52 protein-coding genes and 1 riboswitch (2 of these 53 only partly in view) are annotated in these 56079 nt (G+C 64.2%); of the genes, 34 read left to right on the top strand and 18 right to left on the bottom strand.

What is annotated here, in order from left to right:
• A protein-coding gene (locus LB566_RS01705; protein ID WP_224622700.1) for a DSD1 family PLP-dependent enzyme crosses the window boundary here: on the top strand, positions 1-617 show its 3' portion. The gene continues 523 nt to the left of window position 1, outside the view; 617 of the gene's 1140 nt are visible here — the last part of the coding sequence; its start codon lies off the left edge, out of view; it ends in the stop codon at positions 615-617.
• A gap of 64 nt (positions 618-681) precedes the next feature.
• Here the strand turns inward: LB566_RS01705 and LB566_RS01700 are convergent, their stop codons facing one another.
• The 5 genes from LB566_RS01700 to LB566_RS01680 all read right to left on the bottom strand — a co-directional run bounded on the left by LB566_RS01700 (position 682) and on the right by LB566_RS01680 (position 5637).
• Positions 682-1725, bottom strand: coding sequence for an ABC transporter permease (locus tag LB566_RS01700; RefSeq protein WP_140557115.1), 1044 nt, complete (start codon positions 1723-1725; stop codon positions 682-684).
• Positions 1722-2519: an ATP-binding cassette domain-containing protein gene (locus LB566_RS01695; RefSeq protein ID WP_318012822.1), complete on the bottom strand. Its 798-nt coding sequence runs from the start codon at positions 2517-2519 to the stop codon at positions 1722-1724. Before LB566_RS01695 ends, LB566_RS01700 begins: the two co-directional genes overlap by 4 nt.
• Positions 2520-2604: 85 nt before the next feature.
• Positions 2605-3612, bottom strand: coding sequence for a substrate-binding domain-containing protein (locus LB566_RS01690; protein ID WP_140549198.1), 1008 nt, complete (start codon positions 3610-3612; stop codon positions 2605-2607).
• An 85-nt stretch (positions 3613-3697) separates the two neighbouring features.
• Positions 3698-4603, bottom strand: coding sequence for a sugar phosphate isomerase/epimerase family protein (locus LB566_RS01685; protein WP_181172352.1), 906 nt, complete (start codon positions 4601-4603; stop codon positions 3698-3700).
• Between the two features lie 2 nt (positions 4604-4605).
• Positions 4606-5637: a Gfo/Idh/MocA family protein gene (locus tag LB566_RS01680; protein ID WP_224622695.1), complete on the bottom strand. Its 1032-nt coding sequence runs from the start codon at positions 5635-5637 to the stop codon at positions 4606-4608.
• 180 nt (positions 5638-5817) lie between these two features.
• Here LB566_RS01680 and LB566_RS01675 point away from each other — a divergent pair, with 180 nt between their 5' ends.
• The 7 genes from LB566_RS01675 to LB566_RS01645 all read left to right on the top strand — a co-directional run bounded on the left by LB566_RS01675 (position 5818) and on the right by LB566_RS01645 (position 13807).
• Complete coding sequence (locus tag LB566_RS01675; protein WP_140549195.1) at positions 5818-6843, top strand: LacI family DNA-binding transcriptional regulator; 1026 nt, start codon at positions 5818-5820, stop codon at positions 6841-6843.
• Positions 6844-6905: 62 nt separating this feature from the next.
• Positions 6906-7116: riboswitch (cobalamin riboswitch) on the top strand.
• A gap of 254 nt (positions 7117-7370) precedes the next feature.
• On the top strand, positions 7371-8159 hold the full coding sequence (locus tag LB566_RS01670) for an ABC transporter ATP-binding protein (protein WP_224622693.1): 789 nt from the start codon (positions 7371-7373) through the stop codon (positions 8157-8159).
• 46 nt (positions 8160-8205) lie between these two features.
• Complete coding sequence (locus LB566_RS01665; RefSeq protein ID WP_224622691.1) at positions 8206-9153, top strand: ABC transporter substrate-binding protein; 948 nt, start codon at positions 8206-8208, stop codon at positions 9151-9153.
• Positions 9154-9161: 8 nt separating this feature from the next.
• The gene (locus LB566_RS01660) at positions 9162-10181 is read left to right on the top strand and encodes a FecCD family ABC transporter permease (protein WP_224623617.1); all 1020 of its coding nucleotides are present in this window, start codon (positions 9162-9164) and stop codon (positions 10179-10181) included.
• A gap of 129 nt (positions 10182-10310) precedes the next feature.
• Positions 10311-10790 (top strand): MarR family winged helix-turn-helix transcriptional regulator, encoded by a 480-nt coding sequence (locus LB566_RS01655; protein WP_224622689.1) that lies wholly within the window; start codon positions 10311-10313, stop codon positions 10788-10790.
• Positions 10787-11965 (top strand): HlyD family secretion protein, encoded by a 1179-nt coding sequence (locus LB566_RS01650; protein WP_140549191.1) that lies wholly within the window; start codon positions 10787-10789, stop codon positions 11963-11965. The genes LB566_RS01655 and LB566_RS01650 overlap by 4 nt, the downstream gene beginning before the upstream one ends.
• A 309-nt stretch (positions 11966-12274) precedes the next feature.
• Complete coding sequence (locus LB566_RS01645) at positions 12275-13807, top strand: DHA2 family efflux MFS transporter permease subunit (protein WP_224622688.1); 1533 nt, start codon at positions 12275-12277, stop codon at positions 13805-13807.
• Positions 13808-13842: 35 nt separating this feature from the next.
• On the opposite strand, the gene LB566_RS01640 is transcribed toward LB566_RS01645, so the two are convergent.
• Positions 13843-14349, bottom strand: coding sequence for a CAP domain-containing protein (locus tag LB566_RS01640; RefSeq protein ID WP_140549189.1), 507 nt, complete (start codon positions 14347-14349; stop codon positions 13843-13845).
• On the opposite strand from LB566_RS01640, the gene LB566_RS01635 reads away from it, so the two are divergent.
• Positions 14336-14620 carry a hypothetical protein gene (locus tag LB566_RS01635; RefSeq protein WP_224622686.1) on the top strand — a complete coding sequence of 95 codons (285 nt, stop codon included), beginning with the start codon at positions 14336-14338 and terminating at the stop codon, positions 14618-14620. The genes LB566_RS01640 and LB566_RS01635 overlap by 14 nt on opposite strands.
• A gap of 57 nt (positions 14621-14677) precedes the next feature.
• Positions 14678-15502, top strand: coding sequence for a DUF2189 domain-containing protein (locus LB566_RS01630; protein WP_224622684.1), 825 nt, complete (start codon positions 14678-14680; stop codon positions 15500-15502).
• Positions 15503-15528: 26 nt separating this feature from the next.
• Here LB566_RS01630 and LB566_RS01625 read toward each other — a convergent pair whose 3' ends face one another.
• From LB566_RS01625 to LB566_RS01615, 3 genes are all read right to left on the bottom strand, one after another.
• Entirely contained in the window at positions 15529-16161 is a 633-nt protein-coding gene (locus tag LB566_RS01625; protein WP_140494241.1) for a LysE family translocator, read from the bottom strand.
• Between the two features lie 114 nt (positions 16162-16275).
• A complete protein-coding gene (locus LB566_RS01620) occupies positions 16276-18252 on the bottom strand; it encodes a TadE/TadG family type IV pilus assembly protein (RefSeq protein WP_224622683.1) in 1977 nt (658 codons plus the stop codon).
• 195 nt (positions 18253-18447) lie between these two features.
• Entirely contained in the window at positions 18448-20361 is a 1914-nt protein-coding gene (locus tag LB566_RS01615; protein WP_140549186.1) for a pilus assembly protein, read from the bottom strand.
• A gap of 247 nt (positions 20362-20608) precedes the next feature.
• On the opposite strand from LB566_RS01615, the gene LB566_RS01610 reads away from it, so the two are divergent.
• Entirely contained in the window at positions 20609-21469 is an 861-nt protein-coding gene (locus tag LB566_RS01610) for a TIGR01459 family HAD-type hydrolase (protein ID WP_140549391.1), read from the top strand.
• A 6-nt stretch (positions 21470-21475) separates the two neighbouring features.
• Positions 21476-22456 carry a bifunctional riboflavin kinase/FAD synthetase gene (locus LB566_RS01605; protein ID WP_224623616.1) on the top strand — a complete coding sequence of 327 codons (981 nt, stop codon included), beginning with the start codon at positions 21476-21478 and terminating at the stop codon, positions 22454-22456.
• A 115-nt stretch (positions 22457-22571) separates the two neighbouring features.
• On the opposite strand, the gene LB566_RS01600 is transcribed toward LB566_RS01605, so the two are convergent.
• The gene (locus LB566_RS01600) at positions 22572-23126 is read right to left on the bottom strand and encodes an HdeD family acid-resistance protein (RefSeq protein ID WP_140494237.1); all 555 of its coding nucleotides are present in this window, start codon (positions 23124-23126) and stop codon (positions 22572-22574) included.
• 187 nt (positions 23127-23313) lie between these two features.
• Between LB566_RS01600 and LB566_RS01595 the strand changes: the two genes are divergently transcribed.
• The 3 genes from LB566_RS01595 (at position 23314) to LB566_RS01585 (ending at position 28252) form a co-directional block, all read left to right on the top strand.
• Positions 23314-24126, top strand: coding sequence for a MipA/OmpV family protein (locus LB566_RS01595; protein WP_411910450.1), 813 nt, complete (start codon positions 23314-23316; stop codon positions 24124-24126).
• A 234-nt stretch (positions 24127-24360) separates the two neighbouring features.
• Positions 24361-27324, top strand: a complete 2964-nt coding sequence (ileS, locus tag LB566_RS01590; RefSeq protein ID WP_224622681.1) for an isoleucine--tRNA ligase — start codon at positions 24361-24363, stop codon at positions 27322-27324.
• Positions 27325-27571: 247 nt separating this feature from the next.
• Positions 27572-28252: a hypothetical protein gene (locus LB566_RS01585; protein WP_140637714.1), complete on the top strand. Its 681-nt coding sequence runs from the start codon at positions 27572-27574 to the stop codon at positions 28250-28252.
• Positions 28253-28293: 41 nt separating this feature from the next.
• Here the strand turns inward: LB566_RS01585 and LB566_RS01580 are convergent, their stop codons facing one another.
• The gene (locus tag LB566_RS01580; RefSeq protein WP_224623614.1) at positions 28294-28743 is read right to left on the bottom strand and encodes a nucleoside deaminase; all 450 of its coding nucleotides are present in this window, start codon (positions 28741-28743) and stop codon (positions 28294-28296) included.
• A 182-nt stretch (positions 28744-28925) separates the two neighbouring features.
• Between LB566_RS01580 and LB566_RS01575 the strand changes: the two genes are divergently transcribed.
• The 5 genes from LB566_RS01575 (at position 28926) to LB566_RS01555 (ending at position 35281) form a co-directional block, all read left to right on the top strand.
• On the top strand, positions 28926-30962 hold the full coding sequence (locus LB566_RS01575) for a pseudouridine synthase (protein WP_224622678.1): 2037 nt from the start codon (positions 28926-28928) through the stop codon (positions 30960-30962).
• Entirely contained in the window at positions 30959-31513 is a 555-nt protein-coding gene (rsmD, locus tag LB566_RS01570) for a 16S rRNA (guanine(966)-N(2))-methyltransferase RsmD (RefSeq protein ID WP_224622676.1), read from the top strand. Before LB566_RS01575 ends, rsmD begins: the two co-directional genes overlap by 4 nt.
• Positions 31514-31653: 140 nt before the next feature.
• Complete coding sequence (locus LB566_RS01565) at positions 31654-33036, top strand: M16 family metallopeptidase (RefSeq protein ID WP_224622674.1); 1383 nt, start codon at positions 31654-31656, stop codon at positions 33034-33036.
• Positions 33037-33038: 2 nt separating this feature from the next.
• Positions 33039-34415, top strand: a complete 1377-nt coding sequence (locus tag LB566_RS01560) for a M16 family metallopeptidase (protein ID WP_224622672.1) — start codon at positions 33039-33041, stop codon at positions 34413-34415.
• Positions 34412-35281, top strand: a complete 870-nt coding sequence (locus tag LB566_RS01555; RefSeq protein WP_224622670.1) for a patatin-like phospholipase family protein — start codon at positions 34412-34414, stop codon at positions 35279-35281. The genes LB566_RS01560 and LB566_RS01555 overlap by 4 nt, the downstream gene beginning before the upstream one ends.
• A gap of 97 nt (positions 35282-35378) precedes the next feature.
• Here the strand turns inward: LB566_RS01555 and LB566_RS01550 are convergent, their stop codons facing one another.
• Both LB566_RS01550 and efp read right to left on the bottom strand, forming a co-directional pair.
• Positions 35379-35921, bottom strand: coding sequence for a dihydrofolate reductase family protein (locus LB566_RS01550; protein ID WP_224622668.1), 543 nt, complete (start codon positions 35919-35921; stop codon positions 35379-35381).
• Positions 35922-36105: 184 nt separating this feature from the next.
• Entirely contained in the window at positions 36106-36675 is a 570-nt protein-coding gene (efp, locus tag LB566_RS01545) for an elongation factor P (RefSeq protein ID WP_140494213.1), read from the bottom strand.
• Between the two features lie 123 nt (positions 36676-36798).
• On the opposite strand from efp, the gene epmA reads away from it, so the two are divergent.
• Positions 36799-37845 (top strand): EF-P lysine aminoacylase EpmA, encoded by a 1047-nt coding sequence (gene epmA / locus LB566_RS01540; protein WP_224622666.1) that lies wholly within the window; start codon positions 36799-36801, stop codon positions 37843-37845.
• A 26-nt stretch (positions 37846-37871) separates the two neighbouring features.
• Here epmA and LB566_RS01535 read toward each other — a convergent pair whose 3' ends face one another.
• Positions 37872-38288, bottom strand: a complete 417-nt coding sequence (locus tag LB566_RS01535; protein ID WP_140549176.1) for a VOC family protein — start codon at positions 38286-38288, stop codon at positions 37872-37874.
• 157 nt (positions 38289-38445) lie between these two features.
• On the opposite strand from LB566_RS01535, the gene LB566_RS01530 reads away from it, so the two are divergent.
• The 6 genes from LB566_RS01530 to lpxK all read left to right on the top strand — a co-directional run bounded on the left by LB566_RS01530 (position 38446) and on the right by lpxK (position 44038).
• Positions 38446-39789 (top strand): TldD/PmbA family protein, encoded by a 1344-nt coding sequence (locus LB566_RS01530; RefSeq protein ID WP_224622664.1) that lies wholly within the window; start codon positions 38446-38448, stop codon positions 39787-39789.
• The gene (locus LB566_RS01525) at positions 39776-40579 is read left to right on the top strand and encodes a 3'(2'),5'-bisphosphate nucleotidase CysQ (RefSeq protein WP_224622663.1); all 804 of its coding nucleotides are present in this window, start codon (positions 39776-39778) and stop codon (positions 40577-40579) included. Before LB566_RS01530 ends, LB566_RS01525 begins: the two co-directional genes overlap by 14 nt.
• A gap of 76 nt (positions 40580-40655) precedes the next feature.
• The gene (locus LB566_RS01520; RefSeq protein ID WP_140549173.1) at positions 40656-40901 is read left to right on the top strand and encodes a DUF4170 domain-containing protein; all 246 of its coding nucleotides are present in this window, start codon (positions 40656-40658) and stop codon (positions 40899-40901) included.
• 5 nt (positions 40902-40906) lie between these two features.
• On the top strand, positions 40907-41698 hold the full coding sequence (locus LB566_RS01515) for a lysophospholipid acyltransferase family protein (protein WP_140549172.1): 792 nt from the start codon (positions 40907-40909) through the stop codon (positions 41696-41698).
• Entirely contained in the window at positions 41695-43011 is a 1317-nt protein-coding gene (waaA, locus tag LB566_RS01510; protein ID WP_224622662.1) for a lipid IV(A) 3-deoxy-D-manno-octulosonic acid transferase, read from the top strand. The genes LB566_RS01515 and waaA overlap by 4 nt, the downstream gene beginning before the upstream one ends.
• A gap of 1 nt (position 43012) precedes the next feature.
• Complete coding sequence (gene lpxK / locus LB566_RS01505) at positions 43013-44038, top strand: tetraacyldisaccharide 4'-kinase (protein ID WP_224622661.1); 1026 nt, start codon at positions 43013-43015, stop codon at positions 44036-44038.
• Here lpxK and LB566_RS01500 read toward each other — a convergent pair.
• On the bottom strand, positions 44035-44268 hold the full coding sequence (locus tag LB566_RS01500) for a DUF2093 domain-containing protein (protein ID WP_140494196.1): 234 nt from the start codon (positions 44266-44268) through the stop codon (positions 44035-44037). The two genes, lpxK and LB566_RS01500, sit on opposite strands and share 4 nt — an antisense overlap.
• Positions 44269-44440: 172 nt before the next feature.
• Between LB566_RS01500 and LB566_RS01495 the strand changes: the two genes are divergently transcribed.
• Positions 44441-44983, top strand: a complete 543-nt coding sequence (locus LB566_RS01495; protein ID WP_224622660.1) for a hypothetical protein — start codon at positions 44441-44443, stop codon at positions 44981-44983.
• A gap of 3 nt (positions 44984-44986) precedes the next feature.
• On the opposite strand, the gene LB566_RS01490 is transcribed toward LB566_RS01495, so the two are convergent.
• Complete coding sequence (locus LB566_RS01490; protein ID WP_224622659.1) at positions 44987-45913, bottom strand: LysR substrate-binding domain-containing protein; 927 nt, start codon at positions 45911-45913, stop codon at positions 44987-44989.
• Positions 45914-46006: 93 nt separating this feature from the next.
• Between LB566_RS01490 and LB566_RS01485 the strand changes: the two genes are divergently transcribed.
• From LB566_RS01485 to LB566_RS01475, 3 genes are all read left to right on the top strand, one after another.
• The gene (locus LB566_RS01485; protein ID WP_140549167.1) at positions 46007-46900 is read left to right on the top strand and encodes a DMT family transporter; all 894 of its coding nucleotides are present in this window, start codon (positions 46007-46009) and stop codon (positions 46898-46900) included.
• A gap of 163 nt (positions 46901-47063) precedes the next feature.
• A complete protein-coding gene (locus tag LB566_RS01480) occupies positions 47064-47939 on the top strand; it encodes an alpha/beta fold hydrolase (protein WP_224622658.1) in 876 nt (291 codons plus the stop codon).
• A gap of 63 nt (positions 47940-48002) precedes the next feature.
• Positions 48003-48329: an antibiotic biosynthesis monooxygenase family protein gene (locus LB566_RS01475; RefSeq protein WP_140549165.1), complete on the top strand. Its 327-nt coding sequence runs from the start codon at positions 48003-48005 to the stop codon at positions 48327-48329.
• Positions 48330-48350: 21 nt separating this feature from the next.
• On the opposite strand, the gene mutL is transcribed toward LB566_RS01475, so the two are convergent.
• Positions 48351-50240, bottom strand: a complete 1890-nt coding sequence (mutL, locus tag LB566_RS01470; RefSeq protein ID WP_224622657.1) for a DNA mismatch repair endonuclease MutL — start codon at positions 50238-50240, stop codon at positions 48351-48353.
• A 67-nt stretch (positions 50241-50307) separates the two neighbouring features.
• Positions 50308-51210, bottom strand: coding sequence for a LysR substrate-binding domain-containing protein (locus tag LB566_RS01465; RefSeq protein WP_140549163.1), 903 nt, complete (start codon positions 51208-51210; stop codon positions 50308-50310).
• A gap of 92 nt (positions 51211-51302) precedes the next feature.
• Between LB566_RS01465 and LB566_RS01460 the strand changes: the two genes are divergently transcribed.
• From LB566_RS01460 to LB566_RS01450, 3 genes are all read left to right on the top strand, one after another.
• Positions 51303-52850, top strand: coding sequence for a trimethylamine methyltransferase family protein (locus LB566_RS01460; protein WP_224622656.1), 1548 nt, complete (start codon positions 51303-51305; stop codon positions 52848-52850).
• A gap of 39 nt (positions 52851-52889) precedes the next feature.
• Entirely contained in the window at positions 52890-54539 is a 1650-nt protein-coding gene (locus LB566_RS01455) for an ABC transporter substrate-binding protein (protein ID WP_224622654.1), read from the top strand.
• A gap of 116 nt (positions 54540-54655) precedes the next feature.
• Positions 54656-56079 carry the 5' portion of an FAD-dependent oxidoreductase gene (locus LB566_RS01450; protein WP_224622652.1) on the top strand. The gene runs 559 nt beyond the window's last position, so 1424 of the gene's 1983 nt are visible here — the first part of the coding sequence; it begins with the start codon at positions 54656-54658; its stop codon lies off the right edge, out of view.

The raw sequence follows: 56079 nt of genomic DNA, 5'->3' as shown, positions 1-56079 counted from the left end.
AAGGCGTCATGGCCTACGAGGCGCACGCGCCGCATATTCCCGGTCTGTTCGGCGGTCCCGAAAAGGCGCTGGCGGAGGCGTCGCAGCGGGCTGCGGCGTTCATCGCGGCTCTCGGCGAGGAGCAGCGCCGAACACTGAACATCGGCGGCTCGAAGACCGCATTGCTTCATCGTGGCGGCATGGCCAGCGAAGTGTCGGTCGGGTCGGCCTTCGTGCTGCCCGGCGATTTCGACACGCCCGGGCTCGACGGCTTCCAGCCCGCGGCCTTCATCGCCACGCCTATCCTCAAGGTGGTCGAGCCGATGCTGCCAGGCCCGCCGGCGGTCACCCGTCTGCTGCAGGCGCTCGGCCGGTTTCCGCGCAAGGGCTGCTATCTCTATGGCGGCAAATGGATGGCGGAACCGATGTTTCCCGAAGGCATGAAGGCCAATGGCCTGCTTGGCCATTCCTCGAACCAGCAATTCATGGGCCTACCCGGCGATGCCACCACCAGGTCCGGCGACTACGTCTTCCTGCGCCCAACGCAGAGCGAGGCGGTGCTGCAGCAGTTCGGATCGATCGCGGTGTTTTCGGGCGGCAGGCTCGTGGACCGCTGGCCCGCGCTGCCGATGGGGTAGGACATTGCGGCCATTGCTGTCACCACTTGGATGAGCTCGGACGGTCGTGCCGAACGGCAATGCTTCAGCGGTAGCGCGCCTGGTTCCAGCGGTGGCCGAGCAGCGACAGGATGATGATCAGCCCGTTGAAGAACTGCACATAGAAGCCGCTGAGGCCGGCGGCGACGACGCCGGTCTGGATGAACGCCACGGTCAGCGCGCCGATCGCGCCGCCAAGCACGGTACCGATGCCGCCCCAGGTCGGCGTGCCGCCGACGAACACCGAAGCCAGCACCGGCAACAGATAGCCGTCGCCGGCTGTTGGCCACCAGGTGAAGTTGATCATCGTCGAGAAGGTGCCGCCGATCGCTGCCCCGATGCCGACGAAGACGAACACCTTGACCTTCACCCGCTTGACGTCGATGCCCATCTGCTGGGCGCTGTCGGGATTGTCGCCGACCACCTTCACCTGCGCGCCGAAGCGGTGGCGGTTGTAGAGCAGCGCGGCGAAGACGACGAAGGCGAGCGCCCACAGGATCTGCACCGGAATCCCGTAAACCTGGCTGGAGAAGATCGTATAGGTCCAGCTTTGGCCGAGTGTCGGCAGCGCGGTCGACTTGCCTTCGTTGATGATCTGGATCAGCCCGCGCAGCAGGAAGTTCATGCCGAGCGTGGCGATCAGCGACGACAGGCTGCCATAGACGACCAGCACGCCGACCAGGAAGCCGAGCAGCATGCCGGTGGCGAGTGCCGCGACGATGCCGAGGAACGGATCGTAGCCGGCCTGAACGACCAGCGCGAAAACCCAGGAGGCAAAACCCATCGTGGCCGGAAACGACAGGTCGATCTCGCCGGCGGTGACGACAAAGACCAGCGGCACGACCACGAACAGCGCCACCGGCAGCGTGGTCAGCACGGAGCTGTAAAGAAACCAGGTGGTGAACACCGTCGGATTGGCGATGGTGAAGGCGACCATCATCACCACGAACACGCCGAGCGTGCCCAGCGCCGCGCGATTGTCGAGAACGAAGCCGCGCAGCAAATGATCGGACGGGTGCTTCCACGCCGCTTCACCCATTTCGGTATGGGGCGAGGGGGCCTGGCGATTGGGTTCGGCGATGTTGCTCATGGCCTTGTGTCCTCCGCGCGCTGGGCTTCGCTCAAGCCGGGCAGTCCGCCGGGATGCGCGAGGTCTTCCATGAAATTGACGAGCGTGTCGGCCGACTTGATGTCGCGTTTGTCGACCTGAAGCGCCACAGTGCCACGATCGATCACGACGAAACGGTCGGCGATGTCGAAGACATGGTGGATGTTGTGGCCGATGAACAGGATCGAGCGCCCGCTCGCCCGCACCTGGCGCACGAAGTGGAAGACCTTGGCGGTTTCGGTCAGCGACAGAGCCGTCGTCGGCTCGTCGAGGATGATCAGGTCGGCCTGCTTGTAGATGGCGCGCGCGATCGCCACGCCCTGGCGTTCGCCGCCGGAGAGCTGGCCGACGACGGACTGCGGCGTGAACACTTTCGAGGTGAAGCCGATCTCGCGCATCAGCCGGCTCGCCTCCTTGATTTCGGTGCCGACCTTCAGCCAGCCGAGGAAACCGGTGAGTTCGCGCCCCATGAAGATATTGCGCACGATGGTCTGCTGCACGGCCAGCGCACGGTCCTGGAATACCGTCTCGATGCCGGCGTCGCGCGAACGCGCCGCGTTCCAGCCGGTGACCGGCTTGCCGCGAACGAGGATCTCGCCGCTGGTGGGCTTGACCGCGCCGGCAAGAATCTTGATCAGCGTCGACTTGCCGGCGCCATTGTCGCCGATCAGTCCGACCACCTCGCCGCGGTCGACGCTGAGATTGACCCCACCAAGCGCATAGACCTGGCCGTAGGATTTCGTGATATCGCGCAGTTCGATGATGCGTTCGGCCATCGGGTCCTCGCTTGCGTGTCGCATGCCGGCTCTCGCCGGCGGTCCCGCCGGCCGGGCCTGAGCCCCCGGCCGGCGGCTTGGGAGGTCAGCGCAGTGCCTGCTTGGCCAGTTCCGCGACGATCTTGTAATTCTCAGGCGTGACGAAGCCGGCGCCCGTATCGACATTCATCGGTGCCAGCCCCAGCACCACTTGCTGGCAGAGGCTGAGGATCGGCAGATAGCCCTGCATGAACGGCTGCTGGTCGGCGGTCAGTTGCACCCAGCCGCCCTTGAAGGCCTCGACGATCTGCGGGCTGGTGTCGAAGCCGAAATTGAAGATGTCGCCCGGCTTCCGGCCCGCCGCCGTCATATAGGTCTGGACGTTGCCAAGCATCTGCCCGCCGGGATAGCCGACGGCCTTCACGCCGGGATTATTGAGCAAGGCGGCGGTGATCACCGGGATCGCCAGATTCGGATCGGCTGCCCACTCGGTCGCGGAATTGATTTGAACGACATCGATGCCGGCCTCTTTCAAGGCGGAGACGGTTCCACGCTCGCGCGCGCCGCGGCTCTCATTCTCGAACGGGCCGATCATGATCGCCTTGTCACCGGCCTTGAGCTTGGCGAGCTTGAAGGCTTCCGCGCCGAGCGCGCGGCCCTGCTGTTCCTGCTGGGCGCCGACATAGCCGCCGCCGAAGGCCGCCACCACCGTCGGCACCGGCACGTTCTGGTACATCATCTTGATGCCGTCCTTATGCGCCTGTTCGGCCAGCGGCATGATGGCGGCGTCGCCGGGGTGGCCCATCATGGCAATGCCGTTGGGCTTGACGGCGACCGCCTCGCGCAGTTGCTGGACCATCTTTTCGATATCCCAGCCTGAGAAGATGTAGTCGACCTTCGGTCCGAGATCGGCCGCAGCCTGCTTGGCGCCATTGTAGACGATGGTGCCGAAGGCGTCGCCCTCGGCGCCGCCGACGAAGAAGCGGATGTGGACGTCCTTGCACCATTGCGCGTCGAGCGCCTGTGCCGGCAAGGTGGAGATGGCGGCGGCGAGCGCCGTGGCGGCCGCCACGACGCTCGTGCGCAGAAGTGTCGTTCTCTTGGCGATGCTCATGCACGTTCCTCCCTTTTGTCCTCGCGAGCGAGGGTTTCGACATCTGCTTCGGCAACCCTGGCCGGCTCCTCCCGCCGGCCAATCCTCACGTCGGGTTCGGCAGGTAGCTCACGCCTCCCCTGCATTGCTGGAGGTATTCCAGCGCGCGGACCTGGCCTGTCATTTCGAGATCGTCGCGGTAGACCGGGTCGTGCCAGCCTTCGATGTCGATGGCGCCGCGATAGCCGGCCAGGCGCAATTCGCTGATCACGCGCGTCCAGTCGCTGTCGCCGAAGCCGGGCGTGCGCATCTGCACGAAGGGCAGGCGGCCGAAAACGCCGTGCTCGCGGATGACATCCCAGCGCACCGTCGCGTCCTTGCCGTGGACATGGAAGATGCGCGGCGCCCATTTGCGGATCTGCGGGATCGGGTCGATCAGATAGACCAACTGATGGCAGGGCTCCCATTCCAGGCCCAGATTCTCATCCGGCAATTCGTTGAACATCAGTTCCCAGGCGTCCGGATTATGGGCGATGTTCCAGTCGCCGGCGGCCCAGTTGCCATCCATGGCGCAATTCTCGAAGGCGATGCGCACGCCCTTGTCGGCCGCGCGCCTGGCCAATTCTCCCCAGACTTCGCGGTAGCGCGGCAGGCTGTCTGTCAGCGGCTTGCCGCGGATGCGGCCGGTAAAACCGCTGACCAGATTGGTGCCGAACAGATGCGCGCTGTCGATCACCGTTTCCCAAGCCTTGAGCACGCCGCGGTCGGTGTCGCCGCTCTCGAGTGGATTGCCGAACACGCCGATCGAGCTGACGCTGACATCGGCATCGCCGATGGCGTCGCGGATTTCGCCGGCGAGCCGCCCCAGATCCTTGCCGCCCAGCGTCTGCCAGAAGAAGGGCTGGACGCTCTCGAAACCGAGCGGCAGGATCTGCCTGATATAGGCGGCCGGATCTTCGAGATTGGCCCGCACCATGGTGCCGATCCTGATGTCGAGAAGCGGGTTCGGCATGGTCATCCTTCCTGCCTGGGGATTTCGATCCGGCGCCCGGTCTCCGCACTTTCGATCGCCGCGAAAACCATGGCCAGGCTCTTGATGTTGTCGGCGCCGCGCGTCTCCGGCTCGGTGCCGGTTTCCACGGCGCGGACGAAATCTTCTATGACGCCGAGATGCCCGCCGATGCGGTCGGCAGGGTCGAGCGGCGGCACCGCTACCGGCACGACCTTGTCGAGCAGGCCTTCGCGTTCCGGCAGCACGGCTTCGGCCTTCAAATCGTCATGACCATCCCAGGTCAGGCTGCCGCGTTCGCCGATGATGCGCCAACTGCCTTCCCAACTGGTGCGGAAGCCGTCGGCGCACCAGCTGCCGCGATAGGTGAACATCTTGCCCTGGCCGAGTTCGAAGGTGGCGCTTGCCGACGATCCCTGCCGGTACCAGGAATTGGCCGGCTCCCATTCCCGGCAATACACTTCGGTCGGCTCGCCATCGACCATGTAGCGGGCCGCGTCGAATGTATGGATTGCCATGTCGAGCAGCAGCACGTGGCGCATGTCTTCGCGGAAACCGCCGAAATGCGGCGCAACGAAAAAATCGGCATGGATGCTGGTCGCAGCGCCGATGGCGCCGGAGCCGAGAAAGCGGTGGATGCGCCGGACGTTGGCGACGTAGCGGCGGTTCTGCACGACGGCATGGATGCGCCGGGCGCGCCGGGCCGCGCCGATGATGGCGCGCGCATTGTCCGAGCTGTCGGCCAGCGGCTTTTCCGTCAAAAGATGACAACGATGGGCGAAGGCGGAGTTGGCGACGTCGCGGCGGGCGGCGGGCACGACCACGTCGAACACCGCATCGGGTCGGGTCTGGTCGAGAATGGCGTCGAGATCGGTCCCGATCGCGACCCCGGCGAGGTCATATTCGCGGGCCCGCTGGCGCGCCCTGTCGGCGTCGAGGTCGACGAGGCCGACGATCCTGACGGCAGGGGATTGGCGGGCGGCCTCGAGCCAGGTTTTGCTCATGGCTCCGCACCCGACCAGGACGACGTGCATCATCCAGCGCTCCTCCGGCCAACCCCTCCTGGCTGGCACCACGGTAGTCCGTAAATGACTTCCGTAAACGTTTACGATGACACACCCGATGGCGTATATTGTCAATCGGATTTGTACCGTCGGTTCTGAAACGCCTTGGCCGCACGACCGGCTGGTGCTAGCCAGAAGCAGGAGGGGGAGGTCTTGGCATCCAGCATTCACGATCTTGCACGGCATCTGAATATTTCGATCGGCACGGTCTCGCGCGCGCTTAACGGGCGCGCCGACGTCAATGCCGAGACGCGCCAGCGCGTGCTCGACGCGGCGCGGCAACTCAACTATTCGCCGAACCAGTCGGGCAGGAACCTTCGCCGTGGCACCACGCATGCCGTGGCCTTCATGCTCCAGCCGCATCCGGGCGACCAGGAATATGGCGAGCCGTTTTTCATCCCGTTTTTGAGTGGGCTGCAAGCGGCACTGGCCGAACATGGGCTCGACCTGATCATCGTCATGGGCGCGCCGGGCGACTATCAGCAGGAGCGCCTGCGCCGTGTCGTCGAGACACGTCGTGCCGATGCCGTCGTGCTGGCCTGGACGCGGCGCGAGGACGATCGCATCGACTATCTGAGCAAGGCAGGCTTTCCCTTCGCGACGCTCGGCCGAAGCCGGTCCGGCGACGACAACTATCCTTCTCTGGACCTGGATTTCGAGAAGGCGGGCGCCGATGCAGTCGACCGACTGGTCGCGCGCGGCCACCGCCGCATCGCCGCCATCCGGCCGTCGCTTGACCTGAATTTCGGTTATCTGTTTCTGGAGGGCTATGGCAAGGCGCTGCGGCGGCACGGCATCGAAGTCGATCCCGCCCTGATTGTGGATGGTTTCATCAACGAAGCCGGTGGCTACGCGGTGACACCGCAAGTCATGCGGTCGAAGGATCCGCCGACCGCGATCATCTTCAACAACGACTCGATGGCGCTCGGCGGCTGCAAAGCGCTCGCCGAAATGGGGATCAAGCCCGGCCATGATGTCGCGGTGATCGTCATCGTCGACACGCCGCTCTGCCGTTATTTCTCGCCGGCGCTGACCGGCTTTCGTCCGAGCCTGGATCCGATGGGGCGGCGGCTTGGCGAAATCCTGCTCGCCTCGCTCCCGGCTTTCGCCGGCGCGAAAGGGCCAGAGATCATTCGCGAGGTCTGGCCGCTGGAACTGGTGGCACGCGATAGTGATTGACCATGCGAGTGTATTGTTATAACAGAACATGCATCGACCTTGCCTTGACGCTGCCTGCATCCTAGGCTGCGACTCGTGATGGTCCCCGCGCCGCAAGGCGAGGGGTGAAAAGGGAACATGGTGAGGCCCACCTTTCGGGTCGAAGCCATGGCTGCCCCCGCAACTGTAAGCGGCGAGCAAAATCCGAAAAAGCCACTGGCCGGCAAGGCTGGGAAGGCAGGATGGCGCAACGACCCGCGAGCCAGGAGACCTGCCATCTGCATGAGTGACCGGACGGGGTGTGCCGGGAGGAGACGCGGGTTCGGTCTTGTCGACCGGTTCAAGCCAGCTTCCTTCCGTCGCCATTTTTGAAAGTGACGGAAGTTGGACGGCGCCATCGATCGCATTCACTGCATTCCCATGCATCGCATCGTCGTGTGCACGCTTTGCCGCGATATCGCCACCGAGGTGAATTCAGGCCAGCGTCCGGCAGGACTGGCAGGCAAGACGCTGGCCCGTATTCCCGCAGGCCCTGCAAGGAATTGCCCATGACCGCGCCGCTTCTCGAGGCCCGCGACCTGGCCGCGGCGGCGGATGGCCTGCATCTGGTGCATCCGGTCAGCCTTTCGGTGGCGGCGGGCGACCGCCTCGCTATCATCGGGCCCAACGGCGCCGGCAAGACGACATTGCTGCGCATGCTGTCGGGCATGCTGCGGCCGAGTTCGGGCGAAGTGAAGCTCACCGCGCGCCGGCTCGACAGGATTTCGACCGCCGAGCGGGCGCTGCACATCGCCGTCGTCGGCCAGACCGATCAACCCGATCCACGACTGGCGGTCATCGACTATGTCGAGCTCGGCCGGGTTCCGCATGCCGGCCGCAGGCACAGGAGCGAGGAACGCGACATTGTCGTCGAGGCGCTGCGCCGGACCGGGCTGTTGCCGCTGCTTGGCCGCACCATCGGCTCGCTGTCGGGCGGCGAGCGCCAGCGCGCCCAGCTTGCCCGCGCCATCGCGCAGGAGCCGAAGATCCTATTCCTCGACGAGCCGACCAACCATCTCGACCCGCGGGCGCGCAGCGAGTTGCTCGAACTGGTGGCAGGCCTCGGCATGACCGTGATCGCGGTGCTGCACGATCTGGCGCTGGTGACGCCTTTCGCCACCAGGGTCGCGGTGATGAGCCATGGCCGCTTGCATGTGCTGGCGCCGCCACGCGAAGCACTCACCCAGCAGCTGATCCGCGAGATCTTCGGTGTCGACGTCTTTAGGTTGCGCCACCCGACGGAGGACCGCGAACTGACGGTGTTCGAGGTTCCGAACCGTGCCGCGCCATCTTCGTGATCGAAGCCATTTCCGGCAGATCCTGTTCAACAAAGGAGCAATATCCGTGAAACGCCTTGCCGTGTCTCTTGCCTTCTCCCTGCTGGCCTCTACGGCCTTCGCCTTTCCGGTGACGGTCGACAGCTGCGGCAAGCCGCTGACGTTCGACGCGCCGCCCAAGCGTGCCGTCATTCACGATCTCAACATGGCCGAGATGGCCTTCGCCCTGAAGCTGCAGCCGTCGATCGTCGGCCTGACCGGCATCACCGGATGGTACAAGGTCGGCCCCGAATTCAAGGCCGAGCAAGGCTCGATCCCGGAACTGGCGCCCAAATATCCGACGCTGGAAAACCTGGTCGCTGTCGAGCCCGACTTCTTCTTCGCCGGCTGGTACTACGGCATGAAGCCGGGCGGCGAGGTGACGCCCGATACGCTGGCGCAGCACGGCATCAAGACCCTGGTGCTGACGGAAAGCTGCGTCCATCTCGACAAGAACCGGCCTGCCGCTTCGATGGAGCTGCTCTATGGCGATGTCGAGAAGCTGGGCAAGATCTTCGGCAAGGAGGCCGAGGCGGATAAGCTCGTCTCCGGCTGGAAGGCGCAGCTCGCCGAAATCACGGCCAAGGTCGGCGACCGCAGGGGAACGCGCGTGTTCCTCTATGATTCCGGCGAGGACAAGCCGTTCACATCAGGCAAGTTCGCCATTCCCAACGCCATGATTTCCGCGGCCGGCGGCGACAACATCATGGCCGACATGAACACCAGCTGGGGCAACACGGATTGGGAGACGGTGGCCTCGCGCAATCCGCAATTCCTCATCCTGCTCGACTATCAGGATGGCGGCGGCTACCGGAAGCTGCTCGATTTCCTGAAAGCGCATCCGGCAATGAAGGAGACGGACGCGGTCAAGAACGAACGCTTCGTGGCGCTTCGCTATGCCGAACTGACACCCGGGCCGGCCAACATCGAAGCGATCGGCAAGATCGCCAGGGCGATGCATCCGGAAGCTTTTTGACCGGGACCATGACCTTGCGGCACAAGGCATTCCTATTGGCCATTACGGCGGCCGCGTTGGCAATCGCCGTGCTCGCGCTGCTGTCGATCGCCTATGGCTCGACGATGATCCCGCTGGGCGACGTCGTGGCAGCGCTTGGCCATGCGATCGGATTGAAGGGACATGACGTGTCCGGCCCGGTCGGCAGGATCGTCGTCGACCTCAGGCTGCCGCGCACCATCCTGGCCATCTGTGTCGGCGGCGGCCTGGGCGTGGTCGGCGCGCTGTTGCAGACGGTGACGCGCAACGATCTTGCCGATCCGTTCCTGTTCGGCCTCTCGTCGGGAGCCGCCGCCGGCGCGGTCTCCGTCATCACCGTCTTCGGCGACAGTTTCGGGATCTGGACGCTACCGGTCGCCGCATTCACCGGCGGTATTCTGGCGGCTTGCGTTGTGCTTTTGCTGGTTGCGCGGGTGAGGGGACAAGGCCCCGAACGGCTGATCCTCGCCGGACTTGCGGTCTCCTTCATGTTCACCGCATTGACCAATTACCTGGTCTTCGCCGGTGACCAGCGCGCCGCCCATTCGGTGCTGTTCTGGACGATGGGCGGTCTCGGCCTGGCACGGTGGGACAATATCTGGCTGGGGGCGCTTGGGGCCGGCACGATTGCGGCGTACGGGCTGTGGAATCATCGCCGGCTGGACGCTTTCCTGGCCGGCGAAAATGCCGCTGAAAGTCTTGGCGTGCCGGTGGCGCGAATGCGACGGACGACGTTTCTGGTCGCCGCGTTTTCGACCGCGATCCTGGTTTCGGTGGCCGGCGTCATCGGCTTCGTCGGCCTCATGATCCCGCATCTGTCGCGGCCGCTGGCCGGCGCGCTGCATCTGCGCCTGATCGTAAGTTGCGCGTTGTTCGGGGCGGTACTGTTGCTCGCTAGCGACCTTCTGGCGCGCACATTGCTGCCGCCGCAGGAACTGCCGATCGGCATCATCACCAGCTCGCTCGGGGCTTTCTTCGTCGTCACCACGCTGATCCGCAACCGCTTGTGATGGGTGTCGCGGCAACCGAAACTCATCGGACGCGGCCATGATTGTGCTGCACGGCTGCCATGCACGTTTGCCGGCTTCTGGAACAATGCCGGGCTTGAATAGTAAGCACGCTTATTATATATCCCACTCATGGTTTCCGAAGGCATAGACAGATTGGGATTTTTGATCCACGACGTGCAGCGGCTGATGCGAAAGCGCTTCGAAGCGCGCGCCAGCGGCCTTGGCCTGTCCTCGGCGCAATGGCGCCTGATGGTTCGCGTCGCCAAGGAAGCGGGCGTCTCGCAGGCGCGGCTTGCCGAACTGCTCGAAATCGAGCCGATCAGCGTCTCACGGCTGGTCGACCGGATGGAGGAGGGCGGCTGGATAGAGCGCCGCTCCGACGCCGCCGACCGCCGCGTGCGCATGATCTTCCCAACCCCCAAGGCAAGCGCCGCCTATGCGGAGGTCAAGAGCCTCGCCGGCGAAGTCTATGAGGAGTCGCTGACCGGCGTTTCGCCGGACGATCGCCGCGTCCTGATCAGGGCATTGGATGCGATGGCACAGAATCTCGCGGATGGCGATTCACCGTCCTGCGACAAGGTCAAGAATACGGAAGGCGCAGCAGCATGAACGCGGTAGCCAAGGTTGACGAAAACGCCGCCAAAGTGGAAATGGAAGCGCCGCAGCAGCCGGCTGCGGCCCCTGTTACAATGGCTCCTCCGGTGGAGCCGGCGCCGGCGCCAAAGAAGAAGCGCCGTCTCGGCCGCTTCTTGTTGATGTTCGCCCTGCCGGCGGCTCTGGTCATCGGTGGCGGCTATGTCTGGGTCACTGGGGGGCGCTACCAGGAGACGGAGAACGCCAACCTGCAGCAGGCCAAGGTATCGATCGCCTCGGATACGGCGGGCCGCATCGTTCAGGTCGCGATCTCGGACAATCAGAGGGTGAAGCAAGGCGATCTTCTCTTCGCCATCGACCCCGAGCCTTACCGGATCGCGCTTGCGCAGGCCGACGCGGCGGTGGCCGCCGCGCGGCTCAACGTCGAGCAGCTGCGCGCCGCCTACAGCCAGGCCATGGCACAGGAGAAATCCGCCAGCAGCGAAGTTGCCTATGCCCAGTCGCAATACGACCGTGCCGCCGATCTCGCCCAGAAAGGCATCAACGCCAAGTCTTCGCTCGATGAGGCCAGGAACGATCTCGACAAGGCAAAGCAGCAGCTTGCCGTTGCCGAACAGGGCATCGTCAGCGCCAAGGCCGCGCTTGGCGGCAATCCCGATATCGAAACCGACAAACATCCGACCGTGATGTCGGCGCTCGCCGCGCGCGACAAGGCTGCCTACGACCTGGCGCAGACCACCGTGAAGGCGCCCGCCGATGGCGTCGTCTACCAGGCCGCGTCCTTCAAGGTCGGCCAGTATGTCGGCTCCGGCACGCCGCTGTTTTCGCTGGTCGAGACCGGCGATACCTGGATCGACGCCAATTTCAAGGAAACGCAGCTGACCAATATGAAGCCGGGCCAGAAGGCCGAAATCGTGGTCGACACCTATCCGGGCAGGACCTTCGAAGCGACGGTCAAGGCCATCGGCGCCGGCACTGGCGCGGATTTCTCGCTGCTGCCCGCGCAGAACGCCACCGGCAACTGGGTCAAGGTCACCCAGCGCATTCCGGTCCGTCTGGAGCTGAGCGATCCCGACGCCAAGATGATGCTGCGCACAGGCATGAGCGCGGCCGTCACCGTCGACACGGGCGTGGCGCGCGGCCTGCCTGGCATTTTCGGCCACGCCACGGCTGGCGAGCCCGCGAAGTAAATCAGCGGAAGCCCGGGTGGATCATGCGGGTGGACGCACAGAGCAGGGGATTGGTCTGATGGGAGGAGTGGAAGGGTCAGCCTTCGGGTCAAACCGCATCGCGGTTTGATCGAAAGCTGAGATCTTCGACACGGACCCGTCGGTCCTCATGTTTCCGGGCGGCAGGCATCCGCTCAATCGAGACTTTCGGTCGATGTAACCCCCACATCGATAATCGCGTCCCACCGCGATGAGGGTCTCTCAACGGAAGGCTTTGCCGCCCGGAAACCCTGTGTACACGTTTTTGTTACCGGCTGGAAGTTCCGCATCATGAGCACGCCAGAACCTTTCAAAGAAGTGCCGCATCGCGGCCTGATCACGGTTGCGCTCATGCTGGCGACGATCATGCAGGCGCTCGACACCACGATCGCCAACGTCGCGCTGCCGACCATGACGGGCGATCTCGGCGCCTCGCCCGACAACATCAACTGGGTGCTGACCTCCTACATCGTGGCGGCGGCGATCATGACGCCGGTCACCGGCTGGCTCGCGGACCGTTTCGGCCGCAAGGAACTGTTCCTGACGGCGGTGGTCGGCTTCACCATCTTCTCGATGCTGTGCGGTCTGGCCTGGAGTCTTGAAACCATTGTGTTGTTCCGGCTCATGCAAGGCGTGTTCGGCGCCGCGATCGTGCCGCTGTCGCAGACCTTCCTGCTCGACATCAACCCGAAGGAACGCCACGGCCAGGCAATGGCCATCTGGGGCGCCGGCATCATGCTGGGGCCGATTCTGGGTCCCACGCTCGGTGGGTGGCTGACCGAGAATTTCAGCTGGCGCTGGGTGTTCTTCATCAACCTGCCGGTCGGCATCGTCGCCTTCCTCGGCATGGCCGCTTATCTGCCGGCCATTGCGCGGCGGGTGCGAAGCTTCGATTTCTTCGGCTTCGCCATGATATCGCTCGGCGTCGGCGCGCTGCAGCTGCTGCTCGATCGTGGCGCCGAGGTCGACTGGTTCTCGTCAGTCGAGATCTGGATCGAGCTTGGCCTTTCGATAACCGGCTTCTGGGTGTTCATCATCCACACGATGACCGCGGAGCATCCCTTCATCGACCCCAAGATCTTCCTCGACCGCAATTTTGTGACAGGGCTGGCGTTCATCTTCGTCATGGGCGTGCTCATCCTAGCAAGCATGTCGCTGCTGCCGCCGATGCTGTCGACCATCTTCGGCTATCCGACCATCACCATCGGCATCGTGATCGGGCCGCGCGGCGTCGGCACGATGATCTCGATGCTCGTCGTCGGCCGGCTCATGAGCAAGGTCGACGCCAGAATCCTCGTCGTCATCGGCTTCCTCCTGACCGCGCAGTCGCTTTACACGATGGCCGGCTTCTCGCCCCAGATGGACAACTGGCTGATCATCACTTCCGGCATCATCCAGGGTCTGGGAATGGGAATGGTATTCGTGCCGCTGTCGACGGTGGCTTTCGCCACGCTTGACGTGCGCTTCCGCACCGATGCCACGGCTTTGTTCAGCCTTGTGCGCAACCTCGGCTCTTCCATCGGCGTATCGGTCGTGACGGTGCTCATGGTGCGCAATACACAGATAAATCACGCCGAGCTTTCCGCCTTTGTCAATCCGTTCAACCCCAATCTGTGGGCGGTTTCGCCGGCGGCGGCCGGCGGCGACCAGATGGCATTGTCCCAGGTCGACAGGATGGTGAACATCCAGGCGATGATGATCTCCTACGTCAACGACTTCAAAATCCTGATGATCATGACGCTGGCCGCCATTCCGTTCGTGATCCTGCTGCGCAAGCCGAAGGCGGCGCCGGCCGGCGCCGCGCCGGCGGCACATATGGATTGATATTCGACGGCTGTCCGCTGCCGGCGACGGCTTTGCTACCTTCCGAGCACCAGGGCCCAGTAGCGCAGGCTGGGGTCGCGGCCGTCGCGGACATAGGCAAGCCCGAAACGGCTGAAGTCCGGGTCGAGTATGTTGCGCCGGTGGCCGGTCGAATGCATCCAGATATCGAACAGTTTCTGCTGGTCGAAGCGGCCTTCGGCGATGTTCTCGGCCGCAGCGCCGCGCACGCCATTGTCCTTCATGCGCGAGGCGAAATCCTTGCCCCAACCGGTGGTGTGACTCATGCGCGTCCGCGACGCCATGTAGCCGGCCTGCTGCAACGCCGCCTGTTCGAGCTGGGTGTCCGCGGTCAGCGGAGTCCGCCCGGCCGCGGCGCGCAAGTCGGCTAGGGTGGCCGTGGCGGAGGAAGAGACACCTGCGCCCTCACCGGTGGGCACGGAAACGGTGCTGCAGGCGGCAAGTCCGGCAATGGCCGCGAGACCGATCAGCAAGGAGCGCCTTGTCCGGCGCGGTTCTGGAGGGAGGTCGATGACAATGCTCATTCCTGCCTGCATAGTCGCGATCATGGCTTTTGACGGGCAAGCCGAAGAAACTGACGAGGAAATTGATGCTTGGCCTTCGCTGATCGCACCGCGTCGTCTTCAAACGTTGCGTTTGGCCATCCAGCTTCGAATGGCCCATCCTCCGAGAAATCCGATGCCGAAGATCGCGCGGCTTCTGCCGGGCAGGGATGACAATCCCGTGATGGCCTGTCCGGAACCATCGATTTGGCGACAGCCCCTGGCAAATCGGGTATGCTGTTACATCTACTAGTGGCAGCTACGGGCGGCCATCACGGTGGTGACCGCCCCCGACAAAGGGAGGAAGCTTATGGCCAGCTTTCATGTCATGGCGGACGCGCGTGGAATGCATGTGCAGCCCATGGTGCGCCACATCACCACATCGGACCTCTGGGATGCGCTGCGGCTCGGTGCCGAGGATTTCTGGGCAAAACCGTCTCACTACGTTTTCCTGTGCCTGATCTATCCCATCGTCGGCCTGATCCTGACGCAGTGGACGTCTGGCTCCAACGCCATTCAGCTCGTCTATCCCTTGATGTCGGGATTCGCCCTTGTCGGCCCTTTCGCCGCGCTCGGCCTCTACGAGATCAGCCGCCGGCGCGAACTCGGCATGAACACCAACTGGCGGCATGCCCTCGATGTCCGCCACTCGCCGGCGGTGCCTTCGATCGCGGTCATCGGCATCATGCTTTTCGTGCTGTTCCTGTTGTGGCTGTTCACCGCGCAGTCGATCTACACCAGCCTGTTCGGCGACCAGCCGCCGGCTTCGATCGGCGCCTTTGTCCGCGACGTGCTGACGACCAGCAAGGGCTGGACCTTGATCCTTCTCGGCAACGCCGCTGGCTTCGTTTTCGCCGTGATCGTGTTGGCCACCACTGTCGTCGCCTTCCCGCTGCTGCTCGACCGTGATGTCGGCGCCGTTTCGGCCATCGAAACCTCGGTGCGGGCGGTGACGGCAAACCCGCTGCAGATGGCTCTTTGGGGCCTGACGGTCGCGGTGCTGCTGGTGATCGGTTCGATCCCGCTGTTTGTCGGGCTCGCGGTCGTTATGCCTATCCTTGGCCATGCCACCTGGCACCTCTACCGCAAGGTGGTGGAACCGGAGCGGACCCAGCAGACAAGGCGGCCTATGTAGACCAACGCCGACGCCGCAGCCCGCCCTCAGCGCTGCGCGTCGGTCGCCATCTTCAGCGCCAGCGCCGTCAGCACGCCTCCCATCATCCAGCGCTGGATGACCAGCCACAAAGGCCGCCCGGCGAGAAAGGCCGCGATGGAGCCCGCCGTCACGGCGATGATGGCATTCACGGTCAGGCTGATCGAAATCTGCGTCGCGCCGAGCACGAGAAGCTGAGACAGGACATGGCCTTTGCCAATGCTGATGAACTGCGGCAGCAGCGACAAGTAGAGCACCGCCACCTTCGGATTGAGCAGATTGGTCATCAGGCCCATGGCGAACAGCTTGCGCGGCCCGTCTTTCGGCAGGTCGCGCACCTGGAATGGCGAGCGTCCGCCCGGTTTCACGGCCTGCCAGGCCAGCCACAGGAGATAGAGCACGCCGGCAAAGCGCAGCGCGTCATAGGCGAAGGGTACGGCCAGCAGCAGCGCCGTGATGCCGAATGCCGCCGACAGCACATAGAAGAGAAAACCGACGGCGACCCCGCCAAGCGAGATCAGTCCGGCCTTCGGCCCTTGCGAGAGCGAGCGCGAGATCAGGTAGATCATGTTTGGACCCGGCGTCAGCACCATGCCCAGGCAGACCAGCGCGAAGGCGAGGTGGTTGGCGGTATCGGGCATTGTTCGTCCCCAGGCGTGCCGCGATGGATGCGATCCAGCGTGCGGCCACTATGTGCCCGTTGCGGCAGGCGCCCACAAGGGCTTGTCGGCGCCAGGCGTTGCGCCAGAGTTGGGCTAACCGACGACGCGCAGGTTCGACAATTCGTTGCCGATTTCCTTGAAATCGTTCGACAGGCTGGCGCCCGTCGCGTTCCAGAACAGCTTGGCGGGTTTGCTCGGATCCGCCGGGTCTTTGCGGAAGCGCGATTCCGACGAGCATGATTTCAGCGCATCGATGGCGTTCTTGTCGCTGGTCTTGGTCGTGGACAGGTCGAGAGCCACCGTCATCACCATGATGTTGGCCGCCTTGGCGTTGTAGCAAAGCGTCGTCATCTGCTCGTTGAGCGCGCTGGTGTAATTGCCGTTCGAATAGTCGAACTGGCCGATGGCGCTGGATGTGCCCATGAACAGGCGCCCGACCGAGGTGCCGGCATAGCCGGGCTTGAGATAGCCATAGGACGCGTAGGTCGACTTCGAATCGGCGGGGTCGGAATAGCTGAGCGAGGAAGGCGTGTAATAGGTGTTGGCGCCGTCGGTCAGCACGATCACCACCTTGTCGTTGCCTTTTTCTGTTTCCGGACGCCCCTGCGTGAACGGCTCGCCGCTCGAGACCACCCGCCAGCCCCAGCCCATGCCCTCGGGAACATTGGTGCCGCCATCCGGCTGCATCAGGTCGATCGCGGCCTTGATCGTGGCGAGCCCATCGGCGACGCTGACGTCGGTCAGCGGCGTGATCGGGTTGGTGGTGCAGCTGTAGTTCGGGCCGTTGCCCGCGGGCAATACCGGTGCATCGATCGGCCGCGGCTGGAAATATTTGGCCATGTTGCGCAGCCGGGCTTGGCCGCTGCTGCTCGACGGATCGTCGTTCCACCAGCTGTTGATGGCGCCATAGGTCTTTGGCGCGGCTTCGTTGGGATCCTGGGTGATCTTCCAGTGATTGCCGGGTTCATCCGGGGCGAACATCGGCACGAACATCGTCGCCGGATCGCCCACGCCTATCCCGGTGTTGGCCGAGCCGCCGGACGGCGGGGCGTCGTTGACATTATAGGGATAGGGCCGGGCTTCGACACAGCCTTGCCAACTGGCGAACGGACCGTAGGAATCGACATAGTCGTATGCGTCGTAACTGCGCTTGCAGGTATTGTTCCAGTTGTATTCAGCACAAACAACGTGCTTGCTGTTTTTAACACGCTCATGGCTGGTGACGACCTTCATGTCGCGGTAGAGCGAAAACCGGGTCAGCATCTGGCCTTCCTCGTCGCCCCAGCCGGTGCCGCGTTTGTACCAGATGCCGTTGGTCTGCTGGGCGTATTTGTTGGCGGCGTTCAGCGTCGACCAGTCGAAATTCTCGTTGGACACCGGTGACAGGCCCTCGGTGTCCATCCAGGACGCGTTGCCGTTGCCAGGACCGACATTGACCGAGGCGGCAAAGGGTACGAGGCCGAACTGCACCGGCTTGTCGACCTGCTTGATCATCGCGGCCTGCTGGGCAAGCGTGTCGACCAACTGCTTCGCCGCGGTCTTGAGGAGATCGATGCGCTTCTGCCCCGAGCCGGTTCCGGGCGTGACCATCGATCCGGAATTGTCGAGCACCAGCGCTACTTCGAGCGTGTTCTTCAGCCGCACCTCAGAGCATGCGGTGAAGCCGATATTGGTGGCGCCGGTGCCGCCGAGCAGTATCTTCGCCGTCGGCAGGAAGTAAGGATTATAGGTCAAGGTGCCGCAAAGCTTCATTGTTCCGCCGCCAGCGGCGTTGCTGGGCAAAGTGAGGTTGAGCGTCGTGTTGGCGGGATCGACATCGTTCAGATTGGCGTTGAAGAAGTCGAGCGCATAGGCTCTCAGCTGGGCGTCGGTGGCGCCTTCCGTCAGGCGGCGCGCCGTGGCGAAGTTGGCGGCGTCGAGCGCGTTCAACACCGTCTGCTTTTCGCGGTTCATTTCCGTGAAGTCGACCGCGAGCGCAAGCCCGCCCATCAGCGGGACCATCGCGAAGGCCGTCATGAGAGCATAGTTGCCGCGCCTGTCGCGGCGGAACTGACGCCAGATTTCACGCATGTCTTGCAGCGGCCCCCGCCGGCGGATTCTCGATCGACGCCAGCTTTCCACAAAACGCTGAAGGACGGGTTTGGGAAACCGCTCGATTGCTTGGTTCGCGCTTCACCAAGCACTAACCAATCTGGAGCGGCACCCGGGGGGCCGTCCAGAACGACGCCCCGCTGGATGCAGAGCGTCGACGTGGAATTCGTCGGATCAGCTGACGATGCGCAGGTTGGACAGCTCGTTGCCGATCGCCTTGAAATCGTCGGACAGCGTTGCGCCCGTCGAATTCCAGAACAGCTTCATCGGCTTGCTCGGATCGGTCTTGTCCTTGCTGAAGCGGGAATCAGAAGAACAGGCCTTCAGCGCATCCATCTGCGTTTTCTCCGCCGTCTTGGTGGCGTCCAGATCAAGCGCGATGGTCATGACCATGACCCCGGCGGCCTTGGCGTTGTTGCAGAGCGCGGCGAAATGCTCGTTCATCGCCTTGGTGTAGTTGGCGTTGCTGTAGTCGTCCTTGGTGACATCCGTTCCGAGGAACATGCGGCCATAGCTGTAGCCGTTGCTGTAGGGGACGACGTAACCGAGAGCCGAATAGATCGCCTTGCTGCCAGCCAGGTCGTTGCCGCCATAATTCCAATTGGTTCCAGAGTAGGTCTGCGCCGTCACCGAGGTCGGCGTGTAGTAGGTGTTGGCGCCGTCGGTCAGCACGATCAGTACTTTGTCGTTGCCTCTTTCCGTTTCGGGCCGGCCCTCGGTGAATGGTGCCGTGCTGGAAAGGGTCCGCCAGCCCCAGGCCATGCCTTCCGGCACGTTGGTGGCGCCGTCGTCGGCCATGGCATCGATGGCGTTCTTGATCAAAGTTGCGCCGGCTGTCGTGGAAACATCGGTCAGTGGCGTGATTGCCGTCGTGCTGCAGCTTGTATTCGGCCCGGCGTCCATGCCGTAGGCCGGCGTCACCTTGTTCACCCAGTCGAAATATTTTGGCATATAGCGCTGGCGTGCGGCATCGGACGCGCCTGAACTCACTGGGGCGTCGACATCCCAATTGTTATTGGCTGGCCTTGAAGAGCTATCGACGCGGTCGGTTTCGTCGGGCGCGAACATCGGCACGAAAAGCGTTGCAGGCAGTGTCGTCGATGCAGCTGTGTCCTGGATATTGTATGGATATGGGCGCGACTCGACGCAGCCACCCCAACTCGCGACCGGCGCATAGGTGAAGGTCGCGTTCGATGCACAGGTACCGTCCCAATTCTTGAGACTGCACGCTGAAATGCGTTTCATCTGTTTGTAGATCGAGAACCGGGTCAGCGGCTGGTCTTTCTGGCTCGCGTCCCAGCCGGTGCCTTTCGCGTACCAGATACCGGCAATCTTCTCTGCGTATTTGGTGGACGAAAAGGACGAACTCATGGTCGTCCAGTCGAAATTCTCATGATGGATAGGCGAGATGCCGGTCGTGTCCATCCACGCCGCCGAGGCGTTGCCAGCACCGACATTCACGGAGGCGGCGAAGGGAACGAGGCTGAACTGGACCGGCTTGGTGACCTGCCTCATCTGCTGGGCCTGGCCGGCCAACTGGTCGACCAGCTGCTTGGCGGCGCTCTTGAGAAGGTCGAACCTCACCTTGTTCGAGCCTTTGCCGAGCTCCTTCATCGAACCGGAATTATCGAGCACCAGCGACACTTCCAGCGTGTTCTTGAGGCGCACTTCGGAGCAGGTGCTGAAGCCGATATCGGTGCTGCCGGCGCTGCCGCCCAGCAGCAATTTAGCCGTCGGCTCGAAATAGGGCTTGTAGACCAAGGTAGCGCAGAGCTTCAGCGTCCCGCCGCCCGTGTTGTTGTTGGGCAGCGTCACGGCCAGCGTGGTGTTGGCCGGATCAATATGCGCGAGATTGGCTTCGAAGAAATTCTTGGCATAGGCCACCGCGTCGGCGTCGCTGGCGCCGGCAACGATCTGCTGGGCCGTGGCGAAGCCTGCCGCGTCCAAGGCATTCAAGGCGTTTTGCCTTTGGCCCACCATTTCCGTATAGTCGACGGCGATAGCCACGGCGCCCATCAGCGGCACCATGGCGAGCACGGTCATCAGCGCATAATTGCCACGCCGGTCGCGTCCGAATCTTCGGATCATTGTCACAGCTGCCCCCGCGAAATCGATTGTCAGTGGGGACGGTGTCATAAATCGTTAAATTTCAGGTTTCTGGAATATATCCAAGGTCAGGCCTCACCTTCAAAGCTCGTTAACCAACCGGTGAACGGTGGCGGATGTCCGTTAAGGGCGAAAGCTGGTGACAGGCTGGACCGGTTCGGATAATTCCAACCGGCTGCGGCGAACCGTCGGCTGCGGCACCGCAACGATCATGACTGAAGGATACGGCATGGCGGCCTCGCCTGACATTATCGGTTCGCTCGAAGACGTGTCGAAGAACTATTCGGCCATTCTCTGCGATGTCTGGGGCGTGGTGCACAATGGCGAGACGCATTTTCCGGCGGCGGCTTCGGCGCTGACGGCAGCCCGTTCGGCCGGCATCCCCGTCGTCCTGATCACCAATTCGCCGCGCCGCAGCGCCGACGTCGTGGCCCAGATGAACGCCATCGGCGTTCCCCCATCGGCCTACGACCGCGTGGTCACCTCGGGCGACGTGACCCGCGACCTGATCGTGGAAGGCCCGCGAAAGATCTTCCATGTCGGCGCCGAGCGAGACTTCACCCTCTATGACGGGCTCGACGTCGATCTCGTCGAGGAGTTCGAGGCATCCGGCGTTGTCTGCACCGGCCTGTTCGATGACGAAGTGGAGAAGCCCGAGGACTATGCGGAGCTGCTGCGGAGGCTGCGCGCCAGGAATCTGCCTTTCATCTGCGCCAACCCGGATATCATGGTCGAGCGCGGCGAACGCATCATCTGGTGCGCCGGCGCCCTGGCGCGCGACTACGCACAGCTCGGCGGCCGCACGCTGATCGCCGGAAAACCTTATGCGCCGGTCTATGATGTGGCGATGAAGGAGGTGGCGGAGATCCTTGGCCGGCCGGTAGAGCGCCGCCAGGTGCTGGCTATCGGCGACGGCATGCTGACCGATATCAAGGGCGCGGCCGACAATGGTTTCGACGTTCTCTATGTCTCGGGCGGCATTCATGCCCGCGACTATGGCGATGCATCGCAGCCGGATCCCGCAAGGCTCGCCGCGTTTCTTGACAGGCACGGCTATCATCCAGTGGCCGTCATTCCCAGGCTGCGGTAGATGGCGATGGACGCTTTCCAGCACCTTTCGGCAACCGCGCCGCTGCCTGCCGATTTGCGCGGCGGCGTTGTCGCGATCGGCAATTTCGACGGTGTCCATCGCGGTCATCAGGCGGTGCTCGAACGGGCATTGGCGGAGGCGCGTCGGCGTGGCGTGCCGGCGCTGGTGCTGACTTTCGAACCGCACCCGCGAAAGATATTCAGGCCCGACATACCGCTGTTCGTGCTGACGCCGCCGCCGATGAAGGCGCGGCTCCTGTCGCTGCTGGGCTTTGCCGCGCTCGTCGAACAGCCTTTCACGCGCGACTTCGCCTCGTTGTCGGCGGAAGCCTTCGTAACCGACGTGCTTGAGAGAACGCTTGGCATCACCCATGCCGTGACCGGCTTCGATTTCCATTTCGGCAAGGACCGCCAGGGCGGGCCGGCCTATCTGATGGCGGCTGGCGAGCGCCACGGCTTCGGCGTCACGCTGGTCGATGCATTTCGGGACGAGAGCGCCGAGGTGGTTTCATCGAGCCGCATCCGCGCCTTGCTTTGCGATGGTGAGGTGGCCGAGGCCGCCGGACTGCTCGGCTATCGCTTCACGGTGGAGAGCGAAGTCGTGGACGGCCAGAAACTGGGGCGAACGCTCGGCTTTCCGACCGCGAACATGAGGCTTCCCGCCGAGGCCGCCCTCAGGGAAGGCATCTATGCCGTTCGCTTTCGCCGCGCCGACGGAAGGCTGCATGACGGGGTCGCCAGCTTTGGCCGCCGTCCGACAGTCGACGATGATGGCGCGCCGCTTCTGGAAACCTTCGTCTTCGATTTTTCCGGTGACCTCTATGGCGAGATCTGCCAGGTGTCGTTCTTCGGCTACCTGCGTAGCGAGATCAAGTTCGACGGGCTTGACGCACTGGTCACGCAGATGAAGCGCGACGAGGCCGAGGCGATGGCACTGCTGGCCGGCGTCAAGCCGCTTTCGCAACTCGACGCGGCCATGGCTTTTTGAAGCATGATCCCGAAAAGTGGAGCCCGGTTTTCGGGCAAGATCATGCTTTAACAAAATGAGCATGGTCCCGAAAAGTAGCGCCGGTTTTCGGGTTAGATCATGCTCGAATCAGACATTACTTTTTCAGCGCCAGACCGACGGCGATGAAGGTCCAGCCCTGGAAGATCAGGTCGATTGCCAGGAACAGGCCGAGCACCCATACGCTGTTGACCGGCCAGCCCATGGCTATGATCAACCCTGCGATCGCGCTGATGGCGCCGGCCGCTACGATCCAGCCCCAGCCGCGCTCAGGTCGGTGGCTGTAGCCGACCCAGGCGCGCAGCACGCCGGAAGCGACGAGCGCGACGGCCAGCAGGAAGGTCAGCACCGCCGAGGCCAGCAGCGGGTTGTCGAAGGCGAAAAAGCCCGCGACCGCGTAGAGCAATCCGCTGAGCAGCCAATAGAAGAAGCGGCCCCACGTCTTCACCCCGAAGGCATGCATGATCTCGATGATGCCGGCCACCAGCATCAGCCATCCCACGACATAGACGGAAGCCACGGTGGCGATGAAGAGGTTGCCGAAGGCAATGCCGCCGAGGATCAGCAGCAACACGCCCAAGCCAACAAACCACCCCCACTTTGCTCGCGTCTGCCCGATCGCGTTCTTCAGTGCATCGCCGTGCAAGGTCATGTCGCCATCTCCATCGAGGACCGCCAGCAGGGAATGAAGTTACCCTTGGTGCCGACCCGCGTCCAGCCGACGGCGGCCGGATGGTGCAAGCAATGCGAGCCGGACGTCTCGACCTTAAATCAAATTTTACCAAAGCCTCTTCAAAGCTGTGACCGAAAGACAGTCGTATCGTGTTAGTGGGGTAGTCATGAGTCCGGTCGGGAAAATTTCTGCAGCCTTGGCTACCGTCATGCTGGCTACCTCGGGTGCGGCCGATGCCGGCGAGGGCGCCTTCGGCTGGCTGTCCGGCGATTGGTATCTGACGGTGGGCGCCACCGGCATGGTGGCGCCCAATTTCGAGGGCGGCAAGAAGTACCTGCTCAGCGCCTCGCCGATCATCTCCCTGGGCAAGGCTGGCCCGGCGGCCCGCTTCACCTCGCGCAACGACAACATTTCGCTGGCGCTGGTCGACGATGGCGGCGTCCGCGCCGGCCTGACCGGCAAGTTCCTGTTCTCGCGCGACGACGGCGATGCGGATGAGCTGAAAGGCCTCGATCCGGTCCGCTGGGGCGGCGAGGTGGGCGGCTTCTTCGAATTCTATCCAACGGACTGGATACGTGCGCGTGCCGAGCTGCGGCACGGTATCCGCGCCCATAACGGCTTCGTCGCCGACATCGCCGCCGACGCCTTCTACGACGTGACGCCAACCGTCAGGATTTCTGGCGGGCCGCGCGTCTCGTTCGCCTCCGCCAAATATTTCGACGCCTATTACGGCGTCAACGCACAGGAAGCCGTGGCCTCGGGGTTGAACCAGTATAATCCCGGCGGCGGCCTGAAATCGGTCGGCCTTGGCGGCGCGGTGACGTGGAAGGTGACCGACCCGATGACCGCCAGCCTGTTCGGCGAATATTCGCGCCTCGAGGGCCCGGCCGCCGATTCCAGTCTGGTCAAGGAGCGTGGCGACCGCAACCAGTTCATGATCGGCGTATCGACGACCTATCGCTTCGATTTCAAGATGTAGGTGAATCGAACGAGACGCTTTATTCCTGCGCTCATCTCCGCTAAAAGCCCACCAATGACGAGCTTTTCGCGTTCCGTCGCGATTACGATACGAATTACCAGCCCGGTGTTCCGGACGGCCTGAGAGCTGTCGGAGCCGCCGGGAATCTTGCGCGCGACCCCTCGCGCTTTTTCCAGATCATGATAGTTCAGGCCCGAGCTCCTTTGCCGCCGGGCAATCCACAATGGCAGACCAATGACCGATACAGCTGAGACGATCGACTATTCCAAGACGCTTTACCTGCCGCAGACGGATTTCCCGATGCGTGCCGGTTTGCCCGAGAAGGAACCGGTGCTGGTCAAGCGCTGGCAGGAGATGGATCTCTACCGCAAGCTGCGCGAGGTCTCCGCCGGCCGCCCGAAATACGTGCTGCATGACGGTCCGCCCTATGCCAACGGCAACATCCATATCGGCCATGCTCTGAACAAGATCCTCAAGGACGTCATCAACCGCTCCTTCCAGATGCGCGGCCGCGACGCCAATTACGTGCCCGGCTGGGACTGCCACGGCCTGCCGATCGAATGGAAGATCGAGGAGCAGTACCGCGCCAAGGGCAAGAACAAGGATGAGGTGCCGGTCAACGAGTTCCGCAAGGAATGCCGGGATTTCGCCGCTCACTGGATCGGCGTTCAGGGGGCGGAATTCCAGCGCCTTGGCGTCATCGGCGACTTCAAGAACCCGTATACGACCATGGCCTTCCACGCCGAGGCGCGCATCGCCGGCGAACTTTTGAAATTCGCCATGTCGGGCCAGCTCTATCGCGGCTCCAAGCCGGTGATGTGGAGCGTCGTCGAGCGCACCGCGCTGGCCGAGGCCGAAATCGAATACCAGGACTACGAGTCGGATACGATCTGGGCGAAGTTCCCGGTCGCCAGTCTGGTGCGCCCCGTCGCTGACGGGGAAACCGCACTGACCGAGGGCGCTCTCGATCTGCTGCAGGCCCATGTCGTCATCTGGACGACGACGCCCTGGACGATCCCCGGCAACCGTGCCGTCAACTATTCGCCGCGTATCAACTACGGTCTCTACGAGGTCACGGCAGCTGAGAACGCCTTCGGCCCGCAGCCGGGCGAAAAGTTGATCTTTGCCGATACACTGGCCGAAGAGGCTTCGGCCAAGGCCAAAGTCACCTTGAATCGTCTTCGCAGCGTGTCGGCGCAAGAGCTTGGAAGTCTTACGCTTTCGCATCCCTTCAAGGGTCTTGGCGGCGGTTACGGGTTTCCGGTGCCCATGCTTGCCGGCGACCATGTCACCGATGATGCGGGCACCGGGTTCGTTCACACGGCGCCGGGCCATGGCCGCGAGGATTTCGACGCCTGGATGGATGCGGCACAGGACCTGCGTGCGCGCGGCGTCGATACCGCGATCCCGTTCACCGTCGATGATGCCGGCTTTTTCACCAAGGACGCCCCGGGCTTCGGACCGGATCGCGAGGGTGGCGCGGCGCGCGTTCTCGACGACAACGGCAAGAAGGGCAATGCCAATCAGGCGGTCATCGACGAGTTGATCAAGCGCAACGCCCTGTTTGCCCGCGGTCGCCTCAAGCACAGCTATCCGCATTCCTGGCGGTCGAAGAAACCGGTCATCTTCCGCAACACGCCGCAATGGTTCGTCTACATGGACAAGGACCTCGGCGACGGCACGACGCTGCGCAGCCGTGCGCTGAAGGCGATCGACGACACCCGTTTCGTGCCAGGGGCGGGGCAGAACCGCATCCGGGCCATGATCGAGGAGCGGCCCGACTGGGTGCTGTCGCGCCAGCGCGCCTGGGGCGTGCCGATCGCGGTCTTCGCCGACGCCGACGGCAATGTGCTCCAGGACGAGGCGGTCAACCAGCGCATCATGGACGCTTTCGAGAAAGAGGGCGCCGATGCCTGGTTCGCCGCCGGTGCCAAGGAACGTTTCCTCGGCAATCACGATGCCTCCAGATGGAAGCAGGTGACGGATATCCTCGACGTCTGGTTCGATTCAGGCTCGACCCACGTTTTCACGTTGGAGGATCGTCCGGACCTCAAATGGCCGGCCGATGTCTATCTCGAAGGCTCCGACCAGCATCGCGGCTGGTTCCACTCCTCGCTGCTCGAAAGCTGCGGTACCAGGGGCAGGGCGCCCTACGATACCGTCGTCACCCATGGTTTCACCATGGACGAGGACGGCCGCAAGATGTCGAAGTCACTCGGCAACACCGTCGTGCCGCAGGACGTGATCAAGCAGTCCGGCGCGGACATCCTGCGCCTGTGGGTGGTGACGACCGATTATTGGGAAGACCAGCGGCTCGGCAAGAACGTGCTGCAGACCAACATCGACGCCTACCGCAAGCTGCGCAACACCATCCGCTGGATGCTGGGCACGCTCGCCCATGACGATGGCGAGGAGGTGCCGCTGGAAGGGATGCCGGAGCTGGAACGGCTGATGCTGCATCGCCTCGCCGAACTCGATGAGGTGGTGCGCCAGGGCTACGATGCGTTCGAGTTCAAGCGCATCACCCGTGCGCTCCTCGATTTCATGGTGGTCGAGCTGTCGGCCTTCTATTTCGACATCCGCAAGGACGCCCTTTACTGCGATGCGCCGTCGAGCGCGAAGCGCAAGGCCTCGGTTCAGGTGGTACGCCACCTTTTCGACTGCCTGGTGAGATGGCTGGCGCCGATGCTGCCCTTCACCATGGAAGAGGCCTGGCTCGACCGTCATCCCGATGCCGTCTCGGTGCATCTCGACCAGTTCCCGGCGATCCCGGAAAACTGGAAGAACGAGGCGCTGGCGGAGAAATGGCGCAAGGTGCGGCAGGTGCGCCGTGTCGTCACCGGTGCGCTGGAAATCGCGCGTGCCCAGAAAGTGATCGGCTCGTCATTGGAAGCGGTGCCGGTCGTTACCATCGACGATGCGGCGCTCGAAGCCGCGATATCGGATGTCGACATGGCCGAGATGGCGATCACCAGCGATCTCGTCGTCGCCCATGGCGAGGCGCAACAAGGCGCCTTCACGCTCGACGACGTCAAAGGCGTCGCCGTGGTGATCGAAAAGGCCGAGGACCGCGGCCTGGTCAAATGCGCGCGGTCGTGGCGTTATACCGCCGATGTCGGGCAGGATCCTGCCTTTCCCGATGTCTCGGCGCGCGACGCCGCCGTGTTGCATGAGCTGAAGGCGCTGGGAAGGCTCTAGATGCATGTCGCCCAAAAGTGTGCCGCGGTTTTGGGACAACGACATGCATCAATGAAATAGTGCACAAATGCCACGCCGGATGGGCGAAACCCGTCCGTGCGTTGCCCTTAACGAGTGGTTGAGGTAAACACGCGAAACTCCGGAAGACAAATTGTCGCCGGATTTCCGTCGCAAGTGCTTGGACGATGGGGGCCGGACCTTGGGACCGGCGGCGATCGAGAGGCTGTCTAGAGTGGGACTTTTTGGCATGACCGAGAGATTTAACGCGCGCCTCGCGCTGTTGGCGCCGCTTGTCGCATCGGGACTCGCTCTGTCCGGCTGTGTCGGTTCTCCGACCTACGGCACCGACAAGACCGCCGGCGAACAACTGGCCGGCGATCTCACCGGCGCTTTTTCGTTCGCCCCCAAGCGCAAGGAACACATCGATTACAAGCCGCGTCCCACCCTGGTGAAGCCGGCGCCTGGTCAGAAGGAAGCGCTGCCGGCGCCACAGGAGAGCATCGAGACGGCAAGCGCCGAATGGCCCGAATCGCCCGAGCAGCGCCGTGCCCGCCTGCGCGCCGACGCCACCGCACACCAGGATGATCCGTCCTACCAGTCGCAGATCGTCGATGATGTGCAGACGGATCCCGCCTCGGTGAAGAAGGCGATGGAGGAATCCGGCTCAAGTCACCCGCCGCGCTGGACGCCTGCCGATTCCGACAAGGGCCGCGCCGCCGACATCCAGCGCCGCCTCGCCGAAAGCAAGCAGGGCGATCCGAATACCCGCAAATATCTGAGCGAACCGCCCCTTGCCTATCGCGTCGCATCCGACACGGCGCCGCAAAACGAACTCGGCGAAGACGAGTATAAAAAGGAACGCCGCCTCAAGAGGGAGGCGGAAGGCAAGAAGGGCAGCGGCTGGTTCGACTGGCTGCCATCTCTGTAAAAAGCGGGCCGCGTTTGCTTGCCGACGGGTATTGCCTCGGTTCAGTCCCGGCGCTCCCGAAAGAAATCCCTCAGCAGCAGGGCTGCTTCGGCCTCTGCCATGCCCGCATAGATGTCGGGCGTGTGATGGCAGGTCGGCGAAGCGAAGAAGCGCACGCCATTGACCACCGCGCCGCCCTTTTCGTCCGCGGCGCCAAAGTAGAGCCGGCGCAGTCTGGCGAAGGAGATGGCGCCGGCGCACATGGCGCAAGGCTCCAGCGTCACATAGAGATCGTGTCCGGTGAGCCGCTCGCTCGACAGCCTGCGACAGGCTTCGCGGATGGCCAGCATCTCGGCATGGGCCGTTGGATCGGCAAGCTCGCGGGTGCGGTTGCCGGCACTGGCCACGACCGTGCCGGCGCTGGCGATGACGGCGCCGACCGGCACTTCGCCACGCGAGGCCGCCGCTTGCGCCTCCTCCAGCGCCAGCGCCATGAAATCAGGCCGCTTCACGCGGGTTTCCATTCCGATTATCTCCTCGCCACTCGACGGTGATCCTGTTATTGAGCGCATAACCTCGAAAATCGGGTACGGTTTTCGGAAATGATCATGCGCCAAATCAAAAATGCTACAGCGTTCGTTGCGCGCCCGAAAGGATGCGCCACGCTGTAGCAGCGCAAACGGGCAAAGGCCACATGGACGACAACGACAAGAAATCTCCGCGCCAGAAGGGTCCGGGCAAAAGCGGTCCGAAACCGGCGGCGGCGCGTGGGCGCGATGCCGGCAAAGGCGGGAAGCCGGCCTTCGGCGCCAAGAAACCATTTGCCAAGCGTGGCGACGGCGGCAAGCCCTTCGAAAAGCGCGAAGGACCGCGAAAGCCCTACGCGCCGCGTGGCGAGCGGCCAATGGCGGCCGATGGCGAACGGCCGCCGAAGCGCGAGTACAAGCCGCGCGAGGGCGGCGAAGGCGGGCGCTCGGAGCGGCCGTTCAACAAGGGTCCCCGTCCGCAAGGCAAGCCCTTCGAAAAGCGCGAAGGGCCACGCAAGCCCTACGCGCCGCGTGGCGAGCGGCCAATGGCAGCCGAAGGCGAACGGCCCCAGAAGCGCGAGTACAAGCCGCGCGAGGGCGGCGAAGCCGGGCGTTCGGAGCGGCCGTTCAACAAGGGCCCGCGTCCGCAAGGCAAGCCTTATGAGAACCGCGAAGGGCCGCGCAAGCCCTATGCGCCGCGCGGCCGCCCGGCTGAAGGTGCGGCGGGCGAAAGACGCTTCGATCGACCTAAGCGTGGTTTTGCCGATCGGCCCAAACCCGACTTCTCTGACCGTCCAAAGCGCGATTTCGCGGACCGTACGAAGCGCGATTTCGCTGCCGACCGGCCGCAAGGCGGTTTCAAGCCCCGTCCGCGTCCTGCGGAGGCGCCCGAGGAAGCCGGCGAGCGGATCGCCAAGCGGCTGGCTCGCGCCGGGCTTGCCTCGCGCCGCGACGCCGAGGAGTTGATCGCGGCCGGCCGCGTCAAGGTCAACGGCCGGGTTCTGTCTTCGCCGGCCTTCAATGTGATGCCCGACGACATCATCCATCTAGACGGCATGGAGATCCCGCCGATCGAGCGCACCCGGCTGTTCCTGTTCCACAAGCCTGCCGGCGTCGTGACCACCAACCGCGACCCTGAGGGCCGCAAGACCGTCTTCGACGTGCTGCCGGCCGAATTGCCCAGGCTGATGACCATCGGCCGGCTCGACATCAACACCGAAGGCCTGCTGCTGCTCACCAATGATGGCGGCCTGTCTCGCGTGCTCGAACTGCCGGCCACCGGCTGGCTGCGCCGCTACCGGGTGCGCGTCCATGGCAAGGTCGAGGAAAGTGCGCTTGCGGGCCTGCGCGAAGGCATTGCCGTGGACGGCGTCTTCTATGGCGCCATCGAGGCGAGCCTCGACCGCGAGCAAGGCTCGAATGCCTGGCTGACGATCGGCTTGCGCGAAGGCAAGAACCGCGAGGTCAAGAATATCCTCGGCGCGCTCGGCCTCGACGTGACGCGGCTGATCCGCATCTCCTACGGCCCGTTCCAGCTCGAGGATCTTCCCGAAGGCCATGTGCTGGAGATCAAGGGCAAGGTTTTGCGCGATCAGCTCGGCGAACGCCTGATAGAGGAATCCGGCGCCAATTTCGATGCCGAGATAACAAAGCCGTTTTCCAACCTGCCGGTGCGGCGGGTCGAGCCGCGCCGCGAGGAGGCCGAGCGGCCGAGATTTTCGCGCGAGGGTGACCACCGGCCGGCCGGCGAGGGCGGCCTGATCAAGAACCGCAAGCGCCGCGAAGGCAGCCGCGACGAAGCGCTGGGCAAACTGTCGACCAGCCCCGACAGAAGCGCCAGGTCGGAAAAAAGCTTTGGCGACCGCGGCCCGCGGCCCGAGCGCGGTGGCTTCGGCGACAAGCCGCGCGGCGGTTTTGGCGGCAAGCCGGGCGGCAAGAAATCCGAGCGCGAGCAGCGGCCGATCGAACCGCCGGGCCAGCGTAAGGCCAATGTCTGGATGGCGCCGGGCGCGCGGCCGATCGGCAAGGGCAGGGCGGAGGCGGATGCCGCCAAAGCCGCTGAAGCCAAGGCCCGCAAGGCGTCTTTCAAGCCGGCTTATGGCAAGCCGGGCGGCTCAAAGCCGTTCGGCAAGCCGCGTGGCGAGCGTTCGGGTGGCGGCGGCGAGCGGCCGCGCGGCGGTCCCAAGGGTCCCAGGGCGAAATGAGGATCGTCGGCGGCGAGTTTCGCGGGCGCCCGCTGGCGACGCCCCGCGGCAGCGCCATCCGCCCCACGACCGACCGCACCCGCGAGGCTGTTTTCAATGTGCTGGCGCATCGCTTTGCCGATCGGTTGCAGCGCGCGCGTGTGCTCGACCTGTTCGCCGGAACGGGCGCGCTCGGTCTCGAGGCGCTGTCGCGCGGTGCGTCCTATGGCGTCTTCATCGAGGAATCGGCGGAAGGCCGCGGCCTGATCCGCGACAATGTCCAGGCCTTCGGGCTGACCGGCCGCACCAAGATCTTCCGGCGCGACGCAACGGCTCTGGGCGAGGCCGGCACGCTGGCGCCGTTCGACCTCGTTTTCGCCGATCCACCCTACGGCAAGGGTCTTGGCGAGCGCGCGCTGAGGTCGGCCAGGCAAGGCGGCTGGCTGCGTCCCGGCGCGCTGTGCGTCGTCGAGGAGGCAGCGGCGGCGCCTTTCGAGCCGGGACCGGGATTTTCGGTTGTCGACGAGCGCCACTATGGCGAGACGCTGATCCGGTTTGTCGAGGCCGCCTGAGTTAAGCTTCATTTGCCGGCGAGGATGGAATGCGCCCCCTTCTTCCCAGGGAGCAGGTTGTGCCATGCCAATGATCAACAATTCACTTTCCCAACATCGGCTCGCCGCCTATCGTCCGTCATGAGAAACCGGAGCCATTGATGACATTTCAGGCTGAACGGCTGCGCAAGACCCTCTTGGCGACATCGCTGGCTTTCGTCATTGCCGGGCCGGCCCCGGCGGCCTTCGCCGCCGACAAACGGCCGGCCGAATTCAAGGTGACGGATTTCCTGCTCGACAACGGCATGGAAGTGGTCGTCATTCCCGACCATCGCTCGCCGATCGTCACCCATATGGTGTGGTATAAGGTGGGCAGCGCCGACGAACCGCCAGGCAAATCCGGCATCGCCCATTTCTTCGAGCATCTGATGTTCAAGGCGACTGCCAATCACGCCGCCGGCGAGTTCGACCGCGCCGTCTCCGACATAGGCGGCTCCAACAACGCCTTCACCTCCTACGACTACACCGCCTTCTACGAGACGGTGGCGCCCTCGGCGCTCGAGCTGATGATGAGCTTCGAGGCCGACCGCATGCGCAACCTCATCCTCACCGACGATGTCATCAAGACCGAGCGCGACGTCATCCTGGAGGAGCGCCGCTCGCGCATCGACAACAGTCCCGAGGCCGTGCTCGACGAGGAACTCGACGCCACGCTGTGGCAGAACCAGCCCTACCGAATTCCGGTCATTGGCTGGATGCAGGAGATGGAGCAGTTGAACCGCACCGACGCCATCGCCTTCTACAACAAATACTACCAGCCCAACAACGCGGTGCTGATCGTGGCCGGTGACGTCAAGCCCGACACGGTCAAGGCACTGGCCGAGAAAACCTACGGCAAGATCGCGCGCGGGCCCGACCTGCCGCCGCGCGTGCGCCCGGTCGAACCGGAGCAGAACACCCGGCGCACGGTGACGCTGTCCGACGCCCGCGTCAGCGTGCCGAATTTCTCCACCCAATGGGTGGTGCCGTCCTACCACACGGCCAAGCCCGGCGAAGCCGAGGCGCTCGACCTGCTGGCGGAGATACTGGGCGGCGGCAACCGCAGCCGGCTCTACCAGGCACTGGTGGTCAGGCAAGGCATCGCTTCCAACGCCGGCGCCTATTTCCAGGGCACCATGCTGGACGACACCAACTTCACCGTCTATGGCACGCCGCGCGGCGACGCCAGGCTCGTCGATGTCGAGGCGGCCGTCGACGCGGAGGTCGCGCGCATCGCCAGGGATGGCGTCACCGTCAAGGAGTTGGACAAGGCCAAGGACCGCTATGTCCGCTCGATGGTTTTCGCCCGCGACAAGCAGGATTCGATGGCCAATATCTATGGCGCCGAGCTCGCCACCGGCGGCAATGTGCAGGACATAGAGCAATGGCCGGAGCGCATCCGCAAGATCACCGCGGGCGAGATCAAGGCCGTCGCCGCGCGCTATCTGGTGCTGGCCCACGCGACCACCGGTTATCTCTTGCCGCAGCAACAGGCGGGGAATTGACGATGAATAGCGAGCACCACGGCTTTCTCCCTTCTCCCGCAAGGGGAGAAGGGAAGGCACGCGCTGCGCTTGTCACTTTGCTCCTCACCATCTTCTTCCTTGTCCTGCCGGCGCTTGCCGCCCGCGCCATGGACATCCAGCAGGTCACCTCGCCCAAAGGGGTTACCGCCTGGCTGGTCGAGGACTATTCGGTGCCGATGGTGGCCGTCCGTTTTGTCTTTGGCGGCGGCTCGACGCAGGATCCGCCGGGCAAGGAGGGGCTGGCCAATCTGATGACCGGTCTGTTCGACGAAGGCGCAGGCCCTCTGGACAGCGACGCTTTCCAGGTGAAGCTCGACGACGCCGGCGCCGAGATGAGCTTCGAGGAGACCCGCGACGGCATCTACGGTTCCATGCGCATGTTGGCCGAGCAGCGAGACGAGGCGTTCGACCTGCTGCGGCTGGCGGTCAACGAGCCGCGTTTCGACCAGGCGCCGATCGATCGCATCGGCGCCCAGATCCTGTCCGGCATCATCGCCGGAGAGAACGACCCCGACACGATCGCGCAGGACAGATGGGCGCGCGCGCTCTATGGCGATCACCCGTATTCGCGCTCCGACCAGGGCACCAGGCAGAGCATCGCCGCCATCACGCGGGACGATTTGAAGGCGCTGCACAAGGCGGTCTTCGCGCGGAGCGGGCTGCATGTCGCTGTGGTCGGTGCCATCGACCCGGAAACGCTGAAGAAGAAACTGGACATGGTGTTCGGCGACCTGCCGCGGAACCAGGCGCTCGCGCCGGTCCCCGACGTCGAGCCGCATCTGGCGCGGCATGTCGAGGTCGGCTACGACCTGCCGCAGACCTCGCTGCAGCTTGCCTGGCCCGGCGTGAGGCGCAAGGCGGCCGATTTCTTCCCCGCGGTTCTGATGAACGAGATCCTCGGCGGCGGCACTTTCACCTCGCGCCTGTTCCAGGAGGTGCGCGAGAAGCGCGGGCTGGCCTACAGCGTCAACTCCTCGCTGATCAACCAGGACCATGCCGACGCGCTGATCGTCACCACCGGCACGCGCTCGGACCGCGCCGCCGAAACCCTCGGCATCGTGCGCGACGTGGTCAGGCGGCTTGCCGAGGACGGCCCTACCGAGGCGGAACTGGCGGCGACCAAAAAATACCTAATCGGCGCCTACGCCATCAGCAACCTGGACTCCTCCAGCGCGATCGCCGCGACCCTGGTCGAGCTGCAGGTCGACGACCTCGGCATCGATTACATTCAGCGCCGCACCGGCCTCATCAACGCGGTGACGCTCGACCAGGTCAAGGCCGCGGCGAAGAAGCTTTTGTCGGCCGAGCCGACCATCATGATCGTCGGACCGCCCTTGGCCGGAGCCAATAAGGGATGAGCCTGACCTTCGGCATCGCCTTTGGCGGCGGCGGCGCGCGCGGTCTGGCGCATATCCATGTCATCGAGGCGCTGGACGAACTGGGCATCAGGCCGGTCGCGATCGCCGGCTCGTCGATCGGCGCCATCGTGGGCGCCTGCATGGCCTCCGGCATGACCGGCAAGGACATCCATGACTATGCCCGCTCGATCCTCGGCCGCCGCGCCGAGGTGGCGAGCCGCATGTGGCGGGCGCGGCCCGGCACGATCGCCGAGGCCATGCAGGCCGGCATCCGCGTCAGCCAGTTCAATGTCGAACGCATCCTCAAGGCCTTCCTGCCCGGCGCCATCCCCGAAACCTTCGCCGAGCTGAAAATTCCGCTGAAGGTGACGGCGACGGACTATTTCGGCCACAAGCTGGCCGTACTCGCCGATGGCGACCTGCATTCCGCGCTCGCGGCTTCAGCGGCCATTCCCGCCGTGTTCCGCCCGGTGATGCGCGACGGCCGGTTGCTGATCGACGGCGGCATCTACAACCCCGTGCCCTTCGACCTGATCGAGGAGGATGCCGACATCATCATCGGCGTCGATGTGGTCGGCGCGCCGGAAGAGGCCGACCGCAGGCGGCCGACCTCCGTCGACCTGATGTTCGGCGCCACCCAACTGATGATGCAGTCGATCATCGCCAACAAGCTGAAGCAGTGCCAGCCCGATATCCTGATCCGCCCGGCGGTATCGAAATACCGCGTGCTCGACTTCCTCAAGATCGAGGTCCTGATGACCGAGACGGCGGATATCAAGGACCAGCTCAAGCGCGAGGTGGAGCGCGTTGTGGAGGCTAGGGAAAGTGCTGCCGTCGAGCAAAGACGGGGAAAGCAGACCGGGTGACGCGAGGTCCATAGGTTGCCTCACGTCACAGCTATAGCTTTGATCCCGAAAGCCAGGCGCCCCCCAGTCCTCTCTGGAAGAAGGGCACTCTGACCGATTACGATTTCGCCAGCACCGGCGCATACTCCAGCGCCACCACGCCGTTGCTGAATGGCTTGGCGTAAATCAACTCGAGCGACACCGGATCGCCGGCCGGAAACAGTTTTTTGCCTTGGCCGACGGTGCCGGGATAGCTCAGCAGCCTGACGCGGTCGACCAGACCATGGCGCAACAGTTCCTGCGCGACGCTGAGGCTGCCATGCACATAGATGTTGCCGCCGCTACCTTGCTTCAGTGTCCTGACCGCCTCCGGCAGCGGCCCCCTGAGCAGCTCGGCCGGTTTCCAGTCGAGCACCTTCAAACTGCTGGACGCGACATATTTCGGCAGCGCGTTGAACCGGTCGGCGAAGTCTCCGGTTTCGCTCGGCCACGAGCCGGCGAAGATCTCGTAGGTCGTGCGCCCCAAAAGCATGGCACCGCTGTCGGCGAGCTCTTCTTCCTTGAACCTGTTCATCTCGTCGTTCCAGGTCACACCGGGAAGTTTCTCGACCTCGGCGATGCCATCGACGCTGATGAATTCGGTGACGATAAGCTTTCTCATTGGCGTTCTCCTTTCCACAAGGACGAACGATGATGGCTTTGTGCGACACGCTTCTGGAAATAACGCTGCGCTTGTTGTTTGGCCGGGCAGCGTCGGCCTCGGCCGGCGCCAATTGGCGATGCCGCCGCTCATCGTCAGCGGCTAAAAAATAGGGTCCGGCTGAAAAGCTCGCGACGCTAGCCCCTCAGTCCTTCGCCCGCTCCACATAGGATCCATCGGCCGTCATCACCACCACGCGGGTGCCTGGAGCGATGTGCGGCGGCACGGCGGTGCGCACGCCGTTGGAGAGCAGGGCGGGCTTGTAGGAAGAGGACGCCGTCTGGCCCTTGGTCGTCGGCTCGGTCTCGACCACTTCGAAGGTAGCGCGCTGCGGCAGCACCAGGGAGATGGCGATGCCGTTGAACTGCGAGACCTGAACCGGCATGCCTTCCTGCAAATAGGGGGCGGCATCGCCGACAACGGCTTCCGACACCGCCACCTGGTCGTAGGTCTCGGGGTTCATGAAGTGATAGCCTTCGCCGTCGGCGTAGAGGAAGGTGTGCTCGCGCTCCTCGACATAGGCGCGCTCCACCTGTTCGGTGGTGCGGTAGCGCTCCGAAACCTTCACCCCGTCGCCAATGCGGCGCATGTCGAGCTGCGTCACGGGCGTGCCCTTGCCTGGGTGGATGTTTTCGGCAAAGAGGATCACATAAAGCTTGCCGTCCTTGTCGACGACATTGCCTTTGCGGAGCGAACTGGCGATGACTTTCACCACGGTTTTTCATCCTGCGAGAGTTGACGGGCGTTTGCCGGCTTGCGCGGCGCTGGATGGGGGCCTAGCGCATCTCGGCGCGAACCGCCAGCCCCCAACGCGAACCAGAGCGCCTTCAAACCGCCCATGACCGCCGCTTCGCCCTGGTGGACGCCGCATGTCCATGCCGATCGCCGCCCGCGCCTGATGCTGCGCAACAGCCTTGCCGCCGCCTTGCGTGACTGGTTCGCCCGCCGCGATTTCATCGAGGTGCAGGCATCGGCCCTGCAGATATCGCCCGGCAATGAGGCGCATCTGGCGGCCTTCGCCACCGAGGCGGTCGCGCCGGACGGGCAGCGCAAGCCGCTCTATCTGCACACGTCGCCGGAATTCGCCTGCAAGAAGCTGCTCGCCGCCGGCGAGACCAGGATCTTCAGCTTCGGCCCGGTCTATCGCAACCGCGAGCGTGGCCCTTTGCACCATCCCGAATTCACCATGCTCGAATGGTACAGGGTGGGCGAGACCTATGAGAGCCTGATGCGGGATTGCGCGGATCTGCTGGCGCTGGCCGCGACAAGGGCAGGGGCCACGCGTTTCAGCTTTCGCGGTCGCGACTGCGATCCTTTCGCCGAGCCGGACCGGCTGACGGTGGCGGACGCCTTCGCCCGCCATGCCGGCATCGATCTGCTCGCGACGGTCAGCGCCGATGGCCTCACCGACCGCGATTCGCTCCATCAGGCCCTGACCGGTGCCGGCCTGCGTACCGCGCCCGACGACGGCTGGGCCGACCTGTTCAGCCGGGTGATGGTGGAGAAGATCGAGCCCAACCTCGGTATCGGCCGCGCGACCATCCTGTGCGAGTATCCGGTCGCCGAGGCGGCTCTGGCGCGACCGAGCCCACGCGACCCCCGCGTTGCCGAGCGCTTCGAGCTCTATTGCTGCGGCGTCGAACTCGCCAACGGCTTTGGCGAGTTGACGGACGCCGAAGAGCAGCGCCGGCGCTTCATCATGGAAATGGACGAGAAAGAGCGCATCTATGGCGAGCGCTATCCGCTGGACGAGGATTTTCTCGCGGCACTTGCGGTCATGCCACAGGCCAGCGGCATCGCGCTCGGCTTCGACCGGCTGGCGATGCTGGCCACGGGCGCGCAAAGAATCGAGGATGTGATCTGGACGCCTGTTGCCGAGTCCTGAGTCCGCGCGCCACGGCTTGCGCCATCTCAATGCGCGAAAATCTGCTCCAGCGAACGAAAACCCTTGAATTCCAATGCATTGCCCGAGGGATCGCGGATGAACAGCGTCGCCTGTTCGCCGGGCTCTCCCTTGAAGCGGATCATCGGCCGCTCCAGCCAGTCTATGTCGGCGCGTGCTTCCAGCCGCGCGGCAAGCCGCTGCCAGTCGTCCATCAAAAGCACGGCGCCGAAATGCGGGATCGGTACCGCCATGCCGTCGACCTTCCCGTCACTGGCGGCCGGCGCGGCCCGTGGCCGCAGATGCGCCGACATCTGGTGGCCGAACAGATCGAAATCGACCCAGGTCTCCGATGAGCGGCCGATGGCGCAACCCAGCACCTCGCCATAGAAAGCGCGTGTTTCATCGAGATCACGGACCGGGAAGGCAAGATGGAAAGGCGTCATTGGAAATGCTCCGTACTGGCGATGCGGTGCCGCGCTTCGCGATGGGCGGCTGAACCGATGCATTTTGATTGAAGCTTGTGCCATTGCACAAGCCGGACCGGAACAATAGATGGGGGACGGCGGCTTCCGGGCCAGCCGCAACAGCAGGATCACGCGCATGAGCGATATATCGGACGCATCAAGATTGACCGACCGCGTCGCGGCCTTGGTCGAGGCTGCCAAAAAAGCCGGCGCCGATGCCGCCGATGCCGTCGCGGTGCGTGGCCGCTCGACCGGCGTGTCGGTGCGGCTGGGCAAGGTCGAAAACACCGAGGCGTCGGAAGGCGACGACGTTTCACTGCGCGTCTTTGTCGGCCAGCGGGTGGCAAGTGTTTCCGCGACTGCCGCGTCCGACCCGAAGGCGCTTGCCGAACGTGCCGTCGCCATGGCCAGGGTCTCTCCCGAAGATCCCAACCAGGGCCTCGCGGATCCGGCGCTGCTGGCCAGGCAGACGCGCGATCTCGACCTGTTCGATACAACAGAAGTATCGGCCGACCAGTTGAAGGAAGCGGCACTGGCCGCGGAAGCGGCGGCTCTGGCCGTCAAAGGCGTGACCAATTCGGCGGGCAGCAATGCCAGCGCCGGGCTCGGAGGGCTGGTATTGGCCACCTCGCACGGCTTCCTCGGCCATTATGTCGCCTCGCGCTTCTCGCGCTCCACAAGCGTCATCGCCGGCGAGGGTACCGGGATGGAACGCGATTATGAATTCTCCTCGCGCCAGCATTTTGCCGACCTGGACGCGCCGGAAGACATAGGCCGCAAGGCCGGGGAACGCGCCGTGCGCCGCCTCGGCGCGCGCAAGGCCGCGACCGGACCGGTCGACGTGGTGTTCGATCCGCGCGTGGCGCGCGGCATTGCCGGCCATCTCGCGGGCGCCATCAACGGCGCTGCCGTCGCACGCAAGACGTCGTTCCTGCGCGACATGATGGGCAAAAAGGTGGCTGCATCGGCCATTACCGTCACCGACGAGCCGCTGAGGCGGCGCGGCCAGGCCTCGCGTCCGTTCGACGGCGAAGGCGTCGAAGGCGACAAGCTTTTGATGGTCGAGAACGGCGTGCTCAACCACTGGTTCCTGTCGACCTCCGCGGCGCGGGAACTGGGTCTCGTCACCAATGGACGCGGTTCGCGCAGCGGCTCCTCCGTCTCGCCGTCTTCGACCAATCTTGCCATCGAGCCGGGTGAGCGCTCGCCGGAAGAACTGATTGCGTCGCTCAAGACCGGCTTCTACGTCACAGAGGTGTTCGGGCAGGGTGTCGACATGGTGACCGGCGAATACAGCCGCGGCGCTTCCGGGTTCTGGATCGACAACGGCCAGCTTGCCTATCCCGTCGCCGAAGTCACCATCGCCTCCAATCTGAAGACCATGTTCCTCAACATGGTGCCGGCAAGCGACCTCGATCGCAATTTCGGCACCGCCGCTCCCACGCTCCTGATCGAAGGCATGACCCTTGCCGGAGCATGATCTGACCACGACCGGCGCCACGGAGGATCTGCCGCTGCTGCGCGATGCTGCCCGCGAGGCGGGCGCCATCGCGATGCGCTACTTCGGCAACAGTCCGCAAGTCTGGATGAAGGGCGGCACCTCACCGGTCAGCGAGGCCGATCATGCCGCCGATGCGTATCTTCGCCAGACCCTGCTTGCGGCGCGGCCGGATTATGGCTGGCTGTCCGAGGAGACGGTCGACGATCCAGTGCGGCTTTCGGCGCGCCGAACCTTTGTCGTCGATCCGATCGACGGAACGCGCGGCTTCCTGGAAGGCCAGCGCACCTGGTGCGTCAGTGTTGCGGTTGTCGAGCATGGCCGCTCGCTTGCCGGCGTACTCGAATGTCCGGCGCTCAACGAGACTTACTGGGCGCTGCCTGGCCAGGGTGCCTTCCGCAACGGCAGGCGCATCACGGTGCGCCAGCCCGGCGACAAGGCCGAAATTTCCGGGTTGAAGCAGTTGCTCGACAGGATACCGACCGGCTGGCAGGAACGGCTGAAGCGGGCGCCCTACAGCCCTTCGCTTGCCTACCGCCTGGCAATGATCGCCAACGGCACGCTCGACGCCACTTTCGTCAAGCCGAACGCGCACGACTGGGATATCGCCGCCGCCGACCTTATCCTGCGCGAGGCGGGCGGCCAGTTGCTCGACCCGCATGGCCGCGCGCCGCTCTATGCCGGCGAGGTGACCCGCCACGGCGCGCTCGCCGCCGGCAGCGGTGAGTTGCTGGCGGTGCTGGTGGGTGTCATTGCCGGACTAGGTGATTGAAGGCGCTATCGAAGGTTCCAAAGTCGGCGGCTTTGGTCTAGACCTGTCACAAACTCACAATATGTGAAGGACCGAAATGGCCGCGGAAGACGGAAAGAAACAGCTTTTGCACCTGGTGTTCGGTGGCGAACTGAAGAAGCTTGGCGGCACCGAATTCCGCGATCTCGACGCGCTCGACATCGTCGGCATCTATCCCGACTATCAATCCGCCCATACGGTATGGAAAGCCAAGGCGCAGGCCAGCGTGGACAATGCCCATATGCGTTATTTCGTCGTGCACCTGCATCGGCTCCTGGACCCCGACCACAAGGCTGTCGGTTGACTTCGATGGACAATGACCTGGCGAAAGCGCCGCCCGGCCAGGCTACGCCGACGGGCAGGGGCCGCAGCCGCGCCACCAAGGCCTTCTGGCGCAGGATCCGCAAGCCGCTGGCGCAGTCGCGATTCGTCAAGAACATCATTGTCGGCCTGCTGGCGCAGTTCGTTCGGCTGGTGCGCCTGACCAACCGCGTCGTCGACGGCTCGGCGAAATTGACCGGCGGTGCCTATGCCCAGTTCGAGCCCGGCATCATTGCGCTGTGGCACGGCCAGCATCTGTTGACGCCGGCCTACTACCCCAAGGGCAGGCCGTTGGTCGCCATGGTGTCGCGCAGCGCCGATGCCGAGCTCAACGCCCTGATGATCGAGAGATTCGGCATCGAGGCCGTGCGCGGGTCTGGCGGGCGCGATAATGCCAAACATCTCGACAAGGGCGGCGCCAAGGCGCTGATCGCCCTGAAAAAGTCGCTCGTCGCCGGCAAGAACGTCGCCATGATCGCTGACATCCCTCATGGCACGCCGCGCGATGCGGGGCTTGGCATCGTGCTCCTGGCGCGGCTCTCCGGCCGGCCGATCCTGCCGGCGGCCATTGCCACCAGCCGCCGCAAGGTGCTGGAGAAGAGCTGGGACAAGACGACCATCAACCTGCCGTTCGGCCGCTCCTCCATCATCATCGGTACACCGGTTTTCGTGCCGGCCAATGCCGATGACGCCGAAATGGAGCGCAAGCGCCTGGAAGTGACGGCCGCGCTCAATGCCGCGACCGCCGAGGCGTACCGTCTCGTGGATGCCCCCCGATGAGCGGTCGCTGGGCGCGCACCATGCTGTCGGCATATCGTTTGGCGGGCGCTGTCGCCTATCCGCTGGTCGGACCCTATGTTGCCTGGCGCACCTCGCGCGGTAAGGAAGACCGCAACCGCCGCCGCGAACGCTACGGCGTCGCCGGCCGGCCTCGCCCCGATGGGCCTGTTATCTGGATCCATGCCGCGAGCGTCGGCGAAACCATAGCTGTCGTTCCCCTGGTCGAGAGCATACTCGACTACGGCGTCAATATCGTGCTGACGACCGGCACCGTAACGTCGGCCAAGGTCGCCGATGAGAGATTGGGCGACCGCATCATCCACCAATATGTGCCACTCGACCTCAAGCCGGCGGTCAGCCGTTTCCTCGACCATTGGAAGCCGGATCTGGCGATCATCGCCGAATCCGAGATCTGGCCGATGACGATTCTCGAGCTTGGCGCCCGCCACGTGCCGCAGGTTCTGGTCAATGGCAGGCTGTCCGACCGCTCCTTCACGTCCTGGAAGAAGCGCCCCAACATCGCCGAGGCGCTGTTCGAGAACCTTGCCCATGTCGTTGCCCAGTCCGATGTCGACGGCGAGCGTTTCCGCGCGCTCGGCGCCCGGCCGGTAACCGTCTCCGGCAATCTCAAGGTCGACACCAATCCGCCGCCGGTCGACGAACGGGCGCTGGCCATCTTGCAGCGGCAGATTGGCGGCCGTCCGACCTGGGCGGCGATCTCGACCCATGACGGCGAGGAAGTCGTCGCCGCCGAGGTTCATGCGATGCTGCACAAGCGTCACCATGGCCTGCTGACGATCGTCGTCCCGCGCCATCCCGCCCGTGCGGAGGCCTTGGCCGAGCAGATTTCCAGCATGGGCCTCAAGGTCGCGCGGCGCAGCAAGGCCGACAGGATCGGGGCCGATGTCGACATCCTGCTCGGAGATACGATCGGCGAGATGGGGCTCTACCTCAGGCTGACCGAGATTGCCTTTGTCGGCCGTTCGCTCACCTCCGAAGGCGGCCAGAACCCGCTCGAACCGGCCATGCTCGAGACGGCGGTCCTTGCCGGACGCAACGTGCAGAATTTCCGCGAGGCCTACCAGCGCCTGCTCGACAGCGGCGGCGCCAAGCTGGTGCGCGACCGCGACATGCTGGCCGGTGCCGTCAACTTCCTGCTCACCAACGAAGTGGCGCGCCGTGAGATGATGGCTGCCGGCGCCGCGACCGTCGATGAGATGCGCGGCGCGCTGGCGTGCACGCTGAAATCGCTTGAGCCCTATATCCAGCCACTGGTCGTCAAGGCGCGCCTGAAGGGCGCGAACGGGCGCTAAGATGGCCTCCGAAGCACCGCCATTCTGGTGGGAGGAGCCGGACTGGCGCGTTTTCGCGCTGTCGCCGCTGTCGGCCGCCTATGCATTTGTCGCCGGCCGTGGCATGCGGCGGGCGAGGCGCGAGAAGATCGAAGCGCCGGTTCTGTGCATCGGCAATTTCACCGTCGGCGGGACGGGCAAGACGCCGGTGGCGATCGCCATGGCCGAACACGCCAGGCGCATGCGGCTCAAACCCGGTTTTCTGTCGCGCGGCCATGGCGGCTCCTTCGCCGAGCCGCATATCGTCGACATCAAACACGACAGCGCCAGGCATGTCGGTGACGAGCCGCTGCTGCTGGCCGAACACGCGCCCGTGGCAGTGACGCCGCACCGCGCCGCCGGCGCCCGACTGCTCATGGAAAACCATGGCTGCGATTTCCTGATCATGGATGATGGCTTCCAGAGCGCTCGCATCCATATCGACTATGCGCTGGTCGTCGTCGATGCGCGCTACGGCATCGGCAACGGCCGTGTCATCCCGGGCGGACCGCTCAGGGCCAGGGTCGTCGATCAACTGGTCTTCACCAGCGGGTTGTTGAAGATGGGTCACGGCACCGCCGCCGACGCGGTGGTGCGCCAGGCGGCGCGCGCCGGGCGGCCGATCTTCGAAGCTCACACCGAGCCGAGCGGCAAGGAGCGCCTCGCCGGCAAACGCTATCTTGCCTTCGCCGGCATCGGCCATCCCGAAAAATTCTTCGACACGGTAGAGGAGGCCGGTGGCGAGGTGGCTTTGAAGCGGCCGTTTCCGGATCATCATTTCTACGCCGAGGATGAGCTTGCCGAACTGGCGTCCACCGCGCGCGCCGAAGGGCTCGGCCTGATCACCACCGCCAAGGACGCAGCCCGGCTGCGCCATGGCGCCTCGCAGGACTTTCTCGATCGCCTCGACGTGCTGGAAATCGACGCGGTCTTCGAGCTCGACCACGTTCCAGAACGTATCATCGAGGAGACGCTCGATGCCTGGCGCCAGCGTAAGCTTAAGCGTTAGCTTCGCTTGCGCAATTCCGGGTGCGCCTCGATCTCGCGGCGCAACGAGGCCGCGGCGTTGATGTAGGGCTCCTGCCTCTCGACGCTCCAGTATTTCAGCTCGTCGAGCGGAATGCTTTCGCCGGTCACGGCGCAGCGCACGAACGCGCCGGGACTCGTCACCTGGAAGTCGCCGTCGAGATAGCGGATACGGGCTTCCTTGCCGCCGGGGCCTTCGAAACGGTTCATCATGGTTTAGTGCCGAGCTTCATGCCGAGTTCATCGCCACAAATTGCCGGCAAGGTCAAGCATGGGACAAGCTCGAGGCAATGCTGATATCCTATTTGATGAGCCGAAGAGTACCATTGGTGGGAACATGATGGACGTTTCTTCCGCTCGGCTGGCTTCTTTGCTCAAGGAGGCGATGACGCCGCAGGCGGTGCCGTTGGCGAAACCCGATGCGGTCAGCGCGGCGCTGGTCAAGGTGGCGTTGCGACCGCCGCTGCCGGCCTTGCGCGCGCAACCGGCCGTGGAAACGCTGGCGGCCTTGCCGCCCGCGCCGGCCGCGACGTCGCAGCAATTGGCCGCACAGCAGATCGTAAGGGCCTACCAGGCCGTGATGGAGCCGGACATGGACACCGCCGGAAAGACCGTTCCCGAGATTGCGGCGCGCAAGCAGGCGTCGCCAGGTGACGAGGCTCAGCGCGTCGTGCCGGTGGCCGTGACAAAATCCGAAGACGCCGGCGCTGCCCGGCCCGCACTGCTCTCATGGCTGGCGTTCGTCTCGCCGCAGATTTCTGTGGTGCAAAAGGCGCCGGCCGACAATGTGGTGCCCGGGCGCATGACCGGCCAACCAAAGGACGCCGCACCAGGGAATCGCGAACAAGGCGCGGTCGGCATCGGCCCCATCGCAACGGGCCTGCTGGTTGCCGCGCTCATCGCATTTGCCTGGCTGGCCATTCGCTGAAACCTACGTGTCGGCTTCGATGAAGTGTTCGATCCTTTCCGCCGATACGCCGGCATGCGCCGCGATGCGGCGCGACAGGTCGGCGGCAGCGGCGCGGGGCCTCCCGGCGGGACGATCGAGCCAGTAGGAAACGGGATTGAGAACAACGCGGTCGTCGACGGCCACGACGCGCCCCGACCGTATCTGGTGTTCGGTGAGCGGCGGGCGTGCCAGCGCGATGCCCAGGCCGTGTGCGGCGGCGTCGAGCACCAGATTGTAGTCTTCGAAGCGGCGATCCTGCGGGCGCGGCCGGTAATCCATGTCCTGCGCGGCGAACCAGGCGCGCCAGCCGGATGCGTCGGAATCGTTGATCAGCGGGAATTTGAGCAGCCGAGCCGGATCGCCGCCGCCGATCTCCTGCGCGAGGCTCGGCGAGGCGATGGGAAACAGATACTCCTCGAACAACTGCATCGAAACGCGGCCCGGGATGCGGCCGCGTCCGCAGCGAACCGACAGATCGATGCCCTCGTCGGCGAGGTCGGCCTGGCGGTTGTCGACGTCCAGCACGATGCGCAGGCGGGTGGGATCGTTCTCAAGCGCCGCCATGCGTGGCATCAGCCAAAGGCCGCTCACCGAGGGGATCGAGGCCAGCCGCACCACTGCGGTGCCGCGTGGTTCAACCCAGCGATCCGAATTGACCGAGATCAACGCAAAGGCTTCGGTGGTCCTGAGATGCAGGCGATTGCCTTCGTTCGTCAGCGTCACGCCGCGCGCCCCGCGTTCGAAAACTTTCAGGCCAAGCCAGTCCTCCAGCTTGGCAATCTGCCGGCTGACAGCGCCATGGGTGAGGTTTAGCCTCTGCGCGGCTGCCGAAAAACTCCCCGTGCGTGCCGCAGCATCGAAGGCGCGCAGTGTCTCGAGCGGCAAGATGCCGTCTAAGCTGTGATCCATAGTCACAGCTGACCCTCGATTTGGTCGTTTGTCAATTGGTCCGAAAAGGCGTTTTCTCCGCGTCGAGAGGCGAAAAAATGGGAGACCGGTGAGATGAGGGCGATGACGAGCACGTTGAATCCAGCACAGCGGATGGACACCACAGCCGCCATAGCGGTGGCGCTGACGGTGGTTGGCTGGGCTTCGGCCTTTCCGGCGATCCGGGCTGGTCTCGCCGCTTTCGGGCCGCTCGAACTCGGCGCCCTGCGCTTTGCCATCGCCGCGGTACCTGCGGCGATCTTCCTTGCCGTCAGGCGGCCAACGCTGCCGCGCATAGGCGAGTTGTGGCGCCTGGCCTTTGGCGGCGCCGTTTTCGTCGCGCTCTACACCGCCATGCTCAATTTCGGCGAGCTGACGGTTTCGGCCGGCGCTGCCGGCTTCATCATCAATGTCAGCCCGATCTTCACCGCCATCATGGCGATGGCGCTGCTCGGCGAACGATTCTCGGCCATGGCCTGGGTCGGCACCGCCATTTCCTTCAGCGGCATCGGCATTATCGCGATGGCCGACGGACAGGGCCTGCATTTCGACACGGGTGCGCTTCTGGTTCTGGGATCGGCGCTCTGTTCGGCCGTCAACACCATTGTCCAGAAGCCGCTGTTTGCCCGCCACCATCCACTGACCATCGCGGCCTCGAACATGGTGCTCGGCGCGCTCTGCCTGGCGCCCTTCCTGCCGGCAGCTTTTTCGCAGGCGGCGGTCGCCGATACGGCGGGGCTGGGCGCGGTCGTCTATCTCGGCGTCGTGCCGAGCCTGATCGCCTACGCCGCCTGGGCGACGGCGCTTTCGCGCCTGCCTGCGGCGCGTGCCTCGAACTTCCTTTATCTGGTCTCTCCGATGTCCGCCCTGATCGGCTTCTTCTGGCTGGGCGAAGTCCCGACGCTGCTCGGCCTGCTTGGCGGCGCGCTGGCACTGGGAGGCGTCATCGTGGTGAATTTGAAGAGATGAATCACTGCTCCCTTGCTCTCTGTCCGACCGGCTGAGACGCGGCGTGATCATCCCGAACGCCGCTTTGTCCGAAGTCCGGTCCATACCGGCCGCCCGCACCACTGATGCCGGAACGTTTCCCAGTTGACGGCGTTTAGCCGGTGTTTATTCGACGGAGGCCCGAATGGTGGGTGCAACGACGCACCGACGCATGCAACTGTGTGATATATCCATTTTTTACCGCGAGGCAGGGCCACCCGAAGCACCTGTCTTGCTCTTGCCGCACGGCTATCCCTGCTCCTCATTCCAGTTCCGCCGACTGATGCCCGCGCTCGCGGACCGCTGGCGGACGATTGCGTTCGACTGGCCCGGCTTCGGATACAGCGGCACGCCCGACCCTGCCGCCTTCGGCTATGATTTCGACGCCTATGCCGACCTGCTTGCCAAACTTGCCGACGCCTTCGGTCTCGAGCGCTACGCCTTATGGCTGCATGACTATGGCTCCCAGATAGGACTCCGGCACGCGATCTCGCATTCGGAGCGGATCAGCGCGCTCGTTATCCAGAACGGCGACATCTACGAGGATGTGCTCGGCCCCAAATACGCGGCAATCAAGGCCTGGTGGGCCGACAAGACGCCCGACAAGCACCGTCCGCTCGAGGCGGCGGTGAGCGAGGATGGGTTCCGAGCCGAGTTCATCGGTGAAGTTGCGGACGACGTCGCCACGCGCGTACCTCCCGATCTGTGGAGCCTTCACTGGCCATTGATGAACACACCGATTCGTCGGCGGATCGCCGTCGGTCTGATGGAGAAGCTGGAGGCCAATCTCGGCTGGTTTTCGCGCTATCAGGCCTATTTGCGCGCTCACCATCCGCCCACGCTGATCGTCTGGGGGCCAGAGGACGGCTATATGCCCGCAGCGTCAGCGCTTGCCTATTATCGCGATCTGCCCGATGCGGACCTGCATCTGATCGATGGCGCCGGTCACTGGCTGCTCGAGACGCATTTTGACCACGCGCTGCCACTGGTTCGCGATTTCCTGGCGCGTGTCCACGGCTGACTGCCAGCCTAGGCTCGGGCCTGCTGTGCTCATTTTCTGTCAGCCTGTCTGAAGGAGACTATCATGCCGACCAATCCGACCATCGCGCGCATCTGGCGCGGTCGCACCCGCCGCGATGTCGCCGACGCCTATGAGCCGTATCTGCGCGCCGAGGGTATTCCGCCGCTCGAGAAGACGGCGCTCGGCGTCCAATTGCTGCGCGAAGATCGTGGTGACGAGACGTGGTTCACAACCATCTCGTATTGGGCGGACATGCAGGCGATGACCGCCTTTACCAAAGGCGAACCGACCAAAGTCCACCATCTTGACCGCGATTCCGAGTTCCTGATCGAACTGCCGGAGCGGATCGAAATTCACCGGATACTTGTCGATCGTCAGGGACTGCGCTGAGGCGATGCTCTCCGCAGTCAGCTATCGCCGCCCGAACAGCCGCTCGATATCCGCCAGCTTGAGTTCGATATAGGTCGGGCGGCCGTGGTTGCAGGTGCCGGAGCCGGGCGTCGCCTCCATCTGGCGCAGCAGCGCGTTCATCTCCTCGGCCTTGAGCAGCCGGCCCGAACGCACCGAGCCATGACAGGCCATGGTGGCGGCGATCTTGTCCAGCCGTTCCTTCAGCGTGTCGACCGTGTCGTTGTCGGCGATCTCGTCGGCAAGGTCGCGCACCAGTTGCTGGACGTTTGTTTCGCCCAACATCGAGGGCGTCTCGCGCACGGCGACCGCACCCGGGCCGAAACGCTCGATGCCGAGTCCGAAGCGGGCGAGCGTGTCCGAATGCAGCGCGAGCCGCTCGGCATCCTCTTCCGGCAGGTCGACGATCTCCGGTAGCAGCAGCATCTGCGAGGGTATCGCGCGGGAATGCAACGCATTCTTCAACGCCTCATAGACCAGCCGTTCATGCGCCGCGTGCTGGTCGACGATCACGAGTGAGTCCCTGGTCTGGGCGACGATGTAGTTCTCATGCACCTGCGCCCGTGCCGCACCGAGCACCGTGCCAAGCAGCGTCTCCGCCGCTTCGCCCTGTCCTGCCCGGGCGTCGGCGCTGGCGATCGGGCCGGCATCGAACGCCGCCTGCTCGTTTTCGCCGAACCCGCCGTTTCCTGTACGCGCGCGTTCGAATCCTGAACCCTGGAACTCCATGTCGAGTGGCCGTTGCGGCGAGCGTGCGGGGTCGAAACGGGCAGAGCCCGAGGCGTGGTAGGCCGCTTCGTAGCTGCGGTGACCATTGGCCGGGCCGCCATGGGCGTATGACGCCGCTCCCGGCCGGAACGCCGCCATCATGCCGGAGGCACCGGAAGTGGCAGCGCGGATGCCGGCTTCGGCAAGCGCCTGGCGGATGGCGCCGACGATCAGTCCGCGCACCAGGCCGGGGTCGCGGAAGCGGACGTCGGCCTTGGCCGGGTGGACATTGACGTCGACGATCGCCGGATCGAGCGTCAGGAACAGCACCGTAACCGCATGCCGGTCGCGCGGCAGGACGTCGGCGAAGGCGCCTCTGATAGCGCCGGCGATGAGCTTGTCGCGCACCGGCCGGCCATTGACATAGGCATATTGCTGCAACGCGTTGGCTCGGGTGAAGGACGGGATCGACACATGACCGGTCAGGCGCACGCCTTCGCGTATCGCATCGATGGCAATGGAATTGTCGGGAAACTCGGCCCCCATCACCTGGGCGATGCGGCGCAGGCTGCCTTCCGCGCTGTCCTCGGTCGCCGGCAATTCCAGCGTCGAGCGGTCGGAACCGGTGAGCGTGAAGCGAACGGTGGGAAAGGCGATCGCGATGCGCTTGACCACGTCGCTGGTCGCCGAGCTTTCGGCGCGCTCGCCTTTCATGAATTTCAGCCTCGCCGGGGTGGCGAAGAAAAGGTCGCGCACCTCCACCGTGGTGCCGCGATTGGCCGCTGCCGGCCTGACGGGCGAGATCCTGCCGCCCTCGATGCCGATCTCGGCGGCGCTGTCGCTTGCCGCCGTGCGCGAGCGGATCGACAGCCGCGATACCGAGCCGATCGACGGCAGCGCCTCGCCGCGAAAGCCGAGCGAGCGGATGTCGTGGATGTCTTCGGCAAGCTTGGAGGTGCAATGGCGTGCGATTGCCAGCGAAAGCTCCTGTTCGGGGATGCCGAAGCCGTCATCGGTGACACGGATCAGGTTCAACCCGCCGCCCGACGTGACGACCTCGACCTTTCCCGCACCGGCATCAAGCGCGTTCTCGACCAGTTCCTTCACCACGCTTGCCGGACGCTCGATGACTTCGCCGGCGGCGATCTGGTTGATCATCGTTTCGGAAAGCTGGCGTATGGGCATGGTGACAGTATAGGCGGATTCGTGCCGAGCGGGCGAGGGTGAAGTACGGCGAAAACAGTGAACGGCCTCACGCTTGCGCTGCCAGCCAATCCCGTACCTTGCGGGCGTTCTCGCTAAGCTCCCGGTTCTTCGGCCAGATGACATAGAACGCCTTGCCGGTCTTGAGCACATGGTCCGTCACCGGCACCAACAGTCCCGTCGCCAGCATCCGCTCGGCAAGGTGGCGCCAGCCGAGCGCGATGCCTTGCCCTTCCATGACGCCCTGGATTACCAGCCCGTAGTCGTTGATGCGCAGGCCGCGCGCGGTATCGCCGAGACGGGCGCCGGCCGATTCGAACCACTCATTCCAGCTCGCCGCCTCGCGATAGGGCTCCTCGAGATGGATGAGACGGTGCGTGGCCAGTTCCGCGACCGATTTGGGCAGGCCGAACTTCGCCGCGTAGCTGGTGCCGGCGACGGGAAATATCTCCTCGTCGGCAAGCGGCAGCGAATGATAGTCCTGCCAGTCCCTCGGTTCGCCGCCGCGCACGGCAAGCGGGATGCCCTCTGCGATGATGTCAAGATCGCGGTCGGCGGTCTGGATGCGCAGATCAATGCCCGGCAGTTCGTCGCGGAACTGCTGCAGCCGCGGCATCATCCAGAAGGAACCGAAGGCGGTTGAGGCGGCAAGCGTCACGTGGCCTCCGGTCGCCTGCAGGCGCAGATCCTCCGCCGACTTGCGGATGTGGGACAGGCCCAGCGAAACGTCGGCGTGGAAACGCTCGCCGGCCTCCGTCAGGCTGACCTGCCGGTGACGGCGCTGGAACAGCTTGGCGCCGAGCTGTTCCTCCAGCCCGCGCACCGCGTAGGAGACGGCGGCCTGGGTCATGCCGAGCTCTCGCCCGGCGGCGGTGAAGCTCGACAGGCGGCCCGCCGCCTCGAAGACGATCAGGCTGCCCGCCGAGGGAAGGAGGTGGCGCAGGTTTCGCATAAGCAGAGCTTATACAAGAGATCAGGATTTTCCAGCGTCACATTCCTGTTTTGTGCGTCTAGGCTGCGAGGTATAAGAGGAATGGAGTTGCCATGAACGCACCGGCCGCTGTGACAGAACACGCCAATCGTCGAGCCGGCGGCCGCCTGGGGCGCAAGGCGCTGCGGGGAGCTCCGGTAACGTCGTTTCCGACACTGGTCCGCCAAATCCCCGTCTATCAGATGGTGCCGGACGAGGCAGTGGAACTCATACACCAGGAATCGCTCGCCATCCTGGAGGACGTCGGATGCGAGTTCCGCGACGATGAGGCCATCGAAATGTGGAAGGCCGCCGGCGCGGACGTCTCCGAGACGAGAGTGCGGATCGACCGCGCCTTGCTGATGGATCTCGTCTCGAAGGTGCCGTCGGAGTTCACGCTCAACGCGCGCAACCCTGAGCGTACGGTGCGCGTGGGCGGGAAGAATTCCATCTTCGTGCCGATGTATGGCGCGCCTTATGTGCGTGACCTCGACAATGTCAGACGCTACGGCACGCTCGCCGACCTCAACAATTTCCACAAGCTCGCCTACATGGCGCCGGCCCTGCATTCCTCCAGCTCGATCATCTGCGAGCCGATGGAAATAGCGGTGCCCAAGCGTCACCTCCACATCATCCATTCGGCGCTGAAGCATTCCGACAAGCCGTTCATGGGCATCGTGACGTCGAAGGATCGGGCGGAAGACACGATGGCGATGGCGGGCATCGTGTTCGGTGACGATTACGTGCGCGACAACCCTGTGCTGGTGTCGATCACCAACTGCAATTCACCGCTGGTATGGGATGCCACCATGCTGGATGCGATGAAGGTCTATGCCCGTCACAATCAGCCGCTGATCCTGGCGCCCTTCGCGCTCTGCGGCGCCTCGACCTCGGCATCGGCCGTGGGGGCGGTGGCGCAGGTCAATGCCGAGGCGCTTGCCGGTGTAGCGTTCACCCAGCTCCTGCGTCCCGGCTCGCCTCAAATCTACGGCCAGTTCATGGTCACGGTCGACATGAAGACCGGCGCTCCGATGGGCGGCACGCCGGAGGCTGCGCAGATGATGTACCTGATGGGCGCGCTGGCGCGGAAATACGGACTGCCGTGGCGCACGTCCGGCTTCCATGTCGGCTCGAAGCTGAACGATGCCCAGGCCGGCTACGAGGCGAACATGCTCATGCATGCCGCCATCCTTGCGGGCGCCAACTACATCTGGCACTCGGCCGGATGGCTCGAGGCGGGTCTCACCTGCGGCTATTCCAAGTTCGCGACCGACTGCGAACAACTCGTCGGCTGGTACAAATATGCCGGCGGGCTGCCGTTCGACGATTTCAAGGAAGCGATGGCCGCCATTCGCGAGGTGGGGCCGCAGGGCCATTTCCTCGGCACACAGCACACGCTCGATCATTTCGAGCGGGCCTTCTTCATGCCCAGCATCATGGATTTCAATTCCTACGAACAGTGGAAGGCAGAAGGGGCGAAGGACCATGACACGCGCGGCCGCGAGAAAGCGCGCAACATGCTGGCCGATTATGAGGAGCCGAAGCTCGATGAGGGCATCGCGGACGGGCTCCGGGATTTTATCGCGCTGCGCGAGGAGAAACTGCCGGACAGCGTCAGCTGACAGGACGAAGACCTTAAGGGAACCACAAGGGAGGAAAAAATGACGCTTTTCAAAAGCAATGGTGATCGTGTCCCAGCCGCCATCGAGGCGATGGCAAAGGAGGCGCGTGCGGGCCGGGTCGACCGGCGCGAATTCCTTGCGCTGGCAAGCGCCTTCGGGGCATCGACGGCTCTGGCCTATGGCATGATCGGCCTTGCCGCGCCGACAAACGCCTTGGCCGAGGAGCCGAAGAAGGGCGGAACGCTGCATGTCTCCATGTCGGTCAAGGCGCAGAAGGATCCGCGCACCTATGACTGGGTTGAACTTGCCAACATCTCGCGCACGTGGCTGGAGCCGCTTGTGCGCTATACCAGACAGTTCACCTTCGAGCCGGTGCTGCTCGAAAGCTGGGACATCAACGACGACGCCACCGAATATACGCTGCATGTGCGCAAGGGCGTCACCTGGAACAATGGCGATACCTTCAACGCCGATGACGTGGTGCACAATGTGACGCGCTGGTGCGAGAAGGGCGTCGCCGGCAACTCCATGGCCGCGCGCGTCGGCGCGCTGATCGACGCCAAGACCGGCAAGGCGAGGGACGGCGCGATCACCAAGGTCGACGACAACACGGTCAAGCTGAAGCTCTCCGAGCCCGACATTTCGCTGATCCCGAACTTCACCGACTATCCGGCACTCGTCGTCCACCGCAACTTCGATGCCGATGGCGCCGATCCGATCAAGAAGCCGATCGGCACCGGACCCTTCGAACTGGTCTCTTACGATGTCGGCCAGAAGGCCGTCGTCAAGCGCCGCGAGAACGGCAAATGGTGGGGCGGCGAGGCTCCGCTCGACGGTGTCGAATTCATCGACTACGGCACCGACTTCAACGCCACGGTGAATGCCTTCGATTCCGGCGAGATCGACCTCAATTTCGAGTCGCCCGCCGATTTTATCGACATCCTCGACAAGATGGGGCTGGAGAAATCGGAGGTGGCGACCGCGACCACCCTGGTTGCGCGCACCAACGTCACGCACAAACCCTATGACGACAAGCGTGTTCGCAATGCGCTCCAGATGGCGGTCGACAACAACGCGGTGCTGCAGCTCGGTTACAGCGGTCGCGGCACGGTCGGCGAAAACCACCATGTCAGCCCCATCCATCCGGAATATTACCCGCTGCCCAAGAAGGAGCGTGATGCCGCCGGCGCCAAGAAGCTGATGGCGGAAGCCGGTCAGGCCGACTTCGAGCATGAGCTGATCACCATCGAGGATGATTGGCAAAAGAACACCGGCGATGCCATCGCGGGCCAGCTGCGCGAGGCCGGCATCAAGGTGAAGCGCACGGTGCTGCCGGGCTCGACGTTCTGGAACGATTGGACGAAATATCCCTATTCGATGACGATCTGGTACATGCGCCCGCTCGGCGTCCAGGTGTTGGCGCTCGGCTATCGCACCGGCGAGGCCTGGAATGAATCGGCCTATTCGAATCCCGAGTTCGACGCCAAGCTCAAGCAGGCGCTATCGCTGATCGACGTCGCCAAGCGCAAGGAGGTGATGAAGGATGTCGAGCAGATCCTGCAGGATTCCGGGGTCATCATCCAGCCGTTCTGGCAGAAGCTCTACAGTCATACGAGCAAGAAGGTGAAGAACTACGGCGTCCACCAGACCTTCGAAATGGACCTCCAGAACGTCTGGCTGGACGCCTAGCTGCAATGACTGGCGAATGCCGGCACCCTTTCAGGTGCCGGCATTCCGGCAAAATCGAGTTTGGCTGCGGGCGCTGGCGCTCGGGTGCTGCCGCTAAGGCTTTTGAGGAGCGGTACATGTCTGGGCAGGTCTTCAACCGGTTGTTCACGCCGATTGCTCTGCGCGGCAGGACCTTACGCAACAGGATCGTGTTCGGAGCCCATACCGCGAACATGGCGGTAGAGGGACTGCCGACAGAACGACATGTCGGCTATTATGCCGAACGCGCGATCGGCGGCGCGGGCATGATCGTCGTCGAGCCGATGCCGGTACACCAGGCCGCCGTTCTTACCCGCGGCAACTTCCGTCCTTCCGACGACAGCGTGATCCCCCATTTCCGCAAAGTGACGGATGCGATTCGGGGCAACGGCGCCGTCGCCATCCAGCAGCTCTACCATGTCGGTCAGCACGCGGACGCCGACAACTCGTTCCATGCCGGCTGGTCCCCTTCCGGACTGCCGAGTTATCACGACTCTGACGGTTCGCATCGAATGTCCGAAGCCGAGATCGAAGAAACGATCGACGGTTTCGTACAGGCGGCGCGCCGTTGCCGCGAGGCCGGTTTCGACGGCGTCGAGGTCTGGGCGGCGTATCATTCGATGCTGGACCAGTTCTGGACGCCCTGGTCGAACCGCCGCGACGACCGGTGGGGCGGCAGCCTTCAAAATCGTACCCGGATGAGCCGTGAGGTGATGAGCAGAATTCGCCGGGAATGCGGCGACGATTTCATCATCGGCCTTGCGGTCAACGACGAACCGGAAGTCGAAGTGGGGCTGAAGCGCGAAGCATTGGCCGAGATAATCGACCTCCACGACCGCGATTCCTTGATGGATTATGTGACTTGTGGAACGGGCTCCTACTTCGATTTCTACAAGATCATCCCGACCTTTGTTTATCCGGAAAAGCTCGGCGCTGACCTGGCGTCCGTGCTCAAATCCACCGTGCGCCACGCGTTGATCACCGCCGAGAGCCACATTCGTACGCCGCAGAACGCCGAAAGCGTGCTGAGCGAAGGCCACGCTGATCTGGTTTCCATCGTGCGTGGGCAGATCGCCGATCCGCACCTGGCCGCAAAGGCCGCCGCCGGAAGGCCGGAAGACATTCGCGGGTGCCTGTCCTGCAACCAGATGTGCTGGGGCCGACGCAGCCGCGACTACTGGATCAGCTGCGTCATCAATCCCTCGGCGGGGCGGGAATGGGAGTGGGGTGGAGATCGCTTCGCCCCGGCTAGCCAACCCAAGCGCGTGCTGGTCGTCGGCGGCGGTCCCGCCGGCCTCGAAGCGGCGCGTGTAGCAGCCGAACGCGGTCACCGCGTTGCGCTGGCCGAGGCTTCCGACCGCCTTGGGGGGCAGTTCCGCCTTGCGGGGCTGCAACCGCGCCGCGCCCAGATTCTGGATCTGATCGACTGGTACCAGCGCCAGCTCAGCCAGCTCCAGGTCGACGTCCGGTACGGACAGTTTGTCGAGGCGGAGGATGTCGAGCGCGAAGGCGCGGATCACGT

The organism is Mesorhizobium sp. CA13 (assembly GCF_020165235.1).
Lineage (GTDB): Bacteria > Pseudomonadota > Alphaproteobacteria > Rhizobiales > Rhizobiaceae > Mesorhizobium.
Note: the sequence above shows the minus strand (reverse complement) of the source record. Positions and strands in the feature narration are given on the sequence as shown.

Bases quoted from the DNA above. Each gene is read 5' to 3' on its own strand.
- LB566_RS01690 (WP_140549198.1), bottom strand. From the start codon at position 3,612: ATGAGCATCGCCAAGAGAACGACACTTCTGCGCACGAGCGTCGTGGCG.
- LB566_RS01645 (WP_224622688.1), top strand. From the start codon at position 12,275: ATGAGCACGCCAGAACCTTTCAAAGAAGTGCCGCATCGCGGCCTGATC.
- LB566_RS01460 (WP_224622656.1), top strand. From the start codon at position 51,303: ATGAACGCACCGGCCGCTGTGACAGAACACGCCAATCGTCGAGCCGGC.
- LB566_RS01475 (WP_140549165.1), top strand. From the start codon at position 48,003: ATGCCGACCAATCCGACCATCGCGCGCATCTGGCGCGGTCGCACCCGC.
- LB566_RS01640 (WP_140549189.1), bottom strand. From the start codon at position 14,349: ATGAGCATTGTCATCGACCTCCCTCCAGAACCGCGCCGGACAAGGCGC.
- LB566_RS01685 (WP_181172352.1), bottom strand. From the start codon at position 4,603: ATGCCGAACCCGCTTCTCGACATCAGGATCGGCACCATGGTGCGGGCC.
- LB566_RS01660 (WP_224623617.1), top strand. From the start codon at position 9,162: ATGACCTTGCGGCACAAGGCATTCCTATTGGCCATTACGGCGGCCGCG.
- LB566_RS01560 (WP_224622672.1), top strand. From the start codon at position 33,039: ATGAATAGCGAGCACCACGGCTTTCTCCCTTCTCCCGCAAGGGGAGAA.
- LB566_RS01550 (WP_224622668.1), bottom strand. From the start codon at position 35,921: ATGAGAAAGCTTATCGTCACCGAATTCATCAGCGTCGATGGCATCGCC.
- LB566_RS01605 (WP_224623616.1), top strand. From the start codon at position 21,476: ATGGACGCTTTCCAGCACCTTTCGGCAACCGCGCCGCTGCCTGCCGAT.
- LB566_RS01520 (WP_140549173.1), top strand. From the start codon at position 40,656: ATGGCCGCGGAAGACGGAAAGAAACAGCTTTTGCACCTGGTGTTCGGT.
- LB566_RS01620 (WP_224622683.1), bottom strand. From the start codon at position 18,252: ATGCGTGAAATCTGGCGTCAGTTCCGCCGCGACAGGCGCGGCAACTAT.
- LB566_RS01480 (WP_224622658.1), top strand. From the start codon at position 47,064: ATGGTGGGTGCAACGACGCACCGACGCATGCAACTGTGTGATATATCC.
- LB566_RS01565 (WP_224622674.1), top strand. From the start codon at position 31,654: ATGACATTTCAGGCTGAACGGCTGCGCAAGACCCTCTTGGCGACATCG.
- LB566_RS01455 (WP_224622654.1), top strand. From the start codon at position 52,890: ATGACGCTTTTCAAAAGCAATGGTGATCGTGTCCCAGCCGCCATCGAG.
- LB566_RS01465 (WP_140549163.1), bottom strand. From the start codon at position 51,210: ATGCGAAACCTGCGCCACCTCCTTCCCTCGGCGGGCAGCCTGATCGTC.
- LB566_RS01635 (WP_224622686.1), top strand. From the start codon at position 14,336: ATGACAATGCTCATTCCTGCCTGCATAGTCGCGATCATGGCTTTTGAC.
- LB566_RS01700 (WP_140557115.1), bottom strand. From the start codon at position 1,725: ATGAGCAACATCGCCGAACCCAATCGCCAGGCCCCCTCGCCCCATACC.
- LB566_RS01670 (WP_224622693.1), top strand. From the start codon at position 7,371: ATGACCGCGCCGCTTCTCGAGGCCCGCGACCTGGCCGCGGCGGCGGAT.
- epmA (WP_224622666.1), top strand. From the start codon at position 36,799: ATGACCGCCGCTTCGCCCTGGTGGACGCCGCATGTCCATGCCGATCGC.
- LB566_RS01625 (WP_140494241.1), bottom strand. From the start codon at position 16,161: ATGCCCGATACCGCCAACCACCTCGCCTTCGCGCTGGTCTGCCTGGGC.
- waaA (WP_224622662.1), top strand. From the start codon at position 41,695: ATGAGCGGTCGCTGGGCGCGCACCATGCTGTCGGCATATCGTTTGGCG.
- LB566_RS01485 (WP_140549167.1), top strand. From the start codon at position 46,007: ATGAGGGCGATGACGAGCACGTTGAATCCAGCACAGCGGATGGACACC.
- LB566_RS01615 (WP_140549186.1), bottom strand. From the start codon at position 20,361: ATGATCCGAAGATTCGGACGCGACCGGCGTGGCAATTATGCGCTGATG.
- LB566_RS01680 (WP_224622695.1), bottom strand. From the start codon at position 5,637: ATGATGCACGTCGTCCTGGTCGGGTGCGGAGCCATGAGCAAAACCTGG.
- LB566_RS01555 (WP_224622670.1), top strand. From the start codon at position 34,412: ATGAGCCTGACCTTCGGCATCGCCTTTGGCGGCGGCGGCGCGCGCGGT.
- LB566_RS01600 (WP_140494237.1), bottom strand. From the start codon at position 23,126: ATGACCTTGCACGGCGATGCACTGAAGAACGCGATCGGGCAGACGCGA.
- LB566_RS01530 (WP_224622664.1), top strand. From the start codon at position 38,446: ATGAGCGATATATCGGACGCATCAAGATTGACCGACCGCGTCGCGGCC.
- ileS (WP_224622681.1), top strand. From the start codon at position 24,361: ATGACCGATACAGCTGAGACGATCGACTATTCCAAGACGCTTTACCTG.
- rsmD (WP_224622676.1), top strand. From the start codon at position 30,959: ATGAGGATCGTCGGCGGCGAGTTTCGCGGGCGCCCGCTGGCGACGCCC.
- LB566_RS01495 (WP_224622660.1), top strand. From the start codon at position 44,441: ATGACGCCGCAGGCGGTGCCGTTGGCGAAACCCGATGCGGTCAGCGCG.
- LB566_RS01610 (WP_140549391.1), top strand. From the start codon at position 20,609: ATGGCGGCCTCGCCTGACATTATCGGTTCGCTCGAAGACGTGTCGAAG.
- LB566_RS01500 (WP_140494196.1), bottom strand. From the start codon at position 44,268: ATGATGAACCGTTTCGAAGGCCCCGGCGGCAAGGAAGCCCGTATCCGC.
- LB566_RS01490 (WP_224622659.1), bottom strand. From the start codon at position 45,913: ATGGATCACAGCTTAGACGGCATCTTGCCGCTCGAGACACTGCGCGCC.
- LB566_RS01535 (WP_140549176.1), bottom strand. From the start codon at position 38,288: ATGACGCCTTTCCATCTTGCCTTCCCGGTCCGTGATCTCGATGAAACA.
- lpxK (WP_224622661.1), top strand. From the start codon at position 43,013: ATGGCCTCCGAAGCACCGCCATTCTGGTGGGAGGAGCCGGACTGGCGC.
- LB566_RS01630 (WP_224622684.1), top strand. From the start codon at position 14,678: ATGGCCAGCTTTCATGTCATGGCGGACGCGCGTGGAATGCATGTGCAG.
- LB566_RS01515 (WP_140549172.1), top strand. From the start codon at position 40,907: ATGGACAATGACCTGGCGAAAGCGCCGCCCGGCCAGGCTACGCCGACG.
- LB566_RS01650 (WP_140549191.1), top strand. From the start codon at position 10,787: ATGAACGCGGTAGCCAAGGTTGACGAAAACGCCGCCAAAGTGGAAATG.
- LB566_RS01595 (WP_411910450.1), top strand. From the start codon at position 23,314: ATGAGTCCGGTCGGGAAAATTTCTGCAGCCTTGGCTACCGTCATGCTG.
- LB566_RS01695 (WP_318012822.1), bottom strand. From the start codon at position 2,519: ATGGCCGAACGCATCATCGAACTGCGCGATATCACGAAATCCTACGGC.
- mutL (WP_224622657.1), bottom strand. From the start codon at position 50,240: ATGCCCATACGCCAGCTTTCCGAAACGATGATCAACCAGATCGCCGCC.
- LB566_RS01585 (WP_140637714.1), top strand. From the start codon at position 27,572: ATGACCGAGAGATTTAACGCGCGCCTCGCGCTGTTGGCGCCGCTTGTC.
- LB566_RS01655 (WP_224622689.1), top strand. From the start codon at position 10,311: ATGGTTTCCGAAGGCATAGACAGATTGGGATTTTTGATCCACGACGTG.
- LB566_RS01575 (WP_224622678.1), top strand. From the start codon at position 28,926: ATGGACGACAACGACAAGAAATCTCCGCGCCAGAAGGGTCCGGGCAAA.